This window comes from Nocardia sp. NPDC058518 (assembly GCF_042719655.1).
In the GTDB taxonomy this organism is placed as follows: Bacteria; Actinomycetota; Actinomycetes; order Mycobacteriales; family Mycobacteriaceae; genus Nocardia.
The window spans coordinates 1-57,333 of the sequence record NZ_JBHXNJ010000035.1; the positions used below are offsets into that span (position 1 = coordinate 1).

53 protein-coding genes and 2 tRNA genes (1 of these 55 only partly in view) are annotated in these 57,333 nt (G+C 67.2%); 24 read left to right on the forward strand and 31 right to left on the reverse strand.

The window, feature by feature from the left end:
• Positions 1–455: 455 nt before the first annotated feature.
• The 23 genes from murA to argS form a co-directional block, all read right to left on the reverse strand.
• Complete coding sequence (gene murA, locus ACFWPX_RS34860; protein ID WP_378921902.1) at positions 456–1,736, reverse strand: UDP-N-acetylglucosamine 1-carboxyvinyltransferase; 1,281 nt, start codon at positions 1,734–1,736, stop codon at positions 456–458.
• 91 nt (positions 1,737–1,827) lie between these two features.
• The gene (locus ACFWPX_RS34865) at positions 1,828–2,406 is read right to left on the reverse strand and encodes a cob(I)yrinic acid a,c-diamide adenosyltransferase (protein ID WP_378921900.1); all 579 of its coding nucleotides are present in this window, start codon (positions 2,404–2,406) and stop codon (positions 1,828–1,830) included.
• A complete protein-coding gene (locus ACFWPX_RS34870; RefSeq protein ID WP_378921898.1) occupies positions 2,403–2,831 on the reverse strand; it encodes a DUF2550 domain-containing protein in 429 nt (142 codons plus the stop codon). The genes ACFWPX_RS34865 and ACFWPX_RS34870 overlap by 4 nt, the downstream gene beginning before the upstream one ends.
• A 186-nt stretch (positions 2,832–3,017) precedes the next feature.
• Complete coding sequence (locus ACFWPX_RS34875; RefSeq protein ID WP_358179681.1) at positions 3,018–3,395, reverse strand: F0F1 ATP synthase subunit epsilon; 378 nt, start codon at positions 3,393–3,395, stop codon at positions 3,018–3,020.
• 6 nt (positions 3,396–3,401) lie between these two features.
• Positions 3,402–4,850 carry a F0F1 ATP synthase subunit beta gene (atpD, locus tag ACFWPX_RS34880; RefSeq protein WP_056817894.1) on the reverse strand — a complete coding sequence of 483 codons (1,449 nt, stop codon included), beginning with the start codon at positions 4,848–4,850 and terminating at the stop codon, positions 3,402–3,404.
• Positions 4,851–4,875: 25 nt separating this feature from the next.
• A complete protein-coding gene (locus ACFWPX_RS34885; RefSeq protein ID WP_378921896.1) occupies positions 4,876–5,847 on the reverse strand; it encodes a F0F1 ATP synthase subunit gamma in 972 nt (323 codons plus the stop codon).
• A gap of 58 nt (positions 5,848–5,905) precedes the next feature.
• Positions 5,906–7,546 (reverse strand): F0F1 ATP synthase subunit alpha, encoded by a 1,641-nt coding sequence (gene atpA / locus ACFWPX_RS34890; protein ID WP_378921894.1) that lies wholly within the window; start codon positions 7,544–7,546, stop codon positions 5,906–5,908.
• A gap of 56 nt (positions 7,547–7,602) precedes the next feature.
• Positions 7,603–8,415 (reverse strand): F0F1 ATP synthase subunit delta, encoded by an 813-nt coding sequence (locus tag ACFWPX_RS34895; RefSeq protein WP_378921892.1) that lies wholly within the window; start codon positions 8,413–8,415, stop codon positions 7,603–7,605.
• A gap of 19 nt (positions 8,416–8,434) precedes the next feature.
• On the reverse strand, positions 8,435–8,989 hold the full coding sequence (locus ACFWPX_RS34900; RefSeq protein ID WP_378921890.1) for a F0F1 ATP synthase subunit B: 555 nt from the start codon (positions 8,987–8,989) through the stop codon (positions 8,435–8,437).
• Positions 8,990–8,994: 5 nt separating this feature from the next.
• The gene (locus ACFWPX_RS34905) at positions 8,995–9,243 is read right to left on the reverse strand and encodes an ATP synthase F0 subunit C (RefSeq protein ID WP_056817903.1); all 249 of its coding nucleotides are present in this window, start codon (positions 9,241–9,243) and stop codon (positions 8,995–8,997) included.
• Between the two features lie 73 nt (positions 9,244–9,316).
• On the reverse strand, positions 9,317–10,171 hold the full coding sequence (gene atpB / locus ACFWPX_RS34910; protein ID WP_378921888.1) for a F0F1 ATP synthase subunit A: 855 nt from the start codon (positions 10,169–10,171) through the stop codon (positions 9,317–9,319).
• Between the two features lie 286 nt (positions 10,172–10,457).
• Complete coding sequence (locus ACFWPX_RS34915; protein WP_378921886.1) at positions 10,458–10,916, reverse strand: hypothetical protein; 459 nt, start codon at positions 10,914–10,916, stop codon at positions 10,458–10,460.
• 28 nt (positions 10,917–10,944) lie between these two features.
• Positions 10,945–12,075 (reverse strand): glycosyltransferase family 4 protein, encoded by a 1,131-nt coding sequence (locus tag ACFWPX_RS34920; protein WP_378921885.1) that lies wholly within the window; start codon positions 12,073–12,075, stop codon positions 10,945–10,947.
• A gap of 13 nt (positions 12,076–12,088) precedes the next feature.
• Positions 12,089–12,754 (reverse strand): L-threonylcarbamoyladenylate synthase, encoded by a 666-nt coding sequence (locus ACFWPX_RS34925; RefSeq protein WP_378921883.1) that lies wholly within the window; start codon positions 12,752–12,754, stop codon positions 12,089–12,091.
• Positions 12,755–13,079: 325 nt separating this feature from the next.
• Positions 13,080–13,952, reverse strand: coding sequence for a peptide chain release factor N(5)-glutamine methyltransferase (prmC, locus tag ACFWPX_RS34930; RefSeq protein WP_378932758.1), 873 nt, complete (start codon positions 13,950–13,952; stop codon positions 13,080–13,082).
• Between the two features lie 5 nt (positions 13,953–13,957).
• The gene (gene prfA, locus ACFWPX_RS34935; protein ID WP_062984459.1) at positions 13,958–15,028 is read right to left on the reverse strand and encodes a peptide chain release factor 1; all 1,071 of its coding nucleotides are present in this window, start codon (positions 15,026–15,028) and stop codon (positions 13,958–13,960) included.
• Positions 15,029–15,124: 96 nt separating this feature from the next.
• On the reverse strand, positions 15,125–15,361 hold the full coding sequence (gene rpmE, locus ACFWPX_RS34940; RefSeq protein ID WP_301905193.1) for a 50S ribosomal protein L31: 237 nt from the start codon (positions 15,359–15,361) through the stop codon (positions 15,125–15,127).
• Positions 15,362–15,688: 327 nt separating this feature from the next.
• On the reverse strand, positions 15,689–17,737 hold the full coding sequence (rho, locus tag ACFWPX_RS34945) for a transcription termination factor Rho (RefSeq protein WP_378932765.1): 2,049 nt from the start codon (positions 17,735–17,737) through the stop codon (positions 15,689–15,691).
• A 361-nt stretch (positions 17,738–18,098) separates the two neighbouring features.
• The gene (thrB, locus tag ACFWPX_RS34950; protein WP_378932846.1) at positions 18,099–19,025 is read right to left on the reverse strand and encodes a homoserine kinase; all 927 of its coding nucleotides are present in this window, start codon (positions 19,023–19,025) and stop codon (positions 18,099–18,101) included.
• A 25-nt stretch (positions 19,026–19,050) separates the two neighbouring features.
• On the reverse strand, positions 19,051–20,145 hold the full coding sequence (gene thrC / locus ACFWPX_RS34955) for a threonine synthase (protein ID WP_378932768.1): 1,095 nt from the start codon (positions 20,143–20,145) through the stop codon (positions 19,051–19,053).
• Positions 20,142–21,482 (reverse strand): homoserine dehydrogenase, encoded by a 1,341-nt coding sequence (locus ACFWPX_RS34960; protein WP_378921875.1) that lies wholly within the window; start codon positions 21,480–21,482, stop codon positions 20,142–20,144. The genes thrC and ACFWPX_RS34960 overlap by 4 nt, the downstream gene beginning before the upstream one ends.
• Positions 21,479–22,900 carry a diaminopimelate decarboxylase gene (gene lysA, locus ACFWPX_RS34965; RefSeq protein ID WP_378932772.1) on the reverse strand — a complete coding sequence of 474 codons (1,422 nt, stop codon included), beginning with the start codon at positions 22,898–22,900 and terminating at the stop codon, positions 21,479–21,481. Before lysA ends, ACFWPX_RS34960 begins: the two co-directional genes overlap by 4 nt.
• Positions 22,901–22,934: 34 nt before the next feature.
• Positions 22,935–24,596 carry an arginine--tRNA ligase gene (gene argS / locus ACFWPX_RS34970; RefSeq protein ID WP_378921872.1) on the reverse strand — a complete coding sequence of 554 codons (1,662 nt, stop codon included), beginning with the start codon at positions 24,594–24,596 and terminating at the stop codon, positions 22,935–22,937.
• Between the two features lie 89 nt (positions 24,597–24,685).
• On the opposite strand from argS, the gene ACFWPX_RS34975 reads away from it, so the two are divergent.
• The 7 genes from ACFWPX_RS34975 to ACFWPX_RS35005 all read left to right on the forward strand — a co-directional run bounded on the left by ACFWPX_RS34975 (position 24,686) and on the right by ACFWPX_RS35005 (position 31,307).
• On the forward strand, positions 24,686–25,573 hold the full coding sequence (locus ACFWPX_RS34975) for a DUF3105 domain-containing protein (RefSeq protein WP_378921870.1): 888 nt from the start codon (positions 24,686–24,688) through the stop codon (positions 25,571–25,573).
• Positions 25,573–26,298 (forward strand): DUF305 domain-containing protein, encoded by a 726-nt coding sequence (locus tag ACFWPX_RS34980; RefSeq protein ID WP_378932777.1) that lies wholly within the window; start codon positions 25,573–25,575, stop codon positions 26,296–26,298. Before ACFWPX_RS34975 ends, ACFWPX_RS34980 begins: the two co-directional genes overlap by 1 nt.
• A gap of 112 nt (positions 26,299–26,410) precedes the next feature.
• Positions 26,411–26,483, forward strand: a tRNA-Arg gene (locus tag ACFWPX_RS34985).
• Positions 26,484–26,601: 118 nt separating this feature from the next.
• Positions 26,602–27,228 (forward strand): hypothetical protein, encoded by a 627-nt coding sequence (locus tag ACFWPX_RS34990; protein WP_378921866.1) that lies wholly within the window; start codon positions 26,602–26,604, stop codon positions 27,226–27,228.
• A gap of 388 nt (positions 27,229–27,616) precedes the next feature.
• A complete protein-coding gene (locus tag ACFWPX_RS34995) occupies positions 27,617–28,639 on the forward strand; it encodes an iron ABC transporter substrate-binding protein (RefSeq protein WP_378932780.1) in 1,023 nt (340 codons plus the stop codon).
• Positions 28,640–30,193: an ABC transporter permease gene (locus ACFWPX_RS35000; RefSeq protein ID WP_378932783.1), complete on the forward strand. Its 1,554-nt coding sequence runs from the start codon at positions 28,640–28,642 to the stop codon at positions 30,191–30,193.
• Positions 30,194–30,248: 55 nt separating this feature from the next.
• A complete protein-coding gene (locus ACFWPX_RS35005; protein WP_378932786.1) occupies positions 30,249–31,307 on the forward strand; it encodes an ABC transporter ATP-binding protein in 1,059 nt (352 codons plus the stop codon).
• Positions 31,308–31,421: 114 nt separating this feature from the next.
• On the opposite strand, the gene ACFWPX_RS35010 is transcribed toward ACFWPX_RS35005, so the two are convergent.
• Positions 31,422–32,855: an RNA-guided endonuclease TnpB family protein gene (locus ACFWPX_RS35010; RefSeq protein ID WP_378932789.1), complete on the reverse strand. Its 1,434-nt coding sequence runs from the start codon at positions 32,853–32,855 to the stop codon at positions 31,422–31,424.
• Between the two features lie 170 nt (positions 32,856–33,025).
• Here ACFWPX_RS35010 and ACFWPX_RS35015 point away from each other — a divergent pair.
• The 3 genes from ACFWPX_RS35015 (at position 33,026) to ACFWPX_RS35025 (ending at position 34,805) form a co-directional block, all read left to right on the forward strand.
• A tRNA-Cys gene (locus ACFWPX_RS35015) sits at positions 33,026–33,096 on the forward strand.
• Between the two features lie 40 nt (positions 33,097–33,136).
• The gene (locus ACFWPX_RS35020) at positions 33,137–33,724 is read left to right on the forward strand and encodes a MarR family winged helix-turn-helix transcriptional regulator (RefSeq protein WP_378921860.1); all 588 of its coding nucleotides are present in this window, start codon (positions 33,137–33,139) and stop codon (positions 33,722–33,724) included.
• 25 nt (positions 33,725–33,749) lie between these two features.
• Positions 33,750–34,805, forward strand: coding sequence for a hypothetical protein (locus ACFWPX_RS35025; RefSeq protein WP_378932794.1), 1,056 nt, complete (start codon positions 33,750–33,752; stop codon positions 34,803–34,805).
• On the opposite strand, the gene ACFWPX_RS35030 is transcribed toward ACFWPX_RS35025, so the two are convergent.
• Positions 34,802–35,596, reverse strand: coding sequence for an enoyl-CoA hydratase (locus ACFWPX_RS35030; protein WP_378921856.1), 795 nt, complete (start codon positions 35,594–35,596; stop codon positions 34,802–34,804). The genes ACFWPX_RS35025 and ACFWPX_RS35030 overlap by 4 nt on opposite strands.
• 179 nt (positions 35,597–35,775) lie before the next feature.
• On the opposite strand from ACFWPX_RS35030, the gene ACFWPX_RS35035 reads away from it, so the two are divergent.
• Entirely contained in the window at positions 35,776–36,324 is a 549-nt protein-coding gene (locus tag ACFWPX_RS35035; RefSeq protein WP_378921854.1) for a hypothetical protein, read from the forward strand.
• Here the strand turns inward: ACFWPX_RS35035 and ACFWPX_RS35040 are convergent, their stop codons facing one another.
• A complete protein-coding gene (locus ACFWPX_RS35040) occupies positions 36,325–37,290 on the reverse strand; it encodes a DUF2157 domain-containing protein (RefSeq protein ID WP_378932797.1) in 966 nt (321 codons plus the stop codon).
• A gap of 136 nt (positions 37,291–37,426) precedes the next feature.
• Here ACFWPX_RS35040 and icmF point away from each other — a divergent pair, with 136 nt between their 5' ends.
• From icmF to ACFWPX_RS35055, 3 genes are read left to right on the forward strand one after another with little or no spacing between them, the layout of a single operon-like run.
• Positions 37,427–40,636, forward strand: coding sequence for a fused isobutyryl-CoA mutase/GTPase IcmF (icmF, locus tag ACFWPX_RS35045; protein ID WP_378932801.1), 3,210 nt, complete (start codon positions 37,427–37,429; stop codon positions 40,634–40,636).
• Positions 40,637–40,681: 45 nt separating this feature from the next.
• A complete protein-coding gene (locus ACFWPX_RS35050) occupies positions 40,682–41,785 on the forward strand; it encodes an amidohydrolase family protein (RefSeq protein ID WP_378932804.1) in 1,104 nt (367 codons plus the stop codon).
• A 52-nt stretch (positions 41,786–41,837) separates the two neighbouring features.
• Positions 41,838–42,245 carry a DUF3224 domain-containing protein gene (locus ACFWPX_RS35055; protein ID WP_378932807.1) on the forward strand — a complete coding sequence of 136 codons (408 nt, stop codon included), beginning with the start codon at positions 41,838–41,840 and terminating at the stop codon, positions 42,243–42,245.
• A 1-nt stretch (position 42,246) separates the two neighbouring features.
• On the opposite strand, the gene ACFWPX_RS35060 is transcribed toward ACFWPX_RS35055, so the two are convergent.
• Positions 42,247–42,996 (reverse strand): SWIM zinc finger family protein, encoded by a 750-nt coding sequence (locus ACFWPX_RS35060; protein WP_378932809.1) that lies wholly within the window; start codon positions 42,994–42,996, stop codon positions 42,247–42,249.
• The gene (locus ACFWPX_RS35065; RefSeq protein WP_378932812.1) at positions 42,996–45,791 is read right to left on the reverse strand and encodes a DEAD/DEAH box helicase; all 2,796 of its coding nucleotides are present in this window, start codon (positions 45,789–45,791) and stop codon (positions 42,996–42,998) included. The genes ACFWPX_RS35060 and ACFWPX_RS35065 overlap by 1 nt, the downstream gene beginning before the upstream one ends.
• A 199-nt stretch (positions 45,792–45,990) precedes the next feature.
• On the opposite strand from ACFWPX_RS35065, the gene ACFWPX_RS35070 reads away from it, so the two are divergent.
• Positions 45,991–46,353, forward strand: a complete 363-nt coding sequence (locus ACFWPX_RS35070) for a hypothetical protein (protein WP_378921843.1) — start codon at positions 45,991–45,993, stop codon at positions 46,351–46,353.
• A gap of 68 nt (positions 46,354–46,421) precedes the next feature.
• A complete protein-coding gene (locus tag ACFWPX_RS35075) occupies positions 46,422–47,108 on the forward strand; it encodes an HNH endonuclease family protein (protein WP_378932816.1) in 687 nt (228 codons plus the stop codon).
• A 16-nt stretch (positions 47,109–47,124) separates the two neighbouring features.
• On the opposite strand, the gene ACFWPX_RS35080 is transcribed toward ACFWPX_RS35075, so the two are convergent.
• Positions 47,125–47,943 (reverse strand): sulfurtransferase, encoded by an 819-nt coding sequence (locus tag ACFWPX_RS35080; protein WP_378921841.1) that lies wholly within the window; start codon positions 47,941–47,943, stop codon positions 47,125–47,127.
• A gap of 233 nt (positions 47,944–48,176) precedes the next feature.
• On the opposite strand from ACFWPX_RS35080, the gene ACFWPX_RS35085 reads away from it, so the two are divergent.
• The gene (locus ACFWPX_RS35085) at positions 48,177–49,418 is read left to right on the forward strand and encodes a benzoate/H(+) symporter BenE family transporter (protein WP_378932819.1); all 1,242 of its coding nucleotides are present in this window, start codon (positions 48,177–48,179) and stop codon (positions 49,416–49,418) included.
• Here the strand turns inward: ACFWPX_RS35085 and ACFWPX_RS35090 are convergent.
• Positions 49,389–49,883, reverse strand: coding sequence for an Lrp/AsnC family transcriptional regulator (locus ACFWPX_RS35090; protein ID WP_378921839.1), 495 nt, complete (start codon positions 49,881–49,883; stop codon positions 49,389–49,391). The two genes, ACFWPX_RS35085 and ACFWPX_RS35090, sit on opposite strands and share 30 nt — an antisense overlap.
• Before the next feature lie 171 nt (positions 49,884–50,054).
• Between ACFWPX_RS35090 and pdhA the strand changes: the two genes are divergently transcribed.
• From pdhA to ACFWPX_RS35125, 7 genes are all read left to right on the forward strand, one after another.
• Complete coding sequence (gene pdhA, locus ACFWPX_RS35095) at positions 50,055–51,137, forward strand: pyruvate dehydrogenase (acetyl-transferring) E1 component subunit alpha (protein WP_378932849.1); 1,083 nt, start codon at positions 50,055–50,057, stop codon at positions 51,135–51,137.
• The gene (locus tag ACFWPX_RS35100) at positions 51,134–52,108 is read left to right on the forward strand and encodes an alpha-ketoacid dehydrogenase subunit beta (RefSeq protein WP_378932823.1); all 975 of its coding nucleotides are present in this window, start codon (positions 51,134–51,136) and stop codon (positions 52,106–52,108) included. The genes pdhA and ACFWPX_RS35100 overlap by 4 nt, the downstream gene beginning before the upstream one ends.
• 38 nt (positions 52,109–52,146) lie before the next feature.
• Complete coding sequence (locus ACFWPX_RS35105) at positions 52,147–53,481, forward strand: dihydrolipoamide acetyltransferase family protein (protein ID WP_378932826.1); 1,335 nt, start codon at positions 52,147–52,149, stop codon at positions 53,479–53,481.
• A 71-nt stretch (positions 53,482–53,552) separates the two neighbouring features.
• Positions 53,553–54,386 (forward strand): hypothetical protein, encoded by an 834-nt coding sequence (locus ACFWPX_RS35110; protein ID WP_378932830.1) that lies wholly within the window; start codon positions 53,553–53,555, stop codon positions 54,384–54,386.
• An 86-nt stretch (positions 54,387–54,472) separates the two neighbouring features.
• A complete protein-coding gene (locus tag ACFWPX_RS35115) occupies positions 54,473–55,840 on the forward strand; it encodes a uracil-xanthine permease family protein (RefSeq protein WP_378932833.1) in 1,368 nt (455 codons plus the stop codon).
• Between the two features lie 217 nt (positions 55,841–56,057).
• Positions 56,058–56,861: an SDR family oxidoreductase gene (locus ACFWPX_RS35120; RefSeq protein WP_378921832.1), complete on the forward strand. Its 804-nt coding sequence runs from the start codon at positions 56,058–56,060 to the stop codon at positions 56,859–56,861.
• A gap of 126 nt (positions 56,862–56,987) precedes the next feature.
• On the forward strand, positions 56,988–57,206 hold the full coding sequence (locus ACFWPX_RS35125) for a hypothetical protein (RefSeq protein WP_378921831.1): 219 nt from the start codon (positions 56,988–56,990) through the stop codon (positions 57,204–57,206).
• Positions 57,207–57,272: 66 nt separating this feature from the next.
• Here ACFWPX_RS35125 and ACFWPX_RS35130 read toward each other — a convergent pair whose 3' ends face one another.
• Positions 57,273–57,333, reverse strand: partial view of an acyl-CoA thioesterase gene (locus tag ACFWPX_RS35130; protein WP_378921830.1) — the 3' portion only. 356 nt of this gene lie beyond the right edge of the window; the window shows 61 of its 417 coding nt (coding positions 357–417); the start codon falls outside the window, past its right edge; its stop codon occupies positions 57,273–57,275.

The following is a 57,333-nucleotide window of genomic DNA, read 5'->3' on the forward strand; positions in this document are numbered from 1 at the left end:
CTCTCCGTTGAAGACTCTCGAAAACACCCGAGGGTGCAATCAAAATTATCTAACTAGAGTCCGAAAACCTAGCAAAGCCAAACACCAGCAAAAAAATTCGCTGTTGTTTTCAATGTCCAACTTCCATGACCGGGGGGTACATGAAAGCTGGAACCAATATAAATATTGGCACTGACATTCATCGACACACTATTGAGTTCTCAAAGAACACACGCACACACTTCTACCCACAACATCTGGTAGGGGTTTCGGTGAGGCAAGGGTTCGTACTTTAGCTCAAGACCAACCTCGGAAGCAAATCCCGGAGCATGTTGCCCTGAACACATGATCAGTCAGGCGCTCAACGTCCTACCTCGTGTCCCGGCCGCTGGGCGGCTGAGTCGGTGTCCGTGTCGCTCTGACTCGAATAAAGTTACGTGTCGACCAACACGAAGTCAAATCGGCTGGTCAGGAGCCTATTTCGGCACATCGACCCGTTCGACCTGTCCTCCGAGTGCTTGCATCTGCTCGACGAACCTCGGATAGCCGCGGTCGATGTGATAGACGTCGTGCACTTCGGTGACACCGTCGGCGACGAGGCCGGCCAGTACCAGGCCCGCACCCGCGCGGATGTCGGAAGACCAGACCGGTGCACTCGACAACCGCGGGATCCCACGGACCACCGCATGGTGGCCGTCGGTGCGGGCGTCGGAGCCGAGCCGGATCATCTCCTCCACGAAACGGAACCGCGCCTCGAAGACGTTCTCGGTGATCATCGAGGTGCCGTCGGCGATGGCGGCAAGGCCGATGGCCATCGGCTGCAGATCGGTCGGGAAACCCGGGAACGGCAGCGTCGCGAAGTTCACCGCGCGCGGACGCTCGGCCTGCACGACCCGGAAGCCGTTGGGCTCGTAGGAGATTCGCGCGCCGGCCGAGCGCAGCTTGTCCAGCACCAGGGCCAGGTGCTTGGGGTTGACGCCGGTGACCCGGACATCGCCGGTGGTCATCGCGGCGGCGATCCCCCAGGTGGCGGCGACGATGCGGTCGCCGATCACCCGGTGCGTGGTGGGCGAGAGGCTTTTGACCCCCTGCACGGTGAGCACCGAGGAACCGGCACCTTCGATCCGCGCACCCATCTGGACGAGCATGGTGCACAGGTCGACGATGTCGGGCTCGCGCGCCGCGTTGTCGATGACCGTCTCCCCTTCGGCCAGGACCGCGGCCATCAGGATGTTCTCGGTCGCGCCGACCGACGGGAAGTCGAGGCGGATCCGCGCACCCTGCAGCTCGTCGGCGCGGGCGACGACGCACCCGTGCTCGATCTCGCTGGTCGCGCCGAGCAGGCGAAGGCCTGCCTGGTGCATATCGAGGGGACGCGATCCGATCGCGTCACCACCGGGTAGCGCCACCACGGCACGTTTGCACCGCGCCATCAGCGGACCGAGCACACACACCGACGCGCGGAACTGGGTCACCGCGGGGAAATCCGCGTGGTACTTGGGTTCGGCGGGGGTATCGATGGTCACCACCGAGTTGTCGCCGCCGACGTCGTCGGAGATCGTCACATCGCAGCCGAGGCCGCGCAGGACCTCCGCCATCAGGGGGACATCGAGGATGTCCGGGCAGTTGGTGATGGTGGTCGTGCCCTCGGCCAGCAACGAGGCAGCCATCAGCTTCAGCACGCTGTTCTTCGCGCCGCCGACCGCGACCTCGCCGACGAGTCGATTGCCGCCGGAGACCAGAAACCGTTCGCTCACCACGCCAGCTTATCGACCGTCACGCGACGACACGCCCCCCTGCCACGAAAGAACAAGAAACCGACCGATTCTTCGCCTCGGAGAGTCGCTTTCAGCGCGGTAGTCCGCCGCCGGGCTGCCACAACACGTCGCCGGAGGGGTTGGTGGCCCGGCTGAGGATGAACAGCAGGTCCGAGAGTCGATTCAGGTATTTCGCGGGCAGCACACTGGTGTCGTCGGGGTGGGAATCGACGGCTGCCCACGCGGATCGCTCGGCGCGGCGCACCACCGTGCGAGCTGTGTGCAACAACGCAGCCAACGGCGTGCCGCCGGGCAGGATGAACGAATTCAGCGGTGCCAGACCGTCGTTGAACTCGTCGCACCACTTCTCCAGCCGGTCGATATAGGGCTGGGTGATGCGCAGCGGCGGGTACTTCGGTTCGGCGACAACCGGGGTGGACAGGTCGGCGCCGGCGTCGAACAGATCGTTCTGGATCTGGCGCAGCACCGTGAGCACCGCGGGTTCGGGCGCACCGAGGGCGACGGCGACACCGAGGGCGGCGTTGGCTTCGTCGCAGTCGGCGTAGGCGATCAGCCGTGGATCGTTCTTGGCGACGCGGGAGAAGTCGCTGAGACCGGTCGTTCCGTCGTCACCCGTGCGGGTGTAGATGCGGGTCAGGTGCACACTCACGACGGGCCTCCACGAGTACGGCGGGCGCGATCGGACGGTCGCGACTCCACCCAGGACAGAAAAGCCGCCATCGAACCGCGGTCGAGCGCTAACTCGAAACTGTTCTGCGGATCGGTGACGGCTACCACCACGATGTCATCGGTCATGATGTCGAATTCGTCGCCCTGTGGCGCTCGGCGCTCGACGATCTCGAGGCCCTGCCGATGCACCGTAGAGTCGGGGCCGAATTTCAGGCTGGTCAGTTTGAAGAAGACGAGGCGATCCTCGTCGTAGCGAATGAGCCCGTGCCGCCAGCCTTGGCCGCCGCGCGCGGGCAGAGTGCGTAGTAGCGCGGCCGTGCCCCCGCGGCGCAACATCACCAGGCGATAGGTCGAGGCCCCGGCTACGAACACGAGCGTCAGCACCAGAATGATCAGGAGAACCATCCCGGTTTGCAATGCCGTACGCCCTTTCGCTCTTACCGGTGGCACTAAACCCCCGCTCCTCCATTCAATCACGCCCGCTGGTCGGCGCTTCGGCCGGATCGTCGATCCCCACGAAAAAGGCGGCACAAACAACTCTGCCGGCGAGGAACCGAAGTTCCTCGCCGGCAGAGCGTCGTTCTACTGCGATCAGTCGGTCACGGTCGCTTCGACCGCGCGCACCTGGCCCTGCGCCGCGCGCAGCTCCACCTCGGTGGCGCTCGCGTCGGCCAGCACCTTGCGCGCCGCGTCGACGTCGACCTCGCCCGCGAGTTCCGCGGACTCGGCCAGCACACGCACGGTGTCGGCGGTGACCGAGAAGAAGCCGCCGTGCACCGCGGCGACGATCCGCTCGCCGTCGGTCGACACGATGGAAACCGTGCCGCCCTCGACGAGCTGACCGAGCAGCGGCTCGTGGCCTGCCATGATGCCGATCTGACCTTCGGTGGTCTGCGCGCTGACGAACGAAGCCTGGCCGGACCAGAGCTTGCGTTCGACAGCTACGAGATCAACTGTCATCTCCGCCATAGTGGACTACTTCCCGAGGATCTTCTTCGCGGCTGCCTCGACGTCGTCGAGACCACCGCAGGAGTTGAACGCCTGCTCCGGGTAGTGGTCGAACTCGCCCTTGCAGACACGGTCGAAGTCGTCGATGGTCTGTTCCAGCGGAACGACCGAGCCGACCTGGCCGGTGAACTTCTCGGCGACGATGAAGTTCTGACCGAGGAACTTCTCCAGGCGACGGGCGCGACCGACGAGGACCTTGTCCTCTTCGGAGAGCTCGTCCATGCCGAGGATGGCGATGATGTCCTGCAGTTCCTTGTACTTCTGCAGGATCCGCTTGACCTCGTTGGCGACCCGGAAGTGGCGCTCGCCGACGATCGAAGCCTCGAGGATACGAGAGGTCGAGGTCAGCGGGTCGACGGCCGGGTAGATGCCCTTCTGCGAGATCGGGCGCGAAAGCTCGGTCGTCGCATCCAGGTGGGCGAAGGTGGTCGCCGGCGCCGGGTCGGTGTAGTCGTCGGCGGGGACGTAGATCGCCTGCAGCGAGGTGATCGAGCGACCCTTGGTCGAGGTGATGCGCTCCTGGAGCTGACCCATCTCGTCCGCCAGCGTCGGCTGGTAACCCACGGCCGAAGGCATGCGACCCAGCAGGGTCGAGACCTCGGAACCGGCCTGGGTGAAACGGAAGATGTTGTCGATGAAGAGCAGCACGTCCTGGTGCTGGACATCGCGGAAGTACTCCGCCATGGTCAGCGCCGACAGGGCGACGCGCATACGCGTGCCCGGCGGCTCGTCCATCTGGCCGAAGACGAGGGCGGTGTCCGGAAGGACGCCCATCTCTTCCATTTCCAGACGGAGGTCGGTGCCCTCACGAGTACGCTCACCGACGCCCGCGAACACCGAGGTGCCCGAGAACTCGCGAGCGATACGGGTGATCATCTCCTGGATCAGAACGGTCTTGCCGACACCGGCACCACCGAACAGACCGATCTTGCCGCCCTTGACGTACGGGGTCAGCAGGTCGATGACCTTGACGCCGGTCTCGAGGATCTCGGTCTTGCCCTCGAGCTGGTCGAAGCTCGGCGGCTGACGGTGGATGCCCCACTGCTCGCCGTCCCGGCCGAGGCCGGGGGTGTCGAGGCAGTCACCGAGGGCGTTGAACACGTGGCCCTTGACGATGTCGCCGACGGGCACCGAGATCGGCTTGCCGGTGTCGGTGACGGTCGCGCCACGGACCAGGCCGTCGGTCGGCTGCATCGAGATGGTGCGCACGATGTTGTCGCCGAGGTGCTGAGCGACCTCGAGGGTGAGGGTCTTGGCCACCGACGGGAGCTCGATGTCGGAGTTCAGAGCGTTGAACAGCTCGGGAATGGCGCCACGCGGGAACTCGACGTCCACGACGGGGCCGATGACACGGACGACGCGTCCAGCGGTTTCGCCCGCCTTCTTCGCGTTGTCCTGAGTGACAGCTGCGGTCATTAGATTGGTTCTCTTCCTGCGCTTCTTAGTCGCGGTCCGAGCTCGACGCCAGCGCGTTGACGCCGCCGACGATTTCGCTGATTTCCTGCGTGATCTGGGCCTGACGCACCGAGTTCGCCTCGCGCTGGAGCACATTGGCCAGCTCGTTGGCGTTATCGGTCGCCGCCTTCATTGCGGTGCGCCGAGCCGCGGACTCGGATGCCGCTGCCTCGAGCAACGATGCGTAGATACGCGTGTTGATGTACTTGGGCAGCAGAGCCCCGAGCAGTACATCGGCGTCCGGCTCGAACTCGTACTGTGCCGTGGCCACCACGTTCGGCGAGTCCGACATCATGTCGTCGCCGAGCTCGTAGTTCTCGTCGACGTAGCTGACCTGGATCGGCGCCAGGCGGCGCACCTCCGGATTCTGGGTCAGCATCGACACGAACTTGGTGTACACGATGTGCAGCTCGTCGACACCCTCGATGGTTCCGGTCTCGTCGAGCGAGGTGACCTCGCCCTCGGAGCCGGCCATGAAGGCCTCGACCAGGTGCTTGCACGCGGACGACGCATCGGTGTACTTGGGCTGCTGGGAGAAGCCTGCCCACGACGCCTGGAACGGACGGTTGCGGAACTTGTAGTACGTGATGCCCTTGTTGCCCATCACGTACAGAACGGGTTCCTTGCCGTCGCCACGCAGCGAGGTCATGAGCTCCTCGGCACGCTTGAGCACGTTCGAGTTGTAGCCACCGCACATACCGCTGTCACTGGTGATCACCAGGACAGCGGCCCGACGAGCGTTGGGACGCTCGGTCAGCAGCGGGTGCGACAGGTTCTTCGAAGCGCTCGCCAGTTCGCCGAGGACCTTGGTGATCTCCTCGGCGTACGGCTTGGCAGCCGCAACCCTGGCCTGGGCCTTGGAAATTCGCGAGGTCGCGATCAGTTCCTGAGCCTTGGTGATCTTCTTGATCGAATTCACACCACGAATGCGGGAGCGCAATTCGCGCAAACTTGCCACTAGCGGTTCACACTCCCTTCATTCGCCAGATCGGAAATTGCCGACATCATGACCCGGCTTACTTGTCGACGTGCTTGCGGGTGACCGACAGCGACTCGACCTCTTCGTGGTCCAGCTCGCCTGCGGCAGCCTCGTTCACGATGCGCTTGCCGTCCGAATCGAGGAAGCCCTGCTTGAACTTGTCGGTTTCGGCCTTGATCGCGTCGGCGGCCTCGCCGGCGAGCGGCTTCTTGCCACCCTCGAGCGCGTCGAACGAGCTCTGGGTCGCACCGTGCAGGTACTCGAGCAGTTCGGCGGTGAAGCGACGCACGTCGGCGACGGGCACCGACTCGTAGTAGCCGGCGTCGACCAGGAAGATCGAGACGACCTGATCCTCGACCGAGACCGGGGAGTACTGGTCCTGCTTGAGCAGCTCGACCCAGCGGGCACCACGCTCGAGCTGCGCCAGCGACGCGGCATCGAGGTCGGAGGCGAAGGCGGAGAACGCCTCCAGCTCGCGGTACTGCGCCATTTCCAGACGCAGCGAACCGGCGACCTTCTTCATGGCCTTGGTCTGCGCGGCGCCACCGACACGGGAGACCGAGGTACCGACGTTGATCGCCGGGCGGACGCCCTTGTTGAACAGGTCGGACTCGAGGAAGACCTGGCCGTCGGTGATGGAGATGACGTTGGTCGGGATGAACGCCGAGACGTCGTTGGCCTTGGTCTCGATGATCGGCAGACCGGTCATCGAGCCGCCGCCCATTTCGTCGGACAGCTTCGCGCAACGCTCCAGCAGACGGGAGTGCAGGTAGAAGACGTCACCGGGGTACGCCTCGCGGCCCGGCGGACGACGCAGCAGCAGCGAGATGGCGCGGTACGCCTCGGCCTGCTTGGTCAGGTCGTCGAACACGATGAGGACGTGCTTGCCCTGGTACATCCAGTGCTGGCCGATGGCCGAACCGGTGTACGGAGCCAGCCACTTGAAGCCGGCGGAATCGGAGGCCGGGGCCGCGACGATGGTGGTGTACTCCATCGCGCCGTGCTCCTCGAGCGCGGTCTTGACGCCCGCGATGGTGGAGCCCTTCTGGCCGATCGCGACGTAGATGCAGCGAACCTGCTTGTCGGCGTCGCCGGTCTCCCAGTTCGCCTTCTGGTTCAGGATCGCGTCGATCGCGACGGCGGTCTTGCCCGTCTTGCGGTCGCCGATGATCAGCTGACGCTGGCCGCGGCCGATGGCCGTCAGCGCGTCGATCGCGGTGATACCGGTTGCGAGGGGCTCTTCGACCGGCTGACGCTCCAGCACGGACGCGGCCTGCAGCTCCAGCACGCGGCGCTCGTCGGTCTCGATCTCGCCCAGGCCGTCGATCGGCTGGCCGAGCGGGTTGACGACGCGACCGAGGAACTTGTCACCCACGGGAACGGAGAGCACGTCGCCGGTGCGACGGACCTGCTGGCCCTCTTCCAGCGAGGCGTACTCGCCGAGGATGACGGCACCGATCTCGGTGTCCTCGAGGTTCAGCGCGACGCCGAGGACCCCGCCGGGGAACTCGAGCAGCTCGTTGGCCATCGCCGAAGGCAGACCGCTGACGTGCGCGATGCCGTCGCCGGTGTCGGTCACGAGGCCGACTTCTTCGATGGAGGTTTCCGGGGTGTAGCTCTGGGTGTAGCTCTCGATCGCGCTACGGATCTCGTCGGAGGAGATCGTCAGCTCCGCCATGTTGTTCCTGCTCTCGCTGTGGTCTCGAATGTCGGGGGTTGGAGTTGAGCCGTTCGTCAGGACAGTGCCCGACGCAGCTTCTCCAGTCGGCCGGTGGCGCTGCCGTCGATCACGTCGTCTCCGACGCGGACGACGACGCCGCTCAGCAGCGTCGGGTCGACCTGCACGTGCACGGTGACCGCCTTGCCGTAGATCCGCTGCAGGGAAGCCGACAGCTTCTCCTTCTGCTGATCGTTCAGCTCGACCGCCGAGTGCGCGTGGGCGACGATCTGGTCACGACGGGCCGCCGCCAGATCGGACAGGGCGTCGAGGGCGACGCCGATGTTGTTGGTCCGCAGGCGGGTCACCGCCTGCTCGGCCAGCGCCAGGGTGACCGGCTCGACCTTGCCGGTGAGCAGCCGCTCGATCAGTTCGCGCCGCGCCGAGGCGGGCTTGCCCTGATCGGAGAGTGCCTGCTCCAGCTGCGGATTGTCGGCGACGATGCGTCCGAGCCGGAACAGCTCGTCCTCCACCGCGTCCTGACGGCCGCCGACGGCGGCCGACTCCAGCAGAGCTTCCTGCCCGAGCAGCACCAGGGTGTCGACCAGATCGCGGGTGCGTGACCAGTTCTGCGCCACCGCGGTGGTCAGCACTGCCTGCGTGGCAGCGCTGACCTTGCCGCCGAAGACCCGCTCACTGAGTTCAGCGCGCGCCGAACCCGGCACCGAGGCGTCCGCGAGCGCCACACGCAGCGAACGCTGGTCGTCCAGCACGGCGACAACGGCGAACAGTTCCGACCCCGTTGTGGCCGCAACAGTTTCGCTTCCGGTCAGAGCGACCCGAAGCGCCTCGCGAGACCGGGTACTGGCCTCGCGGCTCGCTGCGTACATGCTTCTCACTTTCGCGTCGCTACCTTCCGACCCCGATGGCGTCGGTGTCGTCGAGTTCGCTGAGGAACTTGTCGATCGACGCCGCCTGCTTGGCTTCGTCCGAAACAGACTGACCGATGATCTTCTCGGCCAGGTCGACGGCCGTACGGCCGACCTCGGAACGCAGCTCCGTCAGGATCTGCTGGCGCTGGGCTTCCAGCTGGGAATGACCGGCGGCGACGATACGGTCGCTTTCGGACTGGGCATCCGTGCGCATCTGCGCGAGGATCTGCTGACCCTGGGTGCGTGCTTCCTCACGGATGCGCGCGGCCTCGAGCCGGGCGTCGGCCAGCTGCTGCTGATACTGCTCCAGCGTCTGCTGTGCTTCGGCCTGGGCTGCTTCGGCCCTGGCGATACCGCCTTCGATCTTGTCGGTGCGGTCTTCGAGTGTCTTGGTCACACGCGGGATCACGTATTTCCAGAAGAGCACGCCGATGATGGCGACACAGACGATCGACCAGACGATGTCGTACGTTGCGGGGAGGAGGGGATTCACATCCTCTCCCTCTGCGGCGAGCGTGATGAGTTCGCGCATCGGAATCAGAAGATGAAGCCGGCGACGAGGCCGATCAGCGCCAGGGCCTCGGTGAACGCGATACCGAGGAACATGGTGGTCCGGATCTGGCCGGACAGCTCGGGCTGACGAGCGATGCCCTCGATGGCCTTACCGACGACGATACCCACGCCGATGCCGGGGCCGATCGCGGCCAGACCGTAGCCGATGGCGCCGAAGCCCTTGAAGGTGCTCTCGGTGGTCGCGGCTTCCTGGGCCAGGTAAGCGAGGCTCATGAATCTTTCCCTTTCTGTTGCTCACCCGCCGGTCGGCGCGTGTAGCAGGTTTCCGGTAGTTGGTTCAGTCAGGTCAGTGGTCGGCGGCGTGCTGGGCCTCGCCGATGTACACGGCGGCCAGCAGTGCGAATACGTAGGCCTGCAGCGCGATGACCAGCAGCTCGAACAGCGTGAAGCCGATGCCTGCCAGCAGCGAGAAAGGCGAGAAGACCTTCATCCACGCGGTGGCGTCGAACAGGAAGTACCAGGTCGCGCTGAAGAACAGCACCAGCATGATGTGGCCGGCCAGCATGTTGGCCATGAGTCGGACGGTCAGCGTGAACGGGCGCAGGATGAAGGTCGAGATGAACTCGATCGGGATCAGCAGCACGTGCAGCGCGACCGGCACGTCGGGAACGACGATGCTGTGCCGGATGTAGGAGAAGAACCCGTACTTCCGGATGCCGACGAAGTTGTAGGTGATGTAGACGATCGCGGCCAAGACCAGCGGCATGCCGATGCGCGCATTGGACGAGATGTTCAATCCTGGAATCACACCGGAGAAGTTCAGGAAGAGAACCGTGAAGAAGATCGTCGCCAGGAGCGGGAGGAACTTCTTACCGTTTTCCTTACCGAGTACTTCGTCGGCGATCTGCTCCTTGACGAAAACCACACCGGCTTCCATCAGGTTCTGCAGGCCGCGCGGCACGATCTTCGGCGAGCGGAAAGCCAGCAGGAACACGATCACCACAACGGCGGTCATCAACAGGCGGACCAGCATCAGACGATCGAGTTCGAACGGCGTACCCTCGAACAGCACTGCTGGAGGGAAGAAGTCGGACAGCGATGGCGCGTGGAACTCGCCCGCCGCCAAAGTGATGACGCTCAGCGTTCTCTCCCGTGTTCGGGCCGCGGGTACGACGGTCATTCCCGCGGTTCGATCGGACATTGACGATCAATGGGGTCGACTCTGGTCGGCTCGAAATTCGACAGCCGCTCGTACGGTGTAACCCGTATCGGCTTCTGTTCGGGCGTCGGCGACATCGTCGACATGCTTCAACCGGGCACATTCCACCCGGATCGGCAGTAAGCATAGCGGCACCGGGTGGGATCGTAATGATCCCCCCGACCAACTCGAGGCAATGCCCCGAGTTGGTCGGGCCGAGCCTCTAGCTTGGGTGCTTGCTTACCAACACTTTACCAAGCTATCTACGACAGTGCGTAGCTGGGTGGGATTATTCCTGCTCGGAAGCCGTTTCGCTGTCTCCCGCGCGTGTCGTGACGTACGGAACCTTCTGGCTCACAACGCCGTACGTCTCGGCACCGAGAACGATCAGCAGGGCTCCTACCACCGTAAAGAACAGTGCGGGCCTGCTGTAGAAGTCGAATTGGTTGAGCACCACGATCACCAGCAGCGCCACCAGCATCTTGCCGACCCAGCTGACCAGCATGACCGCGCCCGCCATGGTCGGGGGCAGCTTGGCGCCGAGCAGCACCGCGACGACCGTGGTGAGAATGAACCCACCACCGATCGCGGCGCCCAGCAACGCGCCCCACAAACCGGGCATCCCGGCCACCGCCGACGCGATCGCCACGGAGACGACCACGAGCACGCCGAGGCCGATCAGGCCGTAGCGCAGCGCGGCGCGCAGGGGGGCGTCAGGGCCTGGCACGGTTTTGGGTGTAAAGCTCACGGCCCGAACTTTACCTTGCACGCCGAACTCAGTGCTGCGTCGACTCTGTTCTGCGCACGGACGGGATCGCGGTCACTACCAGCGCGAACACCAATCCGCCTGCCACCAGCAAGACAACAAGACGTCTATCCATCAATGAAGTTCCCACCGCGCCGAACGCGAGAACGCCGACCCATAAATAGATCAGCAAGACCACGCGCCGGTGCGAATGTCCGATCTGGAGCAATCGGTGGTGCAGATGCATTTTGTCCGGTGTGGAGAAACTCACGCCGGCGCGCACCCGGCGCACGATCGCCAGCAACAGGTCGAGCACCGGAATGAACATCACCGCGCCGACCAGCAACAGCGGCGACAGCAAACCCACAATGTCGCGCGGGCCGTAACCCTGTAGCGGAATTCGGCCGGAGGCGCCGGTGGATACCGCGGCCAAGATCAAACCGATCATCATCGACCCGGTATCGCCCATGAATATTCGGGCGGGCGAGAAATTGTGCGGCAGAAATCCGAGGCAGGCGCCCGCCAGCGCGGCGGCCAGCAACGCGGGCGGATAGGTGTCGACCGAGCCGCCCTGGTCGTAGAGCAAACCGATGGAGAACACGAAAACCGCGCTCGCGCAGATCAAGCCGAGACCGGCGGCCAGCCCGTCGAGGCCGTCGACGAAGTTCATCGCATTCACCAGGGTGACGGTGATCCCGACGGTGACAAGACCGCCTTGCAATTGGTCGAGCACGACGGTGGTGCCGTTGAACGGGTTGTAGATCACGTACCAGCCCAGGCCCATCACCGCCATCGCGCCCGCCGCGGTGATCTGGCCGACGAATTTGGTGAGCGCGTCCAGGCCCCAGCGGTCGTCGACGATGCCGACCAGCACGATGATCGTGGCGGCCACCAGCACCGCCGGAATGTCAGGGGTGTAGTCGAAACCTCTTCGCAGCGCGGGCAGCTGATGCGCGAACAGCACCGCGGCGACCACACCGAAATAGATACCGAGTCCGCCCATCCGCGGAATCGGCTTCACGTGCACGTCGCGCTCACGTGGCACCGCCACCGCGCCGAACGAGATGGCGAGCATCCGGACACCGCCGGTGGCCAGGAAGGTCACCGTGGCCGAGACGAGCAGCACGAGCAGTAGCTCGCGCAGCGGAACGACTGAGCTCATCAGCGGCGTGCGATCACCGCTGCGCGGAGCTGATCAGGGCTTCCGGCACCATCCCGAGCACCTCCGCGATATCGGCCACCGGCACAGCACCCTCCCGCAACACCCGCGGCTGATCCGCGGTGAGGTCGACGATCGTCGAGGCGAGGGCGTGCTCGGCCGGACCACCGTCGAGGTACACACTCGCCAGCGACCCCAGCTGCTCACGCGCCTGCGCGGCGGTGGTCGCGGGCGGCTGCCCCGACACATTGGCGCTGGATACCGCCAGCGGGCCGACCTCACGCAACAATTCGAGCGCCACCGGATGCAACGGCATCCGCAACATCACCGTGCCACGGGTATCGCCGAGGTCCCATGCGAGTGAGGGCGCTGCCTGCACAACAAGACTCAGCGCACCGGGCCAGAACGCGCGAATCAGCTCCCTGGCCTGCGGCCGCACCGAGAACACCAGTCCATCGATCGTGTGCCACGACCCGACGAGCACCGGCACCGGCATGTCCCGCCCGCGCCGCTTGGCGGCCAGCAGATCGCTCACCGCGGCGGAATCGAACGCGTCGGCGGCGAGTCCGTAGAGCGTGTCGGTAGGCATCACGACCAATCGACCGGACTTCAACGCGCTGGTCGCCGCCGTGATCCCAGCGGCACGCGAGTCGCTCTCAGCACAGTCATAGACGGTACTCACTGTTCCGCCTCTCCGGGTATTTAGCGGGTCGTAGGTGCGGCAAGAGTGTAGCTGTCGGGCCGACGGTCAGATGTAGGGGGACTTTCCCGCCTCTCCGCGCCTGTTGGCCAGACCCAGGCGCGAAACGATTCACGTTGGCGGCCAGACGATGGTCGGGGCTGGGTCGGCCCGTACCCGGTGAGTTACCCATGTCGGTGCGAGATCAGGTATCTCGATAGATGCTCGAAGTGTGCTGAGCGCCAGGGCCACTTGTTCGACCATGAGGTTCGACCGCGGTCGGTGTTTGCCACTAACGAACTGACGTCGTCGTCGGACCCGGTCAGGATCAGCGGCGGGCGACGACGAAGCGGGGCTTGTCGGCGAGATCGGTGTGTTCGACGATGCCGGTGAAATCGGCTGCCGCGAGCAGCGCCGCTACTCCCCCGCCGTTGGTGTCGTCGTGTTCGATGGCGGTGGCGCCGCCCAGGCGAAGGAGTCGGGCGATGGTGGGGATCATGGCGCGGATGACGTCGAGGCCGTCGTGGCCGCCGAAGAGGGCGCGGTGGGGGTCGTGGTCGGCTACCTCGGGGTCGAGGATCGCGTCTTCGGGGATGTAGGGCGGGTTCGAGACGACCAGGTCGACCCGGTCTGTCAGCGGGGTGAGCAGGGTCGGGTCGGTGACATCGTCGGCGTACAGGGTGATCGGGGTGTCGCCCTCGGCGATGCGGGTGTCGGCGTTGCGGCGGGCCCAGGTGAGAGCGCCGGGATCGAGCTCGACGGCGTGGACCTCGGCGTCGGGGCGAGCGTGGGCGATGGCAAGGGCCAGTGCGCCCGAGCCGGTACACAGGTCGACGACGATCGGTGCGTGGTCGTGTGGGAGCGTCCCGAGGTAGGCCAGCGCCCACGCGAACAGCAGCTCGGTCTCCGGGCGCGGCACGAAGACGCCGGGGCCGACGGCGAGGTCGATCGCACCCATCGCGGCCGTTCCGGTCAAGTGCTGCAAGGGAATTCGCGCGGCCCGTTGTTCGATCAGCGCGCGGTACCGGTCGGCGATCTCGGGCTCGACCATCGGGAACAACGCCAGCCGCATGCGCTCGGTGCCGAGCACATGGGCGGCCAGCTGCTCCGCGTCGGGCATGGGCGAACCGACACCCGCCTCGGCCAGCCGCGCGGCGGCTTCGACGATCAGCGGACGCAACCGGAGGCGTTCGCCGCTCATGCCGGTTACTCGGCAGCCATGCGCGCGTCGCGGTCTGCCTTGCCGAGCGCGTCGAGCAGCGGGTCGAGGTCACCATCGAGGACGGCGTCGAGATTGTGCGACTTGAAACCGATGCGGTGATCGGCGATCCGGTTCTCCGGGAAGTTGTAGGTGCGGATCCGCTCGGAACGGTCGACCGTGCGGATCTGGCTGGCGCGACCGGCCGCGGCTTCCTGGTCGGCCTGCTCCTCGGCCAGCGCTTGCAGCCGGGCGGCGAGCACCTGCATGGCACGCGCCTTGTTCTGCAGCTGGGAGCGTTCGTTCTGGCAGGTCACCACGATGCCCGAGGGCAGGTGGGTGATGCGGACCGCGGAGTCGGTGGTGTTGACGCCCTGGCCGCCCTTGCCGGAGGACCGGTAGACGTCGATGCGCAGGTCGGTCTCGTCGATCTGCACCTGCTCGACCTCGTCGGGCTCGGGGTAGATCAGTACGCCCGCGGCGGAAGTGTGAATGCGGCCCTGCGATTCGGTCACCGGCACACGCTGCACCCGGTGCACCCCGCCCTCGAACTTGAATCGCGACCACACCCCGTCGCGCGCGGCGTCCTTGCTCTTGATCGACAGCGTCGCGTCCTTGTATCCGCCCAGGTCGGAATAGGTGACGTCGAGCGTCTCCACCTTCCACCCGTGCCGCTCGGCGTAGCGGATGTACATGCGCGCCAGATCCGCCGCGAACAGCGCCGATTCCTCGCCACCCTCGCCGGACTTCACCTCGAGCACCACATCGTCGCCGTCGTGCGGGTCGCGCGGGGCGAGCAGGTCGGCAAGAGCCTGCTCCAGCTCCACGAGCTGGGTCTCGAGCCCTGGCACCTCCGCGGCGAACGAGGCGTCGTCGGAGGCCAGCTCACGGGCGGCCTCCAGGTCGTCGCGCACGGTCTCGAGCTTGCGATAGGTGCTCATCACCGGTGCCAGCTCGGCGAACCGCTTCCCCACTCGCCGCGCCGCGCCCGCGTCGTTGTGCAACGACGGATCGGCGAGCTGCATCTCCAAGCCCGCGTACTCGGCCAGGATGTCGTCGATAGCGGACGGCTGCGTCACAGAGAGTTCCTTATGGTGTGGGAAAGCGATTACCTCGGGTAGAGAAACCACCGACGCCCGGCCTGCGTGAGCAGTACCGGGCGTCGGGGGAGGTAACTAGGAGGCGTCTTCGGCCTTCTTGGCACCTGCGCGCTTGCCGTAGCGAGCCTCGAAGCGAGCCACGCGGCCGCCGGTGTCGAGAATCTTCTGCTTGCCCGTGTAGAACGGGTGGCACTGCGAGCAGACCTCGACCGAGATCTGGCCGGACTCCTTGGTGGAGCGAGTCTGGAAGGTGTTGCCGCAACCACACACAACGGTGGTGTCGACATACGTGGGGTGGATTCCTGCCTTCATGGGCGTCCTCTCGATAATGGTCGCCGGGTCGTAGCTCCATGGAGTGGAGTACGTGAACCGGAACCGACTAGGCGGGAGTCTGCGAGAACTCGCAGACACACAGCGGTCCAGTATGCCAGATCAGGCCGCACCCCTTCAGAACACCCCCCACCGCCGGTTTGTTCCCTGTTACACAGCGGCTGGCGCCGCGGGTTCTCGGCCTGTTCCCTCGATCTTCCCTCCCTCCGGGCACTCCTTCGTCGCACCCTCCACTCAGTCCAGATCAAGGCGGCCGAGAACGAGCAAGGGCCCCGCCGAAGCGGGGCCCTTGTTCGCAGTTCTAGACGATCACTCGTCGAGAGCGCTCGGTGCGGTCTTGGAGACCGTCATCAAGAACTCGAGGTTGTTCTTGGACTTGCGCAGACGATCCATCAGCAGATCGATCGCCTGGTGCGAGTCCAGACCCGACAGCACACGCCGCAGCTTGTGCACGACCGCCATCTCGTCGGGCGAGAGCAGCAGCTCGTCGTGCCTGGTGCTCGACGGGTTGATGTCCACCGCGGGGAACACGCGCCGCTCGGCGATCTTGCGGTCGAGCTTGAGCTCGGCGTTGCCGGTGCCCTTGAACTCTTCGAAGATCACCGTGTCGCCGGTGGAACCGGTCTCCACCATCGCCGTGGCGATGATGGTGAGCGAGCCACCGTTCTCGATGTTGCGGGCCGCGCCGAGGAAACGCTTCGGCGGGTACAGCGCGGTCGAGTCGACACCACCGGAGAGGATACGACCCGATGCGGGCGAGGAGTTGTTGTACGCACGACCCAATCGGGTGATCGAATCGAGCAGCACCACAACGTCTTTGCCCATCTCCACCAGACGCTTGGCACGCTCGATGGCGAGCTCGGCGACGGAGGTGTGGTCACCCGGCGGGCGGTCGAAGGTGGAGGCGATGACCTCACCCTTCACCGAACGCTGCATATCGGTGACCTCTTCGGGACGTTCGTCGACCAGGACAACCATGAGGTAGCACTCGGGGTTGTTGATCGCGATCGCGTTGGCGATGTCCTGCATGATCGTGGTCTTACCCGCCTTGGGCGGGGACACGATCAGCGCACGCTGGCCCTTACCGATCGGCATGATCAGGTCGATCACGCGCGTGGTGAGCTTGTTCTGCGCGGTTTCCAGGCGCAGCCGCTCGTTCGGGTACAGCGGGGTGAGCTTCTGGAACTCCGGCCGACGACGCGCTGCTTCCAGCTCGCCGCCGTTCACGGTGTCGAGGCGAACCAGCGGGTCGAACTTCTGTCGCTGGTTGTTCTGCTCGCCGTCGCGCGGGGCGCGCACCGCACCGGTGATCGCGTCACCGCGGCGCAGGCCGTTCTTGCGAACCAGGTTCATCGACACGTACACGTCGTTGGGGCCGGCGAGGTAGCCGGAGGTCCGCACGAACGCGTAGTTGTCGAGGACATCGAGAATGCCCGCGACCGGCTGCAGGACGTCGTCCTCGCGAATGTCGTAATCGCGGGCTTCGGCCTGGCCACCACCGGCGGGACCACCATCGCGGTCACGACCACGACGACGCTCACGGAATCGACGACCCCGGCGACCGCGGCCGCCTTCCTCGTCGTCACCACCGCGGTCGTCGCGGGGACCGCGATTACCGCCGGTGTTGCCGTTCTGGCTCTGATTCTGGTTGCGCTCGTTCTGATTACGGTCGCCACCGGTGCGCTCGCCACGGTCGTTGCCGCCGCGGTCGTTACCGTTGCGCTCGCCGCGCTCGGCGCCGTTGCGGTCGCCACGATCGCGTCGGCGTTCGCCCTGGTCGCCGCCCTCGGCCTTGTCGGCCTGCTTGGTCTCCTCGGCGCGGTTCTCCGCGGGGGCACGGTTCTCGGCGGGGGCATTGTCGCCACCACCGGAACGGGCCTGGTCACGCCCACGACGCTGCCTGCCACGACCACGCTGGCCACCGTCGCGACCGGAATCCTCGCCTGCGTCGGCGGGGGCATCGGTCTTGACCTGCTCGGTCGCGGCCTGTTCGGCCGGAGCCTCGACGGTCGTCGGCTCGCTGGCCTTGACCTCGGCGGGAGCCTGCTTCTCGGCGGGCGCGGCCTGCTTCTCGGCCTTGGCGGACTTGTCCACCTTCGCGGGCGCTTCGTTCTTGGCAGGCGCGTCGTTCTTGGCGGGAGCCTCGTTCGCGACCGGCGCGGTGGCCGTCACGGCGGCGGCGGCGGGCTTGTCGCCCTTGGCAGGCGCTCCGGATTGATTTTCCTTGATAGCGGCGATGAGATCGCCCTTACGCATTCCGGAGGTACCTCGGATACCGAGCTCCCCCGCCAGTGCGCGCAACTGCGGCAACAGCATTCCAGTCAGCCCCGATCGTGCGACGTCGGTTTGTTCGCTCATTTTCGAAATCTGTCCGGATTCACTTTCGCGGCTGCCCGAGTTCGTAGGGTTGGAATCCACCCCGGGTGTCGCGAGCAGGTCCGTTTCTGTCACGGAAGTCCTTTCCTTCCCTCGAATGCCGTGTGCTGATTCGAGGGTTCCGTTCCGTAGACCCGGCAACATATGCCGAGCTCGGATTATGCGTCCATGTTCGACGCCTGTGCCGTACTACCCGCCGCGGGAGGACCGGAGGCCTTCGCCACCAGAAGACAGTGGTGAGGGGAGCGATTGCCCTGATGAAGCACCGGCGTCTGATGCGCACGATGTACGGACTTGCCCAGAATAGCTGCCTATTGCGAACAACGGCAAGGCAGGCACGCCGTCAGTCGATCAATACCCCGTCCGCGATGCCTGGTTCGACCACGCGCAGACCGTCCGATTCTGCCTGTTTGCGCAGGTCATCGGGGAATTCTTCGGTGGTCAAGGCGAGAATTGTCGGGCCCGCGCCCGAGACCGTCGCCGCGATACCCGCGGCGCGTAGCCGCTCGATCCACTGGGTTGTCAGCGGTAGCGCGGGGGCACGCTGGGCCTGGTGCAACCGGTCGGCGGTGGCCGACATCAGCAGATCGGGGCGATCGGTCAGCGCGACGACGGCCAGCGCCGCCCGGCTGACATTGAACGCCGCGTCACCGTGGGGCACCTGCTCGGGCAGCAGCCCGCGGGTGTGGGCCGTGGAGGAGCGCTCCTGCGGGATCAGCACCACCGGGCGCAGCGCGGGCGCCGGGGTGAGCCGCACGGCCCGGTAGGCGCGCGACTGCGCGGCATCGGTTTCGGTCCACGACACCACGATTGCGCCGAGCACGCTGGCAGCGGCATTGTCGGGGTGGCCTTCGAACTCCGAGGCGAGCTGCACCAGCCGGTCGTCGTCCATGCGCAGCGCCGGGTCGAACTTCGCGGCCAGCCCGGCGCCCGCGGCCAGCCCGCCGACCACGGCCGACGCGCTCGAGCCCAGCCCACGCGAGTGTGGAATCACGTTGCGGCACACCACGTCGAGACCGTCGGCCCAGACACCGAGCGATTCGAGTCCACGCTCGATCGCGCGGACCACCAGATGTGTTGGGCCCCAAGGCACGTCGTCGGCACCTTCACCCTCCACCCGGATGTCGAGTCCCGATGCGGTAGTGCGCACCACGATTTCGTCGTAGATGCCCAATGCCATTCCCAGGCAATCGAATCCGGGCCCGAGGTTGGCCGTGGAGGCGGGAACACGCACGGTCACTTCGAGACCGGCGGGCAGGGTCGCTGTCATCAGCGTGGGCTCGGGTGCGGCCAACTCAGGCCAGCTCGAGTTCACGTGCGATGGCGATCGGGTCGACGGCGATCGGCTTGACCTCGGGCATTCCGGCCAGCGCGTTGTCGGGGTCCTTGAGACCGTTGCCGGTGACGGTGCACACGACGGTCAGCCCCGAATCCAGCCAGCCTTCCTTGCGCGCGGCCAGCAGACCGGCCACGCTCGCGGCCGACGCGGGCTCGACGAAGACGCCCTCTTTCGCGGCGACGAGGCGGTAGGCGGCCAGGATCTCGTCGTCGGTGGCCGCGCGGAACGCACCACCGGACTGGTCCTTGGCCTCCATCGCACCGTTCCACGACGCCGGGGCCCCGATCCGGATCGCGGTCGCGATGGTCTCCGGGTCCTTCACGGGCGCACCGTTGACCAGCGGCGCGGCACCGGCGGCCTGCACGCCGAGCATGCGCGGCAGCACCGAGGTGATGCCGTCGGCGTGGTATTCGCGGTAGCCACGCCAGTAGGCGGTGATGTTGCCCGCGTTACCGACCGGCAGCACGTGCACATCGGGCGCCTTGCCGAGCACATCGCAGATCTCGAACGAGGCGGTCTTCTGGCCTTCGATCCGCGCCGGGTTCACCGAGTTCACGAGGCCGACCTGCGGGAACTCCGCGGTCACCTTGCGCGCCAGCTCGAGACAGTCGTCGAAGTTGCCCTCGACCTGGATGATCTTGGCGCCGAGCATCACGGCCTGGGCCAGCTTGCCCATCGCGATCTTGCCCTGCGGGATCAGCACCGCGCACTCCATGCCCGCGCGGGTGGCGTACGCCGCGGCCGAGGCCGAGGTGTTGCCGGTCGACGCGCACAGCACGGCCTTCTGGCCGCGGTACTTGGCGTCGGTCATCGCCATGGTCATGCCGCGGTCCTTGAACGAACCCGTCGGGTTGGCACCCTCGACCTTGAGGTACACCTCGCACCCGGTGAGCTCGGACAGGTACGGCGCGGGAACCAGCGGGGTACCGCCCTCGAACAGGGTCACCGGCTCCCAGTCGGCCGCACCGGCCAAGCGGTCACGGTAGGCAGCGATCAGACCGGGCCAGCGCGAGTGCACACCCAGCTGCGGGGCGATGCCGGTGGAACTCATTCTTCTGTGCCTTCCAATCTGAGAACGCTGGTCACAGCGGTGACGGATTCCATGTCCGCCAATACGGCGACAGTATCTGCCAGCGACGACTCCACCGCATGGTGGGTGACGACCACGAGCCGGGCGCCGTCGCCGTGGCCCTGCTGACGCACGGTGGAGATGCTCACCCCGTGCTGGGCGAAGGTGTCGGCGACCGCGGCGAGTACGCCGGGACGGTCCTCCACCTGCAGGTTCACGTGATAGCGGGTGGGGGTGTCGCCGATCGGAGCGATCGGCAGCTCAGCATAAACCGATTCGCCGGGTGCGCGACCACCGTAGAACTTGTTACGCGCGGCCATCACCAGGTCACCGAGCACGGCCGACGCGGTGGGGGCGCCACCGGCACCCTGCCCGTAGAACATCAGGCGACCGGCATTGTCGGCTTCGACGACAACGGCGTTGAACGCGCCGTTGACCGAGGCCAGCGGGTGCTTGCGCGGGATGAGCGCCGGGTACACGCGCACCGAGACGCGATCCTTGCCGCCCTCTTCCAGCGTCGGCTCGCCCGGACCGGCCGAGACGCGCTCGCAGATGGCGAGCAGCTTCACCGTGCAGCCGACGGCCGACGCGGTCTCCAGGTCCTCGGCGGTGATCTTGGAGATGCCCTCGCGGTAGACATCTGCCGCGGTCACGCGGGTGTGGAACGCCAGCGAGGCCAGGATCGCGGCCTTGGCGGCGGCGTCGTAGCCCTCGACATCGGCGGTGGGGTCGGCCTCGGCGTAGCCGAGTTCGGTGGCCTCGGCGAGCACGTCGTCGTAGGCGGCGCCGGTTTCGTCCATCGCGGAGAGGATGAAGTTGGTGGTGCCGTTGACGATGCCGACGACCTTGTTCACCCGGTCACCCGAGAGCGACTGGATCAGCGGCCGGACCACCGGGATCGCACCGGCGACGGCGGCCTCGAAGTACAGGTCGGCGCGGCTGCGCTCGGCGGCGGCGGCGAGTTCGCCGGTGTAGTCGGCCAGCAGCGCCTTGTTGGCGGTGACGACGGACTTGCCCGCGCTGAGCGCGTCGCCGATCAGCTTGCGGGCGGGGTCGATTCCACCCATGACCTCGACGACCAGGTCAACGTCGTCGCGGGCGACGAGCGCGGCGGCATCGGTGGTGAGCAGCTCGGCGGGCAGACCGCGGTCCTTGCTGATGTCGCGCACCGCGACACCGCGCAGCACGAGCGGCGCACCGACGCGCGAACGCAGGTCATCGGCGTGATCGCACAGCACGCGAACCACCTCGGTACCGACAGTGCCCATCCCGAGCACGGCTACGCCGAGCGGACGCCCCGCATCTTTGGTGCCGTTCATTCTTCCACCTCCAGGCTGAGCAGGTCCGCCACCGTTTCCCGGCGCAGAATCAGTCGCGCCGCACCGTCACGCACCGCGACCACGGCGGGCCTGGTGAGCAGGTTGTAGCGGCTCGACATCGAATAGCAGTACGCACCGGTCGCTGCCACGGCCACCAGGTCGCCGGGGGCCGTATCGGCGGGCATCCAGGTGTCACGAATGACGATATCGCCACTCTCGCAATGCTTTCCGACCACGCGCGCGACGACCGCGTTGGCGTCCGACGAGCGCGAGACCAGACGGCAATCGTAGTCGGCCTGGTACAGCGCGGGGCGGATATTGTCGCTCATCCCGCCGTCCACGCTGACGTAGCGACGGCGCGCGCCACCGTCGAGTTCGACATCCTTGATGGTGCCGACCTCGTAGAGGGTGACGGTGCCGGGGCCCGCGATGGCGCGACCCGGTTCCACAGCGATGGTCGGCTCCGGCAGCCCGGCACGGGCGGCCTCGGCGGCCACCAGGGCGCGCAGTTTGGCGGCGAATTCGTCCAGCGGCGGCGGGTTGTCGCTCGGCAGGTACGAAATGCCCAGACCGCCACCCAGATCCAGGGTCGAGATCTGCGCGGTGCGTTCGATGCCGAACTTGTCGATGGCCTCGCGCAGCAGGCCGAGCATGCGGCGCGCGGCGATCTCGAAGCCGTCGAGTTCGAAGATCTGCGAGCCGATGTGGCTGTGCAGGCCGACCAGACGCAGGTTGTCGGCCTCGAAAACGCGGGCAAGCGCCTCCATGGCGTCGCCACCGGCGATCGAGAAGCCGAACTTCTGGTCCTCGTGGGCGGTGGAGATGTACTCGTGGGTGTGGGCTTCGACGCCGACGGTCACGCGGACCAGCACGTCCTGCAACACGCCCGCCGCACCGGCGACCGCTTCGAGCCGCTCGATCTCGTAGAGCGAGTCGACGACCACGTGCCCGACACCGGCCGCGACGGCCGCTTCGAGCTCGGGCACCGACTTGTTGTTGCCGTGCAGCGCGATCCGCTCGGCCGGGAAACCGGCGTTCAGCGCGACGGCCAGCTCGCCGCCGGAGCACACGTCGAGGGAAAGGCCCTCGTCCCGGATCCAGCGCGCGATCTCGCCGCACAGGAACGCCTTGGACGCGTAGTGCACGCGAGCATTCGGCCCGAACGCGGCGACCATGTCGCGGCAGCGCGAGCGGAAGTCGTCCTCGTCGATCACGAACAGCGGCGTGCCGAACTGCTCGGCGAGCTCGGTGACGGGCACGCCCGCCAGCGCGACCACACCGTCGTCAGCGCGCGAGGCATTGCGCGGCCAGACGTTCGCGGGGAGGTCGATCATCTCCCTCGGATCGGTCGGGCGCTCGGCCAGACTCGGTGCGTGCGGGATCTCTGCGTGCCGGGGACCGGCCGGGTGTGCACTCATTTCGGTGCGTCCTTCCTGAAAGGCTTGCCGGTGTTCACATGCGCTCCGGTGCGCTCACGCCGAGCAGGGCAAGGCCGTTGGCCAGCACCTGACGGGTCGCTTTGACCAGCTCGAGCCGGGCGGCGTTGAGCTCGGTGACGGCGTCGTCACCCTTGGGAAGCACGCGCATGTCGTCGTCGGACTGGAACGGGTGGTAGACACCGGCCAGTTCTTCGAGGTAGCGGGCGATGCGGTGCGGTTCGCGGGTATCGGCGGCGGTGGCGACCACGCGCGGGAAATCGCCGAGGGTGCGGATCAGATCACCTTCGCGACCGGAGGTCATCAGCGCGAAATCCGGTGCCACAGAAGCGAATTCGGCATACTTCGCGGCGTTGCCGATAATGCTGTTCGTCCGCGAGTGCGCGTACTGGACGTAGTAGACCGGGTTCTCGCTGCTCGCCTTGGTCCACAGGTCGAGGTCGATGTCGATGCTCGAGTTCACCGAGGACCGCACCAGCGAGTAGCGCGAGGCGTCGACACCGATCTGCTCGACCAGGTCGTTGAGGGTCACCACGGTGCCGGCGCGCTTGCTCATCTTCACGGCGACGCCGTCGCGCACCAGGTTCACCATCTGCCCGATCAGCACCTCGACGGTGTCGGGGTTGTCGCCGAACGCGGCCGCGGCGGCCTTCAACCGGCCGATGTAGCCGTGATGGTCGGCGCCGAGCATGTAGATGGCCAGGTCGAAGCCGCGGGCACGCTTGTTCTGGAAGTAGGCGATGTCACCGGCGATGTAGGCGGCGTTGCCGTCGCTCTTGAGGACCACGCGGTCCTTGTCGTCGCCGTATTCGGTGCTGGCGATCCACCACGCACCGTCCTTCTCGTACAGGTTGCCCGAGTTCTTGAGCTGCTCGACGGCCTGTTCGACGGCGCCGGAGGCGAACAGTTCGCTCTCGTTGAAGTACACGTCGAAATCGGTGCCGAACTCGTGCAGATCCGCCCGGATCTGGGCGAACATCTGCTGCACGCCCTCGCTGCGGAAGACCTCGTGGCGCTCGTCGGCGGGCAGGGTGAGCACCTCGGGATGCGCGGCGACGATGCCGGCGCTGATCTCGGAGATGTACTCGCCCGCGTAACCGTCGGCGGGGGTCGGCTCGCCCAGCGCGGCCGCGACCAGCGACTTCGCGAAGCGGTCGATCTGCGCGCCGTGGTCGTTGAAGTAGTACTCGCGGGTCACGTCGGCGCCCTGAGCGGCCAGGATGCGACCAAGCGCGTCACCGACCGCGGCCCAGCGGGTGCCACCGAGGTGCACCGGACCGGTCGGGTTCGCGGAGACGAATTCGAGGTTGATCTTGGTGCCCGCCAGCGCGAACCCGGTGCCGTAGATCTCCCCCGCGGCCAGGATCTGGCTCACGATCGCGCCCTGCGCCGAGGCGGCGAGCCGGATGTTCAGGAATCCGGGGCCGGCGATCTCGGCCACATCGATTCCCTCGGTCGCCGACAGCGCCTCGGCCAGCCAGCCGGCCAGCTCGCGAGGGTTGGTTCCGACCCGCTTGGCCACCTGCATGGCCACATTCGTGGCATAGTCGCCGTGTTCGGGGTTGCGCGGACGCTCCACTGTGACCTGCTCGGGCAGGACCGACGAGTCCAGTCCGCGTTCGACAAGCACCTTCGCCGCGGTGGTACGAAGGAGATCTGCAAGGTCAGCTGGAGTCACGAGTCTCTATCCTATTGGCTGGGCCCCTTGCAACCACGACCGCCCGCCATGAACCCACCGATCCACACGTCGAAAGAGCACAACGAGCGATGCCTAGCAGGACCAGCGCCACATCAGCCAAGGCCGTGCGGGCCGCGGGGAAGTCGTCTCCGTCCCGCAAGACCCGCAAGGGCAACCTTCCGGGCAAGAAGCGCGACACCCCATGGGCACTGCTCGGCGCCGGTGTTGCCATCGTCGCGCTGATCGGCCTGCTCGCCTACAGCCTGGTGCCCAAGTACCTGGATCAGGCCGCGATCCGGGAAGCCCAGACCGACCTCAAGGAATGGGTCCCCTCCAAGGAGAACCAGGACCCGTCGGCGAAGATCGACGGCGTCGTGAAGTCGGAGTACCCGGCCGGTCTGCACGTGACCGCCAGCCAGCGCGTGGCCTACGACAAGACCCCCGCCTTCGGCGGCCCGCACGACGGCGCCTGGGCGAACTGCACGGGCACCGTGTACGCCAAGCCGATCCGCATGGAGAACGCCGTGCACTCGCTCGAGCACGGCGCGGTCTGGATCGCCTACAACCCCGACAAGGTCGACGCGGCCGGTGTCGAGAAGCTGTCGAACTTCGTCAAGGGCCGTCAGTACTCGCTGATGTCGCCGTACCCGGGTCTGGACTCGGCGATCTCGCTGCAGTCGTGGGGCCACCAGCTCAAGCTGGACAACGCCGACGACGCGCGGATCAAGCAGTTCATCTCCGCCCTGCGCGAGAACCCCTACGCCTACCCCGAGGTCGGCGCGAGCTGCTCGAACCCGATCTTCGACGCGAACAACCCGCCGCCGTTCGACTCCACGCCCTACGGTCCGGAAGCGGTGCCGATGGACGGTAAGGGCCTGACCCCCGACACCACCGAACTCGGTGGCGGCGGTATCGGCTCCGGGATCCCCGGCCTGCCGAACATCCCGGTGCCGGGCGGCCTGCCCTCGGGTCAGTAGTGAGCGCGCCGGAAGAGAGCACGGTCGAACCCGACGACATCGCACCCGAACCGAGCGCGCGACGCCCGGCCGGGGCGGTGCTCGTCCTCGGCGCGATCGGTCTGCTGCTGCTGGGCGCGGTGGCGGGGGTGCTGTTGCGTATGCCGCTGGAGAAGAACTCCGAACCCGAGCCGAGCGCTGTCGACATCGGTTTCAGCCAGGACATGTCGGCCCACCACGCGCAGGCCGTCGATATGGCCGGGGTGGCGCTGATCGCCTCGAACGACAACGACGTGCGCCGCCTCGCCTACGACATCCTGACCACCCAGCAGAACCAGATCGGCCGCATGCAGGCCTGGTTGCAGCTGTGGGGCGAGTCCAACCAGAACGTCGACGGCTACATGGGCTGGATGACCGACGACCACGGCAGCACCGGCCACCACGGCGGTACGACGGACGGACCGGCGATGTCGGGCCCGATGCAGTCGATGCCCGGCATGGCGAGCCAGGAGGAGATGACCGCGCTACGCCAGTCCACCGGCCCCGCCCTTGACACGATGTTCCTGCAACTGATGCTGCGCCACCACCAGGGCGGTGTCCCGATGCTCGACTACGCCGCCGAGCACGCCGACACCACCTCGGTCCGCACGCTGGCCGCCACCATGTCGAAAACCCAAGAGGGCGAATCGCAGCTGATGACCACCATGCTCGCCGCTCGCAACGCCACCCCCCTCCCCTTCAACTGACAACCGCGGCCGGACCGGCCCAACCCCCGGTCCGGCACCGTTTTTGGCGCACCGCACTCGATGCGATACGCTGTCGCTGCCCGATCGCCTCACCGCGACCGGCATCTATCCCGCCCTCGTAGCTCAGGGGATAGAGCGTCTGCCTCCGGAGCAGAAGGCCGCAGGTTCGATTCCTGCCGAGGGCACAAATTCGAGGCCCCGTCCGTTCGGTCGGGGCCTCGTTTTTTCGATAGTCAGGTTTGATCTCGCACGGTTCCACACGTTGTGGGGGCAGGCGCCCCCGATGACATCAGGAGCGTTGCCATGACGAATCCGCCCGAGGGACAGCAGCCTCCCTTCGGTCAGCAGCCGCCGGTCGGTCCGGGGATGCCATCCGGGCCGCCGGGCTATCCACACGCGGGGTTCGGGGCGGGTGGGCCGCCGGGACCCGAGTATCCGGATGGGCCCGACGTTTTCGCACCGCCACCCGCGCCGAAGAAGAAGCGGACCGGGTTGTTCATCGCGCTCGGTGTTGTCGCACTGGTGGTGATCGGCGCCCTGGTCACGGGTGTTGTGCTCACATTGCAGGGGCGTACGCCGTTGTCGTCGGACGAGACGCAGATCGATGTCGCGGTGCGCGATTTCTACGACACGCTCGATTCTGAGGGTTTCATCGCCGCCGCACAGCTGGCCTGTCAGGCCGACCGCACCGAGATCGACAATCTCACCCCCGAGCAGCGCGAGCAGTTCGACAAGGCGACGGTCCAGGTGACGATCGACGATGTCAAAGACATCGTCATCACCGGTGACAATGCGAAGGCGACGGTGACCGGTCAGCTGACGCTGTCGGTGGAGGGCGAGGAGCCCGATACCGAGTCGAGCACCGAGGAGCACCTCACCAAGGAAGACGGCACCTGGAAGATCTGCTCGGCACCGGCCAACAAACACTGACCGAACACCCGGTGACGCCTCCCGGTATCGCCCGCAACCGCCGTTACCCTCGCCGGACAAGGGCTGCTGCGGAGCGTCGTGCCGGACAGTACTCGCCGCCGCGGCGGGCGTAGCGCTCGCCGCCGTGGTGCCGGGTTCTGTTGCAGCACAATCTGTTCCGCTGATCGCGCTCGATCTGGAAATCGTCACCGTGACCGAACGTGGCGTGGTACTGACCCCGCGGGAGCAGCCTGACCCGCGGTCAGTATTCCGGCACCGCGATCACGTCGTCGCACGGGATTTCTCCGGCCTCCGATTCGCCGTTCGTACACATCCCCGCACGTCAGGCGGGGTATCTTCCTTAGGTAAGCCTCATCATAGGATGGGCAACCTTGGTGGAAGGACGCCGATGACCTCGCGCAGTTGGAAACCTCTGGCCGGGCTGATGGCGGTCGCCGTGGCGACACTCGGCCTCAGCGCCTGCTCCTCCTCCTCTGGCAGTGCCGACGAGATCACCGTCTACAACGCCCAGCACGAGTCGCTCACCAAGGAGTGGGTCGCGGCGTTCACCGAGGAGACCGGCATCAAGGTCACCCTGCGGCAGGGTGGCGACACCGCGCTCGGCAACCAACTCGTCGCCGAAGGTGCCAACTCCCCCGCCGACGCCTTCCTCACCGAGAACTCCCCCGCGATGGCGCTGGTGGAGAACGCGGGCCTGTTCGCCGATGTCGACAAGGCCACCCTCGACCAGGTGCCTGCTCAGTACCGGCCGTCCACCGGCAAGTGGACCGGAGTCGCTGCTCGCGCAACGGTTTTCGTCTACAACAAGGACAAGCTCCAGCCCGCCGGGCTGCCCGCCTCGCTGCTGGATCTCGCGCAGCCGCAATGGCAGGGACGCTGGGCGGCGGGCACATCCGGCGCCGACTTCCAGGCGATCGTGGCGGGTTTGCTCGCGCTGAAGGGCGAGGACGTCACCCGCGCCTGGCTGCGTGGCATGAAGGCCAACGCGACCAGCCTGCAGAACAATGTCGCGACCATGAAGGCGGTCAACGCGGGCGATCCCGACGGTGGCGTGATCTACCACTACTACTGGTACCGCGACCAGGCCAAGACCAAGGAGGGCAGCGCGAACACCGCGCTGCACTACTTCAAGAACCAGGACCCCGGCGCCTTCGTCAGCGTGTCGGGCGCCGGCGTGCTGAAATCGAGCAAGAAGCAGGAGTCCGCGCAGAAGTTCCTGGCCTTCATCACCGCGAAGAAGGGCCAGGAGGTGCTGCGCGACGGCGATTCGATGGAGTACCCGGTGGCCAGCGATGTCGCCGCGAACCCCGCGCTGCCGCCGCTGGCCGACCTGCAGGCGCCCGCGATCGATCCGAGCAAGCTCGACGCGAAGAAGGTCACCCAGCTGATGACCGAGGCCGGGCTGCTGTAAGTGCGTGCCGCCCTGGCGAAGTCGACACCTCGGGTCGGTCGGCCCGGGGTGTTCGTCACGCTCGTCGCGCTGGTGCTGACGGCGGCGACGTTCGTGCCACTGGGCTACATCGTCTCGGTGCTGTTCGACACCGGGCCGGGTGAGGCCGCCGCGCTGGTGTTCCGGCCGCGGGTGGGTGAGCTGCTCTCGAACACCGCGCTGTTGGTGCTGTGCACGGTGCCGATCTGCGTGGTGCTCGGGATCGGGCTGGCCTGGCTGGTCGAGCGCGCCGACGTGCCGGGGCGGGCCTGGTGGGGGCCGGTGCTGGTCGCCCCGCTCGCGGTGCCCGCGTTCGTCAACAGTTATGGATGGGTGAGCGTTTTCCCGTCGATGCACGGGCTGTCTGCCGCCGTGATCGTGGCGACGATGTCGTATTTTCCGCTGGTGTACCTGCCGGTGGCGGCCACGCTGCGCAGGCTGGATCCGGCGATCGAGGAATCGGCGCGTGCGCTGGGCTCGGGTCCGGTGGCGGTCTTCTGGCGGATCACGTTGCCGCAGTTGCGATTAGCGATTCTCGGCGGCGGACTGCTGATCGGGCTGCATCTGCTCGCCGAATACGGCGCGTTCGTGATGCTGCGTTTCGACACGTTCACCACGGCGATCTTCGAGCAGTACCAGAGCAGTTTCGCCGGTCCGGCGGGCAGCATGCTCGCGGGGGTGCTCGTGCTGTGCTGCCTGGCGCTGCTCGGTGGGGAGTCGCTGCTGCGCGGCGACGCGCGGTACGCCCGGCTCGGCGGTGGTGCGGCGCGGTCCGGGCGGCCGATCGTGTTGGGTGGGTGGCGGGTGCCGCTGTTCGGGGTGCTCGTGGCGGTGGTCGTCGGCGCGCTCGGCGTGCCGCTGTGGACGATCGGGCGCTGGCTGTGGCTGGGCGGTTCAGCGGTGTGGGATTCCGTGGAAATCGGTGCGGCACTGGGCCAGACGATTGCCCTGGCGGCCGCGGCCGCGCTGGTCACGACGCTGTGCGCATTTCCCGTCGCCTGGATCGCGGTGCGCTCGACGAATGCGTTCGCCCGGCTGATCGAGGGTGCCAACTACATCACCAGTTCGCTGCCCGGCATCGTGATCGCGCTCGCCCTGGTGACCGTCACCATCCGCTGGACACCCCCGCTCTACCAAACCGTGTCGCTGGTGGTGATCGCCTACACGCTGATGTTCCTGCCCCGTGCGCTGGTGAGCGTGCGGGCCGGGCTGGCGCAGGTGCCGGTCGGCCTCGAAGAGGTGTCACGGTCGCTGGGCGAGTCGGCTTCGACCACCTTCTTCCGGGTGACCCTGCGGATGACGGCGCCTGCGGCTGCCTCGGCTGCCGCGCTCGTATTCGTTGCGGTGTCAACCGAACTCACCGCAACCTTGCTCCTCGCACCCACCGGCACCCGCACTTTGGCCATGCAGTTCTGGGCCAAATCGGGCGAACTCGATTACGCCGCCGCCGCGCCGTACGCCCTGATCATGATCATCGCCGCGGTACCGGTGACGTATCTGCTGTTCACCCAGTCACGCAAGGCGGCTGGGGTATGAGCTGTCAGCAACTGGGGGCAATCGCGCATGCCCGTACATTCCGAGGGGACACAGCATGAGTCAGCTTGTCGTCGAAGGGGTTTCGAAGAGTTTCGGTGCCACCAAGGTTCTCGATCACATCGACCTCGACGTCCCCAATGGCACGGCTGCGGCGGTGGTCGGCGCGTCCGGCTGTGGCAAGACCACGCTGCTGCGGGTGATCGCCGGATTCGAGGGGCCCGATACGGGTTCGGTGCAGCTCGGATCGGAAACTGTTGTCCGTCAGGATCTTTGCGTACCGCCACAGCGCAGGCGGATCGGTTACGTCGCCCAGGACGGCGCCCTGTTCCCGCACCTGAGTGTCGCCGACAATATCGCCTACGGCCTGCACACCGGCCTGCGCGGCGCCATCGACCGCCTTCGCCCTGGCCGCGATCGTCCTCGCGTCATCGAGCTCCTGGCCATGGTCTCCCTCGACCCGGACTACGCCGACCGCAAACCTCATCAACTCTCCGGCGGCCAGCAGCAGCGTGTCGCCCTGGCTCGCGCACTCGCCCGCAAACCCGACCTCATGCTGCTCGACGAACCGTTCAGCGCACTCGACACCGGCCTACGGGCGACCACCCGCCAGGCCGTCGCCGACACGCTGCGCGCCGCGGGCATGACCAGCATCCTGGTCACCCACGATCAGGAGGAAGCGCTCAGCTTCGCCGAACAGGTCGCCGTCATGCGCGCGGGCCGGTTCACGCACGTCGGGCCGCCGCAGCAGGTCTATCACCAGCCCGCCGACCTGTTCACCGCCCGCTTCCTCGGCGATTGCGTCCTGCTCGATGCCCTCTGCGAAGCCGACATCGCCAAGTCCGTGCTCGGCCCCGTTCCGGTCCAGCCAGGCGCCCCCACCGGCGAAGTGACCCTGATGATCCGCCCGGAACAGCTCGCCGCCCAGGTGATCGCCGCCGACGAACCGCACTCCGGCCACGTCACCGCTGTCGACTTCCGCGGCCCCGACGTCATCTTGACCATCGATCTCGCCGAGGGCGCAGGCACCGTGCGAGTCCGCCGCACCGGCATCGCCGCCCCCACCACCGCCGACCGCGTCCGCCTCACCATCCACGGCCCCGCCGTCGCCTACTGACCATTGTGATCATCCTGATCCCGAATCTCGTGGCCACGGCGCGGCTGAGTGGTTTCCAGCGTGTCTGGAAATCCGGATGGTTTCCAGACACCGCCCTTCTCGGGCGTCGTCGGTTTACGCCACCTGCGTGGCGTGAACGTCGGTTCCCGCGTCTACCGGGCCGGTTTCACCGACACCTACAAGGTGTCGGTCAGCGCCTTCCCGTCGGCGGACATTGGTTACCCGGCCTCCTGCTCGGGGGTCCGGGGATCGTGAAAAGTCCTGTTGCGCCGTCGGCCATTTGGCGAGGTTGACTGCCGCGTTGTGGTCACGATCTGCACGAAAACCACACCCGCAGAAGAACACTCGATCATCCAACGACAGGGCTGGGTTGATTGTGCCGCAGGCAGAGCACTTCTTGGTCGACGGGTACCAGCGGTCCGCTGTCGCGAGTGCGCCGCTGCGCCATGCCTGTTTGTAGGACAACAGGCGGGCGAAGTCGGCCCATCCGGCATCGCTGATCGCGCGTGCCAAGCAACGGTTGCCGAGCATCCCCGCCACATTCAAGTCTTCGATCACGAGCCGGTCGTGGGTTTTGACCAGCCTGTTAGCGACCTGATGGGCGAAATGACGGCGAATATCAGCGACTCGACGATGGTGGCGTCCCAGCCGGGCGGCCGCCTGCCGATGGTTGTGGGACCCCTTCCGTTTCCGCGATAACGACTTCGCCAGACGGCGTTGCCGATCCAGCTCGGTAACCAAGGGTTTGGGCGCGCTGTTGATGCGGGCGATTTCGACCCCGTCGGCGGTCGCGGCAACCGAGAAAACTCCCAACCCGCGGTCGATCCCGACCCAACCACCGTCATCGTTGTGTTCTCGCCGCTGGTGATGCTGAGCCGGGTGCAGATCGGATGCTTCGGTGGCCAGACTGATCCACCAGCGGCGCGCCCGGAAGGAGATGGTGGCGTAGAGAATCTTCGCCCGTCCCTTGGTGAGCATCCGCCGCAGTCGGCGGGTGTCATCGCGCACCCGGATCGCACCGATCCCAGGCAACATCACCGACCGCGCGATCTGGTCACCACCGATTCGGATCGCTGCCCATCCGGCCTTGGTGTGTTTGTTGCGGATCCGAAACGCCGGGACGGTTGCTGACTTCTTCTTGAATCGAGGAAACCCAACCCTCCTAGCTGCACGTTTGCCGGTCCGGGAGTCCGAGAAGGCGGCCAGGGCTCGACCACAGTCGACGGCAGCTTCCTCGAAGACTTGCTGGCTCACCTGGGTACGCCACGCCAACCCGGTCACCTGAATCTCGGCGACCCGGTCCGCGCCGACAGCGAAGACCCGTCCTGCGGCTTCGGACTTCTTCCAGGTGTTGAACGTGTTGATCAGGTCGAACCGGGTCCACGGGACCGGATGCTCTGGGCAGGTCTTGCGTTTGGTGAGGGCGGTTTTCACGAAGGCGAGGCTTTGGTTGAACGCGAACCGGGCCGCTCCGGCGTGCCGGGTGAGCATGACGGACTGCTCGACCGTGGGGTCGAGGCAGTACCGGAAAGTCGTGTGGCGGCTCATCGTGGGCAAGTGTGACACAGGACACCGACACAGTGGCGAGTCGTCCTTTGTAGTGGCCGTCGACTCCCCAACGGTCTCTGACCAGGCACCTGTCCGCCTACTGATCATTGCGATCACACTGATCCCAACCCTCGCCGTTGGCACCGGCACACGGCACTATCAATGGCGAGGCGGGCGTGGCTGAGTGGTAAGGCAACGGTCTGCAAAGCCGTCTACGCGGGTTCAATTCCCGCCGCTCGCTCTGTGGGGTAAAGCGGCTGGGTCGTGGAATGATCGTTTTCATGTCACGGCCCAGACCGCTCTCCCATGACCCCATTGCCGAGGCTTACCGGCAGTGGGTCGCCCACGGCTGGGAGTCGGTCGCCGATGGGATGGCGCTGGTGACCTCGCTGGTTCGGGCGCAGCAGATCGTGATGGCGCGCGTGGACGAGGCGCTCAAACCTTCCGGCCTGACGTTCTCCCGCTACGAACTCCTGCAACTGCTCAGTTTCAGCCGCACCGGCGCTCTGCCGATGGCCAAGGCGAGTGCGCGGCTACAAGTGCATCCGACGAGCGTGACAAATACCGTCGATCGACTCGAAGCCGCCGGGCTGGTTGTTCGCGTCCCGCACCCCAGTGATCGACGGGCAACTCTCATCGAAATCACCAGCGCGGGAAGGAAATCCGTGGCCGAAGCCACGGCTGCGCTGAACGCCGAGGTGTTCGCCGAACCCGGCCTGCCCGCCGACCAGGGCCGCGACCTGTTACGGCTGCTGGCACAATTCCGTCACGACGCGGGCGATTTCGACGTCGACGACCCGGAAAACCTCGCATTCCACGCGACCTGGCAATCGACTGGAGAATCTTCGGCCGACCCCCTTGGCAGCTAGCGCGAAAAGGTCCACGATGTAGCCCATGGTGCTGATCCTCGGGGTATCGGCGGGCGCGGGTGGAGCCCGCGCCGTGTTGACCCATTCCGATCAGCCCCACATGCCGCCCATCGACCGGATCCAGGTACCGCGCCGGGCCGGGGGCTCGGTGGAAGAATCGGTACTCACCGCGATCGACCGCATGCGCGCGGCGGCGGCAGCACGCGACGAGTACATCTCCGGCACCGCTGTTACCTGCCGCAGCGAACTACAAGCCGACGCGATCAGGGCGGCCGCCGGTCAGGCCGACTTCGCGATCGTCGACGAACCACTCGCCCAGTTGCGCTATCTGCGATTCACCGGCCTGCTGCCCGCCACCGACTCGGTGATGCTCTACGACCTCGGCAGCTCCGGCTTGACCATCACCCACGCCGACTGCCGCACCGAAACCATCCTCGCGGGCAAACGCAGCACCGTCCTCAGCGGCAACGGCTACGACGCGCTCCTGCGCCGGCAACTCGCCCGCAGTGGCGTCTGCGCCGACGCGCACGCCAGCCGCGAACACCGAGAATCGTTGAGCCGCACCAGAGTCGTCACCGCCGCCGATGCCGACACCGGTGGCCGCGCGGTGCTGACCCGCAGCGATCTGGCCGCGCTCTGCGAAGCGGGACTGCATCATTCGGCCTCGTTCGTGCGCCTGCTGATCGAGGAGACGGGGGTGCGGCCGGGAGCGCTGGCGCTGCTGGGCGGCTGCACCCGCAACCCGAGTCTGCGCGCGGATCTGGCCCAGCTGATCGGCCTGCCGATCGTGTACGACCCTGAGCCGGAATATGTTTCGGCGCGGGGCGCGGTGCTGCTGTGCGCCCGCCGTCCCTCGGCGCGCTTACGCATGCCGCGACGGGGTACGGGTGCGATCGCAGTCCCGCCGCGCGCGGACAGCCGCCGAAAACTTCTCGCCGCTGTCGCGGTGACCGCCACCCTCGGCGGCACGGTCGCCGGCCTGCTCAGCAACCACAACACCACGGCGCGGTCCCCTGAACAGGGCACCGCGCCGGCTACGGCGGAGTTCGTCGACGGCGCGCCGAGCTGGAAACCGAACTAGCGGTTGCTGAAGTTCGGCGGCCGCTTCTCGACGAAGGCGGCCATGCCCTCCTTCTGATCCTCGGTCGCGAACAGCGAATGGAACACCCGGCGTTCGAACAGCAGACCCTCGGCGAGGGTGGTCTCGAACGAGCGGTTCACCGCCTCCTTGGCGATCATCGCGACCGGCAGCGACATCGACGCGATGGTCTGCGCGGCCTCGAGCGCGGTGTCGAGCAGTTCGTCGGCGGGCACGACCCGAGAGACGAGCCCGGAGCGCTCGGCTTCCTCGGCACCGATCATCCGGCCGGTCAGGATCAGATCCATCGCCTTGGCCTTGCCGATCGCGCGGGTGAGACGCTGCGAACCGCCGATGCCGGGGATGACACCGAGCGTGATCTCGGGCTGACCGAACTTGGCGTTGTCGGCGGCGATCAGGATGTCGCACAGCATCGCCAGCTCACAGCCGCCACCGAGGGCGTAACCGGCGACGGCGGCGATGGTGGGCTTGCGGAAGTTGGCCAGGCGGTCCCAGCGGGCGAAGAAGTCGGCCAGGAACATGTCCATGTAGGACTTGGGGGCCATTTCCTTGATGTCGGCGCCCGCGGCGAATGCCTTCGCCGAGCCGGTGATCACGACGGCACCGATGGAATCGTCGCCGTCGAGTTCGTCGAGCGCGGCGATGACGTCGTCGAGGACCTGGGCGTTGAGGGCATTGAGCGCCTTGGGCCGGTTCAGGGTGATCCAGCCGACCCCGCCCTTCCCGTCGGTGCCGCCCTTGCGCTCCAGCAGAATCGTCTCGAATTCGGTCACGGCCACCCTCTTGTCAATCAACGGTCACGGATGGTGCTGACGATACCGAGGCGTACCGCCTTGCGGTGACGCGTACCTCCGGTCCTGCGCAACGGCCGACGAATGCGCTCTGCGCTGAAACTGTGGCACGCCGTCTGCGACGCATTCCACCGCGTCCGATTTGCGGCACAATCGTCGACATGGGCAGCGACCACTTCGTGCGGATCACCCGCCTGCGCGCACTGATCGACCACGAGAACACCGGCGAGGGCGAGCGCGCCACCGCGGAGCGCATGCTCGACAGGTTGCTCCGAAAATCGGTGGGTCACACCACTTCCGGTGCCCCGGACCGGGTCTACGGCTCGCGTCACCACCGTGCGGGCAGGCATGCGAGTACCGCGTCGATCGTCGAATCGGTCCGCGAGGACATCGCCTTCGCCCGCACGTTCGCCACCGCGGGCGCGCCCGGCGAGGTCACCGTCCACAGCCCCCTCGCCGCGGCTCCCGCCGAGCTCACCGTCGCCGTCACCACCCCGTTCGCCGACCAGATCGTCGTCACCATCACCGACATACCGCCGTCGTGGGGCTGGGAGCCCGACGAGTTCGACCGCATCACCGCCACCGAGGACCTACGCCGACTCGCCGACGAACTCGCCGAGATCATCGACAGCTACAACCACGACGGCTCCGACGTTGGCCCCAGATTCTTCCGCACGATCCGAGCCCAGGAAACAACACTGATCCGCTGATCAGACCCCGGGTCCTCGTTTCCTGCCGACCAGGACGACCACCCCGGCGGTGAGCACGAGGGCGCCGATCCCCAGCACCACACACGCGACGACCGGCCCACCAGCGGTGTAATCGGCCGCCACCTGCACCACCGCGACCGCGATCCCCGCCGCCCCACCGAGCACCAGCACGGCGTCGCGCCGAAGCGCGTACAGCACGAAGCAGAGCACCCCGATCAACGCGGTCAGGCCGGGCCGCCACAGCGATTCGCCGAACGTCACCGATTGCGCGCCGATCACCGCGATCACCCCGCCGAGTAGATATCCGGCCCATTCGGCCACCAGCAGGCGAGCCCATGCGAGTCCGAACCACAGCGCGCCGAACACCATCAGCGCTATCCCCTCCCATGGCGATCGGACATCGAACAACTCCACGCTCAGGATGCTCGCGACACCGAAACCGGCCACGGCGACCATGCCGAACAAGCCCGGTACCAGCAGATACCCCAGCGCCGCGACGAGCAGTCCCGCGATCGATGCCGCGATCGCCGTTTCGTCGCCATCGTGCGCACCGAATGCCGTCGCCACCGCCCCCGCCGACGCTCCCGCCGCCAGCACGAGCAGCACAGAGGCCAACCGCACCCGCCCGGCTGACGCGATCGGCACCCGCCGGAACACCCCCGCGCACCCACCGGCCAACGCCACCGCTCCCCACATCGCACACCCGGCCACCACCACCAGCAACACCACCCGCCCCGACTGCGCCACCTGTGCCCACGCCTTGTCGACGAACAACCCCAGACCGGCGGCCACCAGCCCGGCCCCGACGTACGCCACGATCTCGGCGGCCACCCGTCCCCCGCTCGGGCGAGCGGCCCGCTCCTGCTCGTCGACCGCCCGCAGCACCGCTCCCCGCTGCTCCCCACTGATCACCCCTGACGCCACCAGCCGCTCCAGCGCCACGCCCACCCGATGCTCGCGAACCATCCGTCGAGTATGTCGACCCGCGGCGGCGATTCCGCCGAAACCTGGGTGGGCGTTTTCGCGGCGGAGTGACGCTGTTCACACTAGAATTACTTTGATGTCCTAGTATCGGGCGCTCTACTACATGGCGGAGGCAGTCATGAGCCTGCACGTTCCTGTGAATCCGGTGCGGTTCGTGACCTCGGCGGCCCTATTCGACGGACACGACGCGGCGATCAACATCATGCGGCGGATTCTGCAAGCCCAGGGCGCCGAGGTGATCCATCTCGGGCACAACCGATCGGTGCGCGAGATCGTCGACGCGGTGATCGAGGAGGACGTGCAGGGCGTCGCGGTCAGCTCGTATCAGGGCGGGCACATCGAGTTCTTCGAATACCTGGCGCAGGCACTTCGCGAGGCGGGGGCGGGTGATGTGCGGATCTTCGGCGGGGGCGGCGGGGTGATCGTCGCCGAGGAGATCTCGCGGCTCGCCGCGAGCGGCGTGCGGATCTTCTCCCCCGAGGACGGTCAGCGCCTCGGCCTGCCCGGCATGATCAACGAACTGATCCAGCTCTGCGATATCGACCCGGCGCGAACCGCCCCCGACCTCGACGCGCTCTACACCGGCGACCGAAACGCGCTGGCGCGCACCATCACCTGCTTGCAACAAGGTGCCATGCCTGCGGACGACCGGGCCGCGATCGTGGCGGCGGCGGCCAAGCGACGCGTCCCCGTGCTCGGCATCACCGGCACCGGCGGCTCCGGAAAGTCTTCCCTCACCGATGAATTGGTACGCAGACTCCGCACCGACCAGCAGGACAAGCTGCGCATCGCCGTACTCGCGGTCGACCCGACCCGCAGGCGAGCAGGCGGCGCCCTGCTCGGTGACCGCATCCGGATGAACGCCCTCGACGGCGATCACGTGTACTTCCGTTCGCTGGCCACCCGCGGCAATCACGAACTGCCCGACGATGTCGACACCATGATCGCCGCCTGCCGGGCCGCCGGCTACGACCTGGTCGTCCTCGAGACCCCCGGCATCGGCCAGGGTGACGCGGGCATCGTCGACCACGTCGATGTGGCGCTGTATGTGATGACGCCGGAGTTCGGCGCCGCCTCCCAGCTCGAGAAGATCGACATGCTCGACTACGCCGACGTCGTCGCGATCAACAAGTACGAACGCCGTGGCGCGGCCGACGCGGTCCGCGATGTGGCGCGCCAATTGATCCGCAACCGCGCGGAATTCGGCGCGAGCCCCGCTGACATGCCCGTCTTCGGTACCAGCGCCGCGACTTTCGACGACGACGGCGTCACGGCGCTGTACCAGCACCTCACCGGCCTGCTCACCGAACACGGCCTGACGCTCGAACCCGGCGCGCTGCCCCGCGTCGACACCTCGGTCTCCACCCGCTTCGCCCAGCTCGTGCCCCCGTCGCGGGTCCGCTACCTGGCAGACATCGCCGACACGGTGCGCGGCTACCACGCCGATACGCAGCGCGAAGCCGCTGCGGCCCAGCGGATTCAACGGCTGGCGCTGGTCCACGACGAACTCCCCGACGACGCGGCGGTCGCCGACCTGCTCACTCGGGCCCGCCCGACGCTGTCGGCGGACTCGACCACAGCGCTGGCCGAATGGCCGACGGTCGCCGAGAGCTATCGCGGCGACGAACAGGTGGTCCGCATCCGCGATCGCGAACTGCGCACGCCCCTGCGCCGCGAGTCCCTCTCCGGCACGAGCATTCCGCGCGTCTCGCTCCCCCGCTACACCGACGACGGCGAACTCCTGCGCTTCCTGCGCGCCGAGAACCTCCCCGGCCGATTCCCGTTCACCGCGGGCGTTTTCCCCTTCAAACGCGAGAACGAGGACCCCGCCAGAATGTTCGCGGGCGAGGGCGATCCGGCCCGTACCAATCGTCGTTTCAAGGTCCTCAGCGCCCACGCCGAGGCCACCCGCCTGTCCACCGCGTTCGACTCGGTCACCCTCTACGGCCACGATCCCGCCGAGCGTCCCGACATCTACGGCAAGGTGGGCACCTCGGGGGTCTCGGTGGCCACCATCGAGGACATGCGCACCCTGTTCGGCGGTTTCGACCTCGGCGCCCCGACCACCTCGGTCTCGATGACCATCAACGGCCCCGCCCCGACCATCCTCGCCTTCTTCCTCAACGCCGCGATCGACCAAGCGCTGCAACGCTTCTCCGAGAGCGAAGGTCGCGAGCCGACGTCCGTGGAAGCCGCCGGGATCCGGGCACGCACGCTGTCGACCGTGCGCGGCACCGTGCAGGCCGACATCCTCAAGGAGGATCAGGGCCAGAACACCTGCCTGTTCTCCACCGAGTTCAGCCTGCGAATGATGGCCGATGTGCAGGAATGGTTCGTGCGCAACGACGTCCGGAATTTCTATTCGGTCTCGATTTCGGGATATCACATCGCCGAGGCGGGCGCGAACCCCATCAGTCAGCTCGCCTTCACCCTCGCCAACGGATTCACCTATGTGGAGACCTATCTCGCGCGCGGGCTGGCGATCGACGACTTCGCCCCGAATCTGTCGTTCTTCTTCTCCAATGGCATGGACCCCGAATACACGGTGATCGGCCGGGTTGCCCGGCGGATCTGGGCGATCGCGATGCGCGACCGGTACGGCGCGGGTGAACGCGCCCAGAAACTCAAGTACCACGTGCAGACTTCGGGTCGCTCGCTGCACGCACAGGAAATGCAGTTCAACGACATTCGCACCACCCTGCAGGCGCTGATCGCCGTCTACGACAATTGCAACAGCCTGCACACCAATGCTTTCGACGAGGCGGTGACCACCCCCACCGAGGACTCGGTGCGCCGCGCGCTGGCGATTCAGCTCATCATCGCCAAAGAATGGGGGCTGGCCGTGAACGAGAATCCGCTCCAGGGCAGTTTCATCGTCGACGAACTCACCGATCTCGTCGAGGAAGCGGTGCTCGTCGAATTCGAGCGGATCAGCGAACGCGGCGGGGTGCTCGGCGCCATGGAGACCGGCTACCAGCGCGGTCGCATCCAGGACGAGTCCATGCGCTATGAGCAGCGCAAACATGACGGATCGCTGCCGATCGTCGGGGTGAACACCTTCCGTGGCCGCGACGACGACACCGCGCACGCACCGCTGGAATTGGCCCGCGGCACCGAGACCGAACGCCGCTCCCAACTGGACCGGCTGCACAGTTTCCAGACCGAACACAGCGAACAATCCCATCGCGCGCTGGCCCGGCTCACCGAGGTCGCCCACACCGACGGCAATATTTTCGATGTGCTCATGGACGCGGCGCGGGTATGCACGTTGCAGCAGGTCACCGATGCCTTCTTCGCGGTGGGAGGGCAGTATCGGCGCACAGTTTGAGCAGCGTAATCCGTCGCTCTCCGCCGCAGGCGTGTGACAATCGCCGTGAGCTCTGCCAGCGGCGGCGACGGGACGCACAGCATGGATCTGACCGACTTCGACATCATCGATGCCCATATTCACCAGTGGGATCCACATGCCACGCCACGCGCGTTCAGCAAGCTGGCGAAACTGATGCGCTATCTGCCTGTGCCGGTCGATATCGCGGCACGGCTGGCCCCGCGCCGTGACCGCGAATTCGTCGGCGCTCCCAGCGCCTACCTGAAGCCCTATCTGCCTGCCGACTATCGCGACGACCTGGGAAACACGCCGGTCGAATCGGTCGTGGAAATAGAGGCGCAATGGACGGGCTGGAAGCCCGACGAGACGCGGTGGGTGGCGAGCCTGCCCTTCGGCGTCGACACGCCCGCCTTGGCCACGATCATCGGCTCGGCCGGCCCCGCCGCCGGAGACTTCGGTGCGGTGCTCGACGCGCATCAATCCGCGTCGCCGCTGTTGCACGGCATCCGGGCGATGGTCGCCTACCACCCGGATCCCGCCGTGAAGTCGTACGTCGCGCACGACGGCGCGCTCACCTCCCCTGCCTTCCTGAACGGCTTCGGACAGCTCGCCGAGCGGGGGCTCTCGTTCGACGCGTGGGTGTATTCGGGGCAGCTCTCCGAGGTGACGGCGCTGGCCGAACGGTTTCCCGAGGTGCCGATCGTGCTCGATCACCTGGGGACGCCGGCGGGGATCTTCGGGCCGGTCGGCAAGAACACCGGGCACACCGCCAGGCAGCGCGAGGTCGTTTTCAATCGGTGGCGTGAAGACCTGACCGATCTGGCCGCGCAGCCGAACGTGGTGGCCAAGGTGAGCGGGCTGATGATGCCGGTGCTCGGGCATCCGATACCGCCACGCGACTCCCCGACGCCCGTGCCCGCGCTGCTCGGGCGGGTGGGTCCGCTGCTGGCGCACGCGCTGGCGGTCTTCGGTGCCGACCGGCTGATCTGGGGGTCCAACTTTCCGGTCGACAAGCCGATCACCAGCCTGGGTGGCGCAGCCGAGACGGTGGCCACCGGTCTGAGCGACGCGGGTGCGAGCACCGACGACCTGCGGAAGGTGTTCGGCGGCAATGCCATCCGGTTCTACCGGATCGAGCCGACCGCGTGAATCGCCACCCCGCTCGCCGGTTTCTGTCGGTGGGCGGGTTTAACATCGGCGCATGAAAGCCATCGGCACCTTCGAGGTCACCGCGTTCGATCCCACCGAGCTGACGCCGCAGCCGCCCATCGTCACCGGGATGCCGGTCGGCGTCTCGACCATGACGAAGGCTTACGCGGGCGAGATCGAAGGGCTCTCGGCCACGTTGTTCACCGCCGCCTTCGACATGAACACCGGTGCGGGCACCTACCTCGCGATGGAGTCGTTCGAGGGTGCGCTCAACGGTAAGACCGGTGCGTTCAACTTCGTCCACTCGGCCACCACCGGCGGCACCGACCGCACCGCCGAGTTCTTCCACATCGTCCCCGCCAGCGGCACCGGGGAGCTCACCGGCATCACCGGAACCGGCGCCTTGTACGTGGATACCGAAGGCGGACATCACATCTGGTTCGAGTACGAGCTGGACTGACTCAGCTGTCGAATTCGGTATAGAGCGAGCGTAATTCGCGTAGTCCGGTTGCCGCGGTCGGCTCGTCCTCGGTGGACATCCGAAGCGCACGACGCAGTGGTATCGCATCGAGGTCCTCGATGACGGCGTGGAATTCGATGCGGGGCAGCTCCGGTAGGACCAGTTCGTCGCCGTAGGGGTCATCGGAATCGGCGGTGCGCGCGGACTTCTCGACGCCGCCGATGAGGGTGTCGAGGTCGAGTCCGCGCAGGGTGAGGATCTCGCTCGGCTGTTCGTCGAGGCGCTCGGCGAGCAGGTAGCAGACCGCGGCGACGTGCTTGCACGGCCAGCCCATGTCCGGGCAGCTACAGGTGAAGTCCAGTTCCGAGGCGGTGGTCGGTAGCAGGTACGGACCGAGGGCCGGTGGGAGCGCGCCCGAGGCGATCTCGGCGAGCATGCCGGGCGCCTGCCTGATCTCGGCGAGCAACAGGTCGATTTCCTCTTCGCGCAGCGGCCGGATCGACAGCACCGAGGTGAACGGGCTGGGCTGGCTGCCCTGCACCTCCGCGGTCACCGCGCCGCGTTCGATCCGGTAGTTGACCACCTGCCCGACCCTGGCGTAGGTGCGTCCGCGCGAGAGCCTGCCCGCGTCGGCCACCTGCTCCACCGCGTCGAGCAGCGCCTTGCCCCACCAGGTCCGCCCGAAACCGCCGCGGGCCTGAGCGCCGCCGCGGACCGGTTTACGCGGACCGAACTGGCTGAAGTCGGCCATCAGTCACCCACCGCCTCGGCGCCGAGAGTGAACAGCTCGCGCAGTTCGTCGGTGCTCATCTCGGTGATCCAGTTCTCCCCCGCACCGACGGCCAGATCGGCCAATTGCTTCTTCCCGTTGATCATCTCGTCGATCCGCTCCTCGATCGTGTCGACGCACACCAGCTTGCGGACCTGCACCGCGCGCTGCTGGCCGATCCGGAACGCGCGGTCGGTGGCCTGGTTCTCCACCGCGGGATTCCACCAGCGGTCCAGGTGGATAACGTGATTGGCGGCGGTGAGGTTGAGGCCGGTGCCGCCCGCCTTGAGGGAGAGCAACATCAGCGGCGGGCCGTTCCCGCCCTGGAAACCGGTCACCATGTCGTCGCGTCGCTGCTTGGCCACACCGCCGTGCAGAAACGGGATCGGAGTGCCGAACCGTTCGGTGAGGTAGGGCAGGATCAGGTCGCCGAATTCGCGGAACTGGGTGAAGAGCAGCGCTTTCTCACCGTCGGCGAGCACCGCGTCGAGCACGTCCTCGACCAGGGCCAGCTTGCCGGAGCGATGCCCGCCGCGGCGCAGGATCGGCGAACCGTCGCCCAGATAGTGCGCGGGGTGGTTACAGACCTGCTTGAGCCTGGTCAGCGCGCCGAGCACAGCGCCCTTGCGCGCCATGCCCTTCGCGTCTTTGAGCTTCTCCAGCATGTCGTCGACAACGGCCTGGTAGAGGGCGGCCTGTTCGACGGTGAGGTTGGCCCGCACCGTCATCTCCAGCTTCTCTGGCAGGTCGCTGATCACCGTCGGATCGGTTTTCAGCCTGCGCAGGACGAACGGATCGGTGATCAAGCGCAGTCGGTCGATGGCTTGCTGGTCGCGTTCGCGTTCGATCGGCACCGCGAACTTGGCGCGGAACGATTGCGGGCTGCCGAGCAGTTTCGGCATGGCGAAGTCGAACAGGGCGCGCAGTTCTTCCAGACGGTTCTCCACCGGAGTTCCGGTGAGCGCCAATCGATGTCGAGCGGTGAGTGCCCTGGCCGCACGCGCCTGCCTGGTCACCGCGTTCTTGATGTGCTGCGCTTCGTCGAGCACGATCCGCTCCCACCGCTGTTCGCTGAGCAGGGTGACGTCGCGGGCGAGCAGTGCGTAGGTAGTGATCACCAGATCCGAATCAGCCACCGCCGCGGCGAATTCCGCACCGACCAGCCGTCCGCGGCCGTGGTGCACGAGCACGCGCAGGTCAGGCGCGAACCGCTGCGTTTCCCGCTGCCAGTTACCGACCACCGACATCGGACACACCAGCAGCGTCGGTCCGGTCCGTGGCTCGACCTCGCGCTCGTGGACCAGGAGCGCCAGCACCTGCACGGTCTTGCCCAGACCCATATCGTCGGCGAGGATCGCGCCGCAGTTCAACCGGCTCATCGTGGCCAGCCAGCTCAGACCGCGCTCCTGGTAGGGCCGGAGCTGGGCTTTCAGGCCGACCGGCACCGGAACCGGCTCGGGCTCGCTCTCCCTGGCGAACAATTCGGCGGCCCAGCCGTCGGCGGTGACCTCGGTGACCGGGACATTGTCGACCCGCTCTGCGGCGAGTTCACCGATCATGTCGGCCAAGGTGATCGGGCTGTCGTCGGCGTGCTGCGCCACATAGCGGGCGGCCGCGGCCAACGCGCGATGGTCGGCCTGCACCCACTCGCCGCGCAACTGGACCAGGTCCGATTTACTGCTGATCAGCCGCGCCATCTCGGCTGGGGTGAGCACCAGATCGCCGAGCGCCAATTCCCAGCGGTAGGAGAGCAGTCCGCTGAGGCCGACCGTGGATTCGGCGGCGGCGGGGCTGCTCACGCGCAACCGCATGCTCGGTTCGGCGATGTTCCAGGCGCGCGGCAGGAGCAGTCGAATTCCGGCTTCCTGCAGGGCATGCGCACCGTGGGCCACCAGGTCGGCGACCACCTCGGTGGGGAGCAGCAGGTCGAGGCCGCGCGGATCGGTGGGCAGGTCGCGCAGACGTGGGTAGGCCTTGCGCGCCTGGCCGAGTTTCTCCGCCGCCGTCCGCACGAGCACCGGATCATCGTCGAAGACAACAGGTTTGGGTGCGTCGTCGACCGGGCGCAGGCACACCTGTAGCCGCCACAGCGCCACCGATTCGTCGGTGGTGCCGAATTCGCCGTCGGGTTCGCACAGGCGAAGCACGAGTTCCGGTTCGTCGGCGGCGTAGCCTTCCCGCCACTGCGACAGGGTTTCGGACAGTCGGTAGGAGCCGACGTCCAGCGGGGTATCGGCGACGAGCGCGGCCAGCAGCGGGTGCGTCATCGTGCGATGCGCGAGGTATTCGCGGGCGATCGGGTCGGTGAGATGGGTGCACAGGTCGTCGAGCACGGCGGAGGGCGGACCGGCGACCCGCAGCGCCGGTGGCATCGCGGCGGCCAGCTCGGCCAGCCACGCCCGTTGACGTTGCCCGCCGACCAGCCGCCAGCGCACCCACCATTGACCGTCGGCCCGCTCGAGCTGGGGCACCACGCGCCCGGCCCGCACCCACCGTTCGATACCGCGCGCGACGTGGGCCAGGAACCGCAGATCGCCGGAGATGTTCTCGCGCGGCAGCCGGCTGCGCAGCACAACGGCCGCCGTCGGCGGCGCGAGCGCGTGCGCGCGCACCTCGGCGGTCCCGGACTGCCCCGCGGCATCGACGACGAACACCTGGGCACGGTGCCGGAACCTGGCGCGGTCCAAGATGTCGCCGAGCACCGACCCCACGGCGACCGGCTCCGCGTCGTGCCACAGCAGTAGGCCCGATTCGGGGGACCACAGACCGTGCAGCATGGGCTACATCAAAGCAGGCGGCACCGACACCGATCCCGGCCGCCATCCCCCTGGATTTCTCGCCGCAACGGGACCATAATTAAATAACCCCTGGTCACGGGCCGGAATACCCACCGGCGACAACTCCATACTCACCCAGGCGAACCGGACGGATCCGGTTCGGCCGATGACCCCCTTGTAATTCGTGCGGAGGGCAGCGATGACGATTCTGCTCCAGGTTCTCGAGCAGAGCTACACACCCAACACCCCATGGGAACGGCGCAAATTCACCTTCATCGACACCACGAAAATCCTCGGCATGCGACTGGACGGCCAAGCAGGCGTCTGGCTCGATCTGTCGCGGCCGGGCGAATCCCAGCGCCTGGCCCACACCATCGACCCCCGGGAATCCATCACCTTCCTGCTCACCGTCTTCGCCAAGATCGCCGAATGCGAAGACCGTGGCGGTTCCTGGCTGGTCGGCCACGACGGCAGCCGTGTCTCCTCGATCGCCGCGACGCGCTTCCCGCCGATCGCCAGCGAACTGGCCGCCGACGACCTGCTGGCCCGAGCCTGGTTATAGGCCGGTATCGCACGCAGTTCTGACCCATCGGCGGTTGTTGTCGGTACCACCGGCTACAACCTGCGGGTATGGGGAAACTGGCGTGCTTGCTGGTAGTGGTGCTCGCGATAGCCGGGTGCGGGGTGATCGGGCCGGATGAGCCGGTCGTTCCCGCACCGGGCAGTCCGGCGCGTGCCGAGGTCATCGCCCTGCTCGACACAGTGCGCGTCGTTGCCTCGCGCCCTCGGCCGGGCGGCTACGAACGTGGCTGCAAAGTGGGCCAGGCCTGTGTCTTCGGCCCGGCATGGACCGACGATTCCGACGCGCCAGGCAGCCACGACGGCTGCGACACCCGCAACAACGTCCTTGCCGTGCAGTTGCGCGAGGTCGTGCATCGCGGGCGCTGCGTGGTCGTGGCGGGAGTCCTCACCGACCCCTACACCGCTACCGACATCCACTTCAGCAAGTCCGACGGCGGCCGCATCCAGATCGACCATGTCTATCCGCTGGCTGCCGCCTGGGACATGGGTGCCGCCACCTGGCACCCCGACAAGCGCCGCCGCTTCGCCAACGACCTCGCGGTCAATCTCCTGGCCACCGGCGCGTCCACAAACCAGTCCAAAGGCGACGACACCCCGTCCGGATGGCTGCCACCCGCGCGGCCCAACCACTGCTTCTACGCGGCGAAGTACCTCACCGTCGCGGTCGACTACGACCTACCGATCACCGCCGCCGACAACGCCACCCTGCACGACATCGCCCGTAGCTGTCCGTGAGAACCGCGGACAGCGCTCACTCTCCGGTCGCAACGACCCGCTTCGGGTCGCTCGACCACTGCGAGTACGAGCCCGGGTAGAGGGCGGCGTCGATGCCCGCGACAGCGAGGGCCGCGATCTGGTGGGCGGCGGTGACGCCGGATCCGCAGTACACCGCGACCTGACCTTCGCCGAAGCCTGCGAAGCGCGCACGCAGGTCTTCGACGCTCCGGAAATGCCCCGTGCCATCGAGGTTCTCGGCAGTGGGTGCGCTCACCGCGCCGGGGATGTGCCCGGGACGCGGGTCGACCGGTTCGACCTCGCCGCGATACCGCTCGCCGGCTCGCGCGTCGAGCAGCACGCCCGGCCATTTCGCGGCGGCGTCGGCGTCGATCACCGGCAGCCCGCCGGGACGTACCACCAGGTCACCTGCGACCGGATCCGCTTCGGCGCCGGTCGCGAGTTCCCCACCGGCCGCGATCCAGGCGGGCAGCCCGCCGTCGAGGATGCGCACGTTGTCCACACCTGCCCACCGCAGCAGCCACCACGCCCGCGCGGCGGCCATGGCGCCGGTCGCGTCGTAGACCACCACCGGATCCCCGGTGCTCAATCCCCAACTGCGCGCGCATTTCTCGAAGGTGCCGGGGTCGGGTAGCGGATGCCTGCCGCGGGCGGGCGCGGGCGCGCCTGCCAGCTCGGTCTCCAGGTCGACGAACACCGCGCCCGGAATATGCCCGTCGAGATAGTGCTGCGGCCCATGGGGATCACCCAGCGCCCACCGCACATCGAGCAGATGAATCGCCTTGTCCGCCAGCTCTTCCCGAAGCTCCGCCGACGAGATCAACACCGCACCCACTACCACTCCTCCCAGCCTCCCCCCACCTGCGAAACCGTTCGGCGACACCCTACGCACCCGCCGCGAATCCCGGCACCCAACGGCGGGGACCGAGCTCGGCACATAGCACCTGCCGGGTCGGGACACACGCAGGCCGGTCGCCGAACTGGACCGGATATCAGCGCGTGTGAATCAGTCCACTTTCCCGGGACTGGCAGGCGACGACCACCGTTTCGTCGGGCAATATCTCCACAATGTCGCAGGTCTCCACCACTCCCCCCGATGTCGCCGGCAAACCGGCGGGCATCGCGCAGCCGCTCGGTGCTGGTGCGATCACCGCATTGGTCGGGTTCACCAGTTCGTTCGCGGTGGTGCTGAGTGGGTTGCGGGCAGTGGGGGCGAGTCCGGCGCAGGCCGCGTCGGGGTTGCTGGTGCTGTGCTTCACGCAGGGGATCGGCATTCTGCTGCTGAGTTTCCGGTATCGGATCCCGATCACACTGGCCTGGTCGACCCCCGGCGCCGCGCTGCTGGCGAGCACCGGACTGGTCGCCGGTGGCTGGCCGGGCGCTGTCGCGGCTTTCGCGATCACCGGCGTGCTGATCGTGATCACCGGCCTCTGGCAACGGCTCGGCTCGCTGGTCGCCGCGATCCCGGTACCGATCGCCCAGGCGATGCTGGCCGGGGTCCTCGTCCCGCTGTGTCTGGCCCCGGTGCAGGCGCTGCGCACCTCGCCCGCCGTGGTCGTCCCGGTCATCGTGGTGTGGCTGGTCCTGCAACGGTTCGCACCCAAATGGGCCGTGCTCGTCGCCTTCGCCACGGCGGCTGTCGGTACGGGCATCGACATCGTCGTGAACAACCGGCACCTGGAATTGTCCGCCATGGTTCCGACGGTGGAATGGACTGCGCCCCAATGGCATTGGCAGGCCATTGTCGGCATCGCGGTGCCGCTCTACATCGTCACCATGGCCTCCCAGAACATCCCCGGCGTCGCGGTGATGCGCTCGTTCGACTTCCAGGTCCCGTGGCGCCCGGCCATGCTCGTCACCGGGATCGGCACCGTCATCGGTGCCGCGGCGGGTGGCCACGCGATCAACCTCGCCGCCATCAGCGCCGCCTTGGCGGCAGCCCCCACCGCGAGCCCAGACCCCAAGCGACGCTGGATCGCCGCGGCCACCGCGGGCGCCGCCTATCTCGTCCTCGGCCTCGCCTCCGCCGCCTTGGTCACCCTCATCGCCGCCGCCCCCGCGGGCACCATCGAAACCGTCGCGGGCCTTGCCCTCCTCGCCACCCTCGCCGCCGCCCTGACCGGCGCCCTCAGCGACCCCGCCCACCGCATGGCGGCCCTGGTCACCTTCCTCGTAGCCGCCTCGGGCACCACCCTCTTCGGTATCGGCGGCGCCTTCTGGGCCCTCGTGGCCGGCCTCGTCGTCCGGCGCTTCCTGCCGTCTGACAGTCCAGCGGCTACGTCAGTTCGGGCCGGCCAGCCGGTCGAGTAGCGGGCCGGTGCGCGGGCCGACCAACTCGCGCATGACCAGGGCCATATTGGTGCGCTCCACACCGGGGATCTTCAGGATCGCGCCCGCGATGCGGTAGAGGTCGTCGGCGTCACGGGCGACTATGCGCACGGTGAGGTCGGTGGCGCCGGTCATGCCGCAGACCTCGGTGACCTCGGCGACATCGGCCAGTTCGTCCACCACGGCGTCGAGTCGGTGCTGGTCGACCACCACCGCGACGAAGGCTGCCAGCGGATAGCCGAGGGCGCGGGGTTCCACCCGGCGTTCGAAACTGCCGAGCACCCCACCGCTGTCCCACCGGGCCAGCCGCGCCTGCACAGTGTTGCGCGACAGGCCGAGGCGCGCCGCGAGCTCCACCCCCGTGGCGCGCGGGTTGGCGATCAGTTCGCGCAGTAGCCGCGCATCGGTGGCGTCGAGTGTCACGGCGTCGGGTTCGCGACTGGTCATACAACGCAGTATGACAGCGTTCGACTGGAGCAGACCATGCATTCTGCTCATCAGCGCGTGTAACGCTTGCGCACACCGCGTAATCGTGGATGCTGAGTGATACACATCGCACTCAGCGGAGTGGCGTACCTGCACCTGCTCACAAGGCACGGCGGCGAGGAGGCGATCACGATGTCGCAGAAGCAGACCTACCCGGTCCAGTTGATTCAGCCCGACGGCCGTCGGGTGTTCGACAAGGAGCACGGCGCGCTGGTCGCCGATGTCGATGCCGAGCGGTTGCGGCAGTTGTATCGGGACATGGTCCTCACCCGCCGTATCGATGTCGAAGCGACCGCGTTGCAGCGCCAAGGCCAGCTCGGATTGTGGCCGCCGCTGCTCGGTCAGGAGGCCGCGCAGGTCGGCTCGGCGCACGCACTGCACCCCGACGACTACGTGTTCTGCTCCTACCGCGAAACCGCCGTCGCCTTCTGCCGCGGCGTGCCGCCCGAGCAGCTCACCGCCCTGTGGCGCGGCGTCTCCCACCACTGCTGGGATCCCGGCGAGGTCAATATGACCAATGCCAATATCGTCGTCGGCTCCCAGGGCCTGCACGCCACCGGGTATGCCTTCGCCGCCCACCTCGACGGCGCCGATATCGCGACCATCACCTATTTCGGCGACGGCGCGACGAGCCAGGGCGATATCGCCGAGGCACTCGGATTCGCCGCGGCATGGAGCGCGCCGGTCGTGTTCTTCTGCCAGAACAATCAGTGGGCGATCAGCGAACCGGTCTCCGTGCAGAGCAAATTCCCGCTGGTACGCCGTGCCGACGGATACGGGATTCCTGGCGTGCAGGTCGACGGCAACGATGTGCTCGCCGTCCTGGCTGTCACCCGCCAAGCCGTCGAACGCGCCCGTACCGGCGGCGGCCCCACCTTCATCGAAGCGATGACCTACCGGATGGGCCCGCACACCACCGCCGACGACCCGGCCCGCTACCGGACCGCTGCCGACACCGAGTACTGGGGACAGCGCGACCCCATCGAACGCGTGCGCCTGCTCCTCGAGCACGAGGGCCACCTCTCGCCCGAGTTCGCCGAGCAGGTCGCCGACGAGGCCGACGATGTCGCCCGCCGCCTGCGCACCGCGACGATCGAGATGCCCGACCCCGATCCCGAGCGGATGTTCGACAACGTCTACGCGACCGAACACCCACTGATGACCGAAGAGCGCCAACAGTTCTCGGCCTACCTCGCCGAAGGAGCGCAGTCATGATCACCACCTTCGCCGCCGCCCTCAACACCGGCCTGCGCAATGCGATGGAAGACGACGCCAAGGTCGTCTTGCTCGGCGAGGACATCGGCAGGCTCGGTGGTGTGTTCCGCGTGACCGACACCCTGCAGAAGGATTTCGGCGACAACCGCGTGATCGATACGCCGCTGGCCGAATCCGGCATCGTCGGAACGGCTTTCGGGATGGCGTTGCGTGGATACCGGCCCGTGGTGGAGATCCAGTTCGACGGTTTCGTCTATCCGGCGTTCGACCAGATCGTTTCCCAGGTAGCCAAGATCCACAACCGTACCGGTGGAAAAGTGAAGGCCCCGTTGACGATCCGCATCCCGTTCGGCGGCGGCATCGGCGCGGTGGAACACCATTCGGAATCACCGGAGGTGTATTTCGCGCACACCGCGGGCCTTCGCGTTGTCTCACCGAGTACCCCCGCCGACGCGTATTCGATGATTCGCCAGGCCATCGCACTGGACGATCCGGTCATCTTCTTCGAGCCGAAACGTCGCTATTGGGACAAAGCCGACGTAGATTTCGAAGGCGAACCGGATCTGCCACTGCACAAGGCCAGGGTCTGCACCCGCGGCGTCGATGCCACCGTCGTCGCCTATGGCGGCACCGTCGCCACCGCGTTGACCGCGGCGAAAATCGCTGCCGAGGAAGGGCATTCGCTCGAGGTGATCGACCTGCGCAGTCTCTCGCCGATCGATGTCGACACGATCGCCGAATCGGTGGACAAGACCGGCAGGCTGATCGTCGTGCACGAGGCGCCCGTGTTCGCCGGGCTCGGCGCCGAGATCGCCGCCCGCGTCACCGAACGCTGCTTCTATCACCTGGAGGCGCCGGTGCTGCGCGTCGGTGGCTACGACATCCCCTACCCCCCGGCTAAGCTCGAAAAGCACCACCTGCCCGACCCCGACCGCATTCTGGCGGCGGTCGACCGCTGCCTTTCCGCCTGATCCCGCAGGGTCGGCGGCGGTAGCTTGCCAACAGAGCGATGAAAGGTGCCCTCGTGCCGGAACCAGCCGCCACCGACGACGGTCATGTTCTCGAATTCCGCCTCCCCGACCTGGGCGAAGGTCTGGCCGACGGCGACCTGGTGTCCTGGGCCGTCGCGGTCGGCGACACGGTGGAACTGAACCAGACCATCGCCGAGGTGGAGACCGCGAAGGCGGTGGTCGCGCTGCCGTCGCCGTTCTCCGGGATCGTGGTCGAACTGCTGGCTCAGCCCGGCGACACCGTGCCGGTCGGCGCGCCGCTGATCCGGGTGCGCAACGACCTCGAGGTAGCGGCACCGCCGGCCGCGGAGCCGCGCACGAACGTGCTGGTCGGCTACGGGCCCGAAGCCGAATCTACCTCGCGGAGAGGGAAATCCACGCCGTCGATGGCCGCCAGCACGCCGAGCACCCACCGCGCCGCCGCGACCCCCGCGGCACGCAAACTGGCCAAAGAACTCGGCATCGACCTGTGGTTCGTCGCGGGTTCGGGGCCCGAGGGCGCGGTCACCGTCGAAGACGTGCGCTCGGCCGTGCCGGTGACCCAGCCGCGCACCCCCGCCCGCGTCGGTGACATCGCGCCGACGCCGTCGAACGGCCACGTCACCGACGCCGACGGCCTCATCGAGCCGACCGCCCGCGAAGAACGCACCCCCATCGCGGGCATCCGCAAGCGCACGGCCGCCGCGATGCAGGCCAGTTCGCGCACGATCCCGCAGGCCAGCACCTTCGTCACCGTCGACTGCACGGCCTCGATGGAACTGCTCGACCACCTGCGCACCACCAAATCCTTCGAGGGTCTCACCCTCACCCCGCTGGCCCTGGTCGCCAAGGCGACGCTGGCGGCGATCGCGGAGTACCCGGGGATCAATACCGCCTGGGACGAGCAGAACCAGGAAATCGTCACCAAACACTACGTGAACCTGGGGATCGCGGTCGCCTCCGACCGCGGCCTGATGGTGCCCAATCTCAAGGAAGCGCAGTCGCTGAGCCTGCGCGACCTGTGCCGCGAGATCAGCTGGGCCGCCGATACGGCCCGCTCCGGCAACGCCACCCCCAACGACCTGCGCGGCGGCACCTTCACCCTCACCAATGTCGGGGTATTCGGCGTCGACTCCGGCGTCCCCCTGGTGAATCCGGGTGAGGCCGCGATCCTGTGCATCGGCGCGATTCGTAAGCGCCCGTGGGTATTCCGTGACGAACTGGCGGTCCGCTGGGTCACCACCCTCGGTCTCAGCTTCGACCACCGCATGATCGACGGCGAACTCGGCGCCCGCTTCCTCGCCACCACCGCCGGATTCCTGGAGGACCCCCTGACCCTGCTCAGCCGCATCTGAGCGCACGTCGGGACCCGGCCGTATAGTTCGGGCCGGTGTGCGTCCGACCGGACTGCGCACCGTGCGAACGAATGTCGGCAGGTGTATCCGAGGAAAATGGGGGCGTCGTGGGGTATCCGTATGGGCCGCAACAAGGTCAGGGCTATCCGCCCGGTGGGCAGCGGGGTTACCAGCCCGGCGGATATCCGGCTCCCGGGCCCGGTGGACCCGGCTACGGCACTCCCGGTCACGGCACTCCCGGTCACGGCACTCCCGGTCACGGCACTCCTGGCTACGGCGCTCCCGGTCACGGCACGCCTGGGTACGGCGCTCCCGGTCACGGCACGCCTGGGTACGGCGGACCTGGTTACGGCGCTCCCGGCCACGGCAATCCGCAGTACGGCATGCCCGGCTACGGCGCTCCGCAGGGTGCGGTCAGCGGTGCCACTGGGATCCTCGCCGCCGTTCTCGCCCTTGTGCTTTCGCTGATTTCCCTGGCCGGGGCGGTCGTCAGTTACAACTCGCCGCTCGCGACGGAATGCACCGGCAAGCTCGTCCAGCTACCGGACGGCACCTTCGCGTGTTCGAGCACCTCCCTCACTCCGTTGGTAACGACCTTCCTGGTGATCGGCGCCATCATCGGCGTGCTGCTGCTCACCGGCTCGATCCTGCTGTTCCTTCGTAAGACTGCGGGCCGGGTGATCGTCATCGTCGTGTCGACGCTCAGTGCGCTCGGCGGCGTCGCTTCCCTCGTGTCCATGGCCGATGCTCCCGTGACTTCGGACGCGGGTATGACTATCTCCGGAGTCCAAGCCGCCGTCGCGATCTTGATGTTGGTCTTGGCAGCGGCACCGTCGACCGGACGCTGGATTCGGGCAGCACAGCGGCGACCGAACTACCCGCAGGGCAATTACCAGCGGTATTGAACCGATCCGAGTGATATATCCGACCCGCAACGCTGACGAAACACGGCGCGCACTCACGGTAAAGAACGGGGACTACAACCTGTTACATGAGTGAGGCGCATCCCGTCGACACCAGGCTGCCGTTCGCCCGGCAACTGGCTTTCGGCATCCAGCACGTCCTGATCATGTACACCGGCTGTATCACCGTGCCGCTGGTGTTCGGCGCGGCCGCGGGGCTCGACCGGGCGACGATCGGACTGTTGATCAGTGCTGATCTGCTGGTCGCGGGCATCATCACGCTGGTGCAGAGCCTCGGTGTGGGCAAGCTGGCCGGTGCCCGGCTGCCGATCGTGTGCGGTGCCACCTTCGTCGGGCTCAACCCGATGATCCTGATCGCCGAGGAGTACGGGCTCGATGCCGTGTACGGGTCCATGCTGATCGGTGGCGTGGTCGGTGTCGCGCTGGCGTGGCCGTTCGCGCGGGTGGTGCGGTTCTTCCCGCCGCTGGTCACCGGGACCGTGCTGACCGTGGTCGGTGTGTCGCTGATCGGGGTCGCCGGGGGCCTGATCATCGGGACCGATCCGAAGTCGCCGAGCTTCGCCTCGCCGTCGAATATCGGACTCGCCGCCGTGGTGGTGCTGATCGCGGTCGGGTTCGTCTGCCTCGGCCGCGGTGTGTGGTCGCAGCTCGGTGTGCTGATCGCGCTGGTCGCGGGCATCATGATCGCGCTGCCGATGGGTCTGATCACCACCGCGGGGGTCGGTACCGCCGACTGGATCGGTATCCCGCAACCGTTCCACTTCGGGTCACCGCAGTTCCCGGTGACCGCGGTGGTGGCGATGAGCATCGTGATGGCCGTGGTGTTCGCCGAGTCGACCGCGAGCATGCTGGCGATCAGCGAGATCACCGGCAAGCCGCTCGGCAAGGGCGATCTCGCGCGCGGGCTGGTCGGCGACGGCCTGTCGGGCGTGCTCGGCGGCATCTTCACCGCGTTCGTCGACACGATCTTCAATCAGAACGTCGGCGCGGTCTCCACGACCAGGGTCTATAGCCGGTATGTGACCGCGGTCAGCGGCGCGATCCTGGTGGTGCTCGGGCTGGTGCCGCGGATCGGCGAGGTGGTCGCGGTCATTCCGAAGCCGGTGGTCGGCGGGGTCGGTCTGGTGCTGTTCGCGACCGTCGCGGTCGTCGGTGTCACCACGTTGCTCAAAGCCGATCTGACGGACCGGGTCAACGCGACCGTCGCCGCCACCGCGATCGGCATCGGACTGCTGCCGGTCTTCACCAAGGACATGTTCGACAAGTTCCCTACCTCGGCGCAGATCCTCCTCGACAGCGGTGTCACCCTCGGCGCGGCCACCGCGTTCCTGCTGAACCTGGTCTTCAACCACACCCGCCTTGGCACCGTCGCGCGCGGCTCCACACCACCGCCGGCTTCTCTGCCCACCACCCCGCAACCTGCCGCCGCGATCTGATCGAGCCGATAGAACCTCGCGGCCTGCGCCACATTCCCAGCCCCGCACATCCCGACCTCGAGGAGGGATCGCCGACGAAGTCGGCGGTTCGCGCCCGTCCCGTCGATCAGGTGCCGTTGCGTAGGCGACGAAGGAGCAAGCAACGGTGCCTGATCGACGGGACCACCGGGGGCGCGAACTCGAGCGCGCCAGCGCTCCAAAAATATAAGCTGCGGGGATGGAGATAGCAGGCAAGGTCGCGATCGTCACCGGTGCGGGTGCGGGTATCGGTGCCGCACTCGCTGATCGTCTCGTCGCCGGTGACGCGCGGGTTGTCGTCGCCGATCTCGATGCGGACAGCGTGGCGAAGGTGGCGGCCGACCTCGGCGACCATGCGATCGCGGTCGGTGGCGATGTGGCCGATGAGCAGGTCGTGGCGGAGTTGATCGCCACCGCCGAGCGCGAATTCGGCCCGGTAGACCTGTATTTCGCGAATGCGGGCATCGGCGGCGGCGCCGGTCTCGACAGCACCGAGGCACAGTGGGCGAGCACCATCGACGTCAACGTCATGGCTCACGTGCGGGCCGCGAAACTTCTCGTTCCCGGCTGGCTGGAGCGTGGCAGCGGCTATTTCGTCTCCACCGCGTCCGCCGCGGGCCTGCTCACCCAAATCGGTTCTGCCCCTTACTCGGTGACCAAACACGCGGCGGTCGGTTTCGCCGAATGGCTCTCGGTTACCTACGGCGACAAGGGTATTCGCGTGAGTTGCCTGTGTCCGATGGGTGTGGACACCCAGCTGCTCACCGAGGCGCTCATCCCCGACAACCCGGAAGCAGCCGCGCTGGCGATCAAAGCCGTGAAGACGGCGGGCGCGGTGCTCTCCCCCGAGGAAGTCGCCGACACCGTCGTCGAGGCGATGGCCGCCGAGCACTTCCTGATCCTGCCGCACCCGGAGGTACTGCAGATGTACCGCAACAAAGGTTCCGACTACGACCGGTGGATTTCCGGCATGCGCCGGTTCCAGACCATGCTGCGCGCGTGAACACCGGACGGTACGCACGAAAAAATTCGGCGAGGTAGCGGCGAGATCGCTCGATTCCTGCCACGATGGTCGGTAGCCGCCGGTCACGATCCGCTGACCGGCGGAGGTCTACGCGGAGATCCGGCGATGGCACACCTGATGTATTTCAAGAAGGTTCGCGACGAACTCACCGAGGTCGAGTACGTCTGGGGGCCGAGCCGGGACGAGCTCGACTCGTCGGTGGTGATCGACAAAACCACCTTCGCCGCCCTCCCCGGGCCACCGGGCTACTCGCCGGCGGGCCAGATCATTCTGCGCGCCCGCCGTGGCAGCGAATGGCCCGAGGTAGGGGTCATAGCCTCCTGAGCGCAATACCGCGACGGGCTCCACAGCAGCTGATGACCCGAGGTCGGCGTCATCAGCTCCTGAGCGCTACTCGGTGACGAGCTCTGCCGCCGCCGTGCGCACTACCTCGGGGATCGCCACCGGTTTG

Coding starts and splice junctions, on each gene's coding strand:
- ACFWPX_RS34870 (WP_378921898.1), bottom strand. CDS start 2,831: ATGGTTCTCCTGATCATTCTGGTGCTGACGCTCGTGTTCGTAGCCGGG.
- ACFWPX_RS34875 (WP_358179681.1), bottom strand. CDS start 3,395: ATGGCGGAGATGACAGTTGATCTCGTAGCTGTCGAACGCAAGCTCTGG.
- atpD (WP_056817894.1), bottom strand. CDS start 4,850: ATGACCGCAGCTGTCACTCAGGACAACGCGAAGAAGGCGGGCGAAACC.
- atpA (WP_378921894.1), bottom strand. CDS start 7,546: ATGGCGGAGCTGACGATCTCCTCCGACGAGATCCGTAGCGCGATCGAG.
- ACFWPX_RS34895 (WP_378921892.1), bottom strand. CDS start 8,415: ATGTACGCAGCGAGCCGCGAGGCCAGTACCCGGTCTCGCGAGGCGCTT.
- ACFWPX_RS34900 (WP_378921890.1), bottom strand. CDS start 8,989: ATGCGCGAACTCATCACGCTCGCCGCAGAGGGAGAGGATGTGAATCCC.
- ACFWPX_RS34905 (WP_056817903.1), bottom strand. CDS start 9,243: ATGAGCCTCGCTTACCTGGCCCAGGAAGCCGCGACCACCGAGAGCACC.
- atpB (WP_378921888.1), bottom strand. CDS start 10,171: ATGTCCGATCGAACCGCGGGAATGACCGTCGTACCCGCGGCCCGAACA.
- ACFWPX_RS34920 (WP_378921885.1), bottom strand. CDS start 12,075: ATGAGCTCAGTCGTTCCGCTGCGCGAGCTACTGCTCGTGCTGCTCGTC.
- prmC (WP_378932758.1), bottom strand. CDS start 13,952: ATGAGCGGCGAACGCCTCCGGTTGCGTCCGCTGATCGTCGAAGCCGCC.
- rpmE (WP_301905193.1), bottom strand. CDS start 15,361: ATGAAGGCAGGAATCCACCCCACGTATGTCGACACCACCGTTGTGTGT.
- rho (WP_378932765.1), bottom strand. CDS start 17,737: ATGAGCGAACAAACCGACGTCGCACGATCGGGGCTGACTGGAATGCTG.
- thrB (WP_378932846.1), bottom strand. CDS start 19,025: ATGACAGCGACCCTGCCCGCCGGTCTCGAAGTGACCGTGCGTGTTCCC.
- thrC (WP_378932768.1), bottom strand. CDS start 20,145: ATGAGTTCCACCGGCATCGCCCCGCAGCTGGGTGTGCACTCGCGCTGG.
- ACFWPX_RS34960 (WP_378921875.1), bottom strand. CDS start 21,482: ATGAACGGCACCAAAGATGCGGGGCGTCCGCTCGGCGTAGCCGTGCTC.
- lysA (WP_378932772.1), bottom strand. CDS start 22,900: ATGAGTGCACACCCGGCCGGTCCCCGGCACGCAGAGATCCCGCACGCA.
- ACFWPX_RS34975 (WP_378921870.1), top strand. CDS start 24,686: ATGCCTAGCAGGACCAGCGCCACATCAGCCAAGGCCGTGCGGGCCGCG.
- ACFWPX_RS34990 (WP_378921866.1), top strand. CDS start 26,602: ATGACGAATCCGCCCGAGGGACAGCAGCCTCCCTTCGGTCAGCAGCCG.
- ACFWPX_RS34995 (WP_378932780.1), top strand. CDS start 27,617: ATGACCTCGCGCAGTTGGAAACCTCTGGCCGGGCTGATGGCGGTCGCC.
- ACFWPX_RS35005 (WP_378932786.1), top strand. CDS start 30,249: ATGAGTCAGCTTGTCGTCGAAGGGGTTTCGAAGAGTTTCGGTGCCACC.
- ACFWPX_RS35010 (WP_378932789.1), bottom strand. CDS start 32,855: ATGAGCCGCCACACGACTTTCCGGTACTGCCTCGACCCCACGGTCGAG.
- ACFWPX_RS35020 (WP_378921860.1), top strand. CDS start 33,137: ATGTCACGGCCCAGACCGCTCTCCCATGACCCCATTGCCGAGGCTTAC.
- ACFWPX_RS35025 (WP_378932794.1), top strand. CDS start 33,750: ATGGTGCTGATCCTCGGGGTATCGGCGGGCGCGGGTGGAGCCCGCGCC.
- ACFWPX_RS35035 (WP_378921854.1), top strand. CDS start 35,776: ATGGGCAGCGACCACTTCGTGCGGATCACCCGCCTGCGCGCACTGATC.
- ACFWPX_RS35040 (WP_378932797.1), bottom strand. CDS start 37,290: ATGGTTCGCGAGCATCGGGTGGGCGTGGCGCTGGAGCGGCTGGTGGCG.
- icmF (WP_378932801.1), top strand. CDS start 37,427: ATGAGCCTGCACGTTCCTGTGAATCCGGTGCGGTTCGTGACCTCGGCG.
- ACFWPX_RS35055 (WP_378932807.1), top strand. CDS start 41,838: ATGAAAGCCATCGGCACCTTCGAGGTCACCGCGTTCGATCCCACCGAG.
- ACFWPX_RS35060 (WP_378932809.1), bottom strand. CDS start 42,996: ATGGCCGACTTCAGCCAGTTCGGTCCGCGTAAACCGGTCCGCGGCGGC.
- ACFWPX_RS35065 (WP_378932812.1), bottom strand. CDS start 45,791: ATGCTGCACGGTCTGTGGTCCCCCGAATCGGGCCTACTGCTGTGGCAC.
- ACFWPX_RS35070 (WP_378921843.1), top strand. CDS start 45,991: ATGACGATTCTGCTCCAGGTTCTCGAGCAGAGCTACACACCCAACACC.
- ACFWPX_RS35075 (WP_378932816.1), top strand. CDS start 46,422: ATGGGGAAACTGGCGTGCTTGCTGGTAGTGGTGCTCGCGATAGCCGGG.
- ACFWPX_RS35085 (WP_378932819.1), top strand. CDS start 48,177: ATGTCGCAGGTCTCCACCACTCCCCCCGATGTCGCCGGCAAACCGGCG.
- ACFWPX_RS35090 (WP_378921839.1), bottom strand. CDS start 49,883: ATGACCAGTCGCGAACCCGACGCCGTGACACTCGACGCCACCGATGCG.
- pdhA (WP_378932849.1), top strand. CDS start 50,055: ATGTCGCAGAAGCAGACCTACCCGGTCCAGTTGATTCAGCCCGACGGC.
- ACFWPX_RS35100 (WP_378932823.1), top strand. CDS start 51,134: ATGATCACCACCTTCGCCGCCGCCCTCAACACCGGCCTGCGCAATGCG.
- ACFWPX_RS35105 (WP_378932826.1), top strand. CDS start 52,147: ATGAAAGGTGCCCTCGTGCCGGAACCAGCCGCCACCGACGACGGTCAT.
- ACFWPX_RS35110 (WP_378932830.1), top strand. CDS start 53,553: ATGTCGGCAGGTGTATCCGAGGAAAATGGGGGCGTCGTGGGGTATCCG.
- ACFWPX_RS35115 (WP_378932833.1), top strand. CDS start 54,473: ATGAGTGAGGCGCATCCCGTCGACACCAGGCTGCCGTTCGCCCGGCAA.
- ACFWPX_RS35120 (WP_378921832.1), top strand. CDS start 56,058: ATGGAGATAGCAGGCAAGGTCGCGATCGTCACCGGTGCGGGTGCGGGT.
- ACFWPX_RS35125 (WP_378921831.1), top strand. CDS start 56,988: ATGGCACACCTGATGTATTTCAAGAAGGTTCGCGACGAACTCACCGAG.